The organism is Marinobacterium aestuariivivens (assembly GCF_042661465.1).
GTDB classification, from domain to species: Bacteria; Pseudomonadota; Gammaproteobacteria; order Pseudomonadales; family Balneatricaceae; genus Marinobacterium_A; species Marinobacterium_A aestuariivivens.
Genome location: NZ_JBHSWE010000001.1, coordinates 341,382 through 399,052 on the forward strand (window position 1 = coordinate 341,382; position 57,671 = coordinate 399,052).

A 57,671-nucleotide genomic window follows, 5' to 3' on the forward strand; every position below is an offset into this window, starting at 1 on the left:
GGTATCAACAGCGGTTCGCGGCTGGTTCCGCTGAAATGCGCGATGCCGATGTCCCAGTCACCGATATAATGGGACCAGCGCAGGGCGAAATCGACATGGTGTTCCTCGTCGCCGGACTCGTAAATAGCATCATCGGTATCGACCGGCGGTTCACTGCGCAGACGACCGTCTTTTCCCGGGAAGGTGCGCTCCCTGAAATAGGGCAGCACGTAAGCCTGCCAGGTGCCCCACCCCCAGGTAATCCAGGTTGAGCATGGGTTGCCCGAGCTTGTCCTCCCCATCGATGTTTTCCACCAGATCGGTCTGGTTGATGATATCGACCAGATGTCGCGACTCCGCCACGCCCCAGAAAACGATGTCGACGCCGGCCCTGAAGACGAGCGCTTCCGACTCCATGCGCCAGAACAGTTCGCGCAGATCGGCATGGGTACGTTCGTCGTCGTTGGCGTCAAGACGCCAGTAAGGCGTAAACACGAAGGTCTGCGCCCCGTCATCCCAGTTCCGATAGTATTCGGGCTGGAATGCCGCGGACAGATTCTGGTCATCCTGGCCCGAATGGACGGGGCTGTGAAAGAACAGCCGGGTATCCAGGCTGACATAGCCCGTCCATTCGCTCGAGACGCCATCCGACGTCGGGCTTGAATCCTCCGGCGCTGCGACGACCGCCTGCCCGTATGCGAGAAGAGGAGCCAGAATCAGGGTTGCGAAGTCGATGCGGCGCACGGGATACCTCGAAATGGTTTTCCTGTTATCGAATGCGCGACAGTGCGCTTCGATCGAAATCACTGTCGGTCAGGCCGGTACGGAACCTGTAATCCTCGAATATCAGGGTAGTACTTTTCCCATTCTGGTGGTTGTCCATGATCATTTTTCCCGGGCGCCAGTACTGATCCAGGTACTGGGTGTACCCGCTAAGCGTCATGGTCTTGAGCAGTTCACCCTTGCGATCGTAGTAGTCGACGCGCCGGAGCCGGTATTCGCTCTTGTCCAGCCAGGTGACCTGGCGGGTATAGCCCGACTTCGGGTCGACGGGAACGCGTTCGACCACGAAGCAGGGCTCGCCGTCCAGGGATTCGTCCCGCAGGTAGGTGTAGGTATATTTCTCGACCTCCTGCGAAGAGAGATCCTCGTAGGCGAACTCGCTGCCCATGAAGGGCCCCGACTTGTCGGCGGCGGAGATTCGTTTTACACGCTTGAGCGCCGGCAGATAGAGCCACTGATCATCGCTGCCGGCCTTGTGGGTAAAGGTCAGTATGGCCGTTCCATTGAGATCCCTTGGCCGATCGAACACCATGATGCTCTTGTCACCGTCGCCTTCGACTTCCAGCGTCAACTGACGCATCTCACGGCGCACCTGCTCGTTTCCGGAGAGGTTCAGCAGCATGGCGAGGTCGACCGTCGTGTCCCCGAATCCGCTGTCGCGTCTGTCCGCCTCCCGGGCGATGGCCAATCCCCGCTCTGCCGCCGACGCTGGCGAAGCCGACTCCTGCGAAAGAGCCGGCCCACTGAGAATGGCCATGCCGATCACGGCGAATAACGCTCGGCAAAAGCCGGTACGACTGATCCCTTTTACTTTCATATGCACCTCTAAATCGGACCTATCCAGCAGTGATCGTCGTTCGGGCTGCTTTCGGCAGCAGCCAGCGGTCAGCCTTGATCAATACGGTCGGAAGAAACAACAGATCCAGGACGATGGCCACGGTGATGGTCATGGCCACCAGCAGGCCGGATGTGGAATTCACGGAGAACTCCGATTGTACTAATGCCAGGAAGCCGATGGCCAGGACAATCGAGGTCGAGAGCAGTGCACTGCCCACTGCGGCAAAGGTGTACCTGATCGCCTGCTCGGCATCCAGACTCCGGTCCTGTCTAGCTTCCCGGTACTTCACGAGGAAGTGGGTCGTATCGTCCACGATGATGCCCAGGGTCAGGCTGAATACCACGGAGGCGGCGATGTTCACCTCCGCCACCGCTGCCCCCATATCCCGAGGGTGACGAAGGCGGGAAACAGGTTGGGTACGAAACTGACCAGCCCGAAACGGATCGAACGGAAGGCAATGATCAGGCAGAACGAGACGAGCGCGATCGCTGCCAGGGATCCGAGCAGCATGCTGTCGATGTTGCGCAGACCGACATTGGCGAAACTGATGGATTGACCCGCACCGCGGGCCGAAATTCCCGCCAGATTCTCCTGCATCCATCGCCTGGCGCCTGCCTCGAACGCAATAAGGCCTTGTGATTGCTGGTTTTTCAGCGTTGCGGTCACCTTGAGGGATGCTTTGTCCGCACTCATCTGATGCGTCACATCCCGCCCGTAGGGAACGGATATTTCGTATAGCAGGACGTACTGCGCCGCCAACTCTCGGCTGTCCGGAAGTTTGTGCCACTCTTTTGCATCGCCATGCATCACCTGGTTCAGCCGCTTCAGCGTATCGGTAAAGGATTCCACGTTGACCACTTCGGGTTGCGCCCTGAGCCAGGCGACGAAGGCATCGACTTCGGCCAGGAAGCGGGGATCGACGATCCCCTGATCCTGGCCGCTATCAAAGGAGTAGTGCACGGACTGGGTCCCCGAGAGCTCGCTCTCGACGACGTCGATGGCTTTGGTGAGAGGCACTGAATCGGAAAAATAACCGGCGGGATCATCGTTGAGTTCGATGCGCGGAATAAAGCTCACGGCCAGAGCGATGACGAACAGGGAACTCCAGAAAATGCGATTGTTGTGGCGAATCACCCAGTTGGCGAGCCTACCCAGGGTATTCCGGTTGCGACTCCCCCGACTTTCTGAACGGCAGCATCAGCACCAGCCCGGGAAGAATGGTTGCCGTGACCCACAGCGCGCCCAGGACGCCCACGGCGGCGATGGTGCCCAGCTCGCGAAACGGTGGCGATTCGCTGAAATTCATGCTCAGAAAGCCAAGCGCCGTGGTGATGCTGGTGAGTACGATAGGGTACAGGGTGTCATCCAGTGCCCCTCTTAGCGCATCCGCGCGTTCCTGCCCCTTCCTGAGGCGCGTCAGGAACACGCTCAGCAGGTGAATGCAGTCCGCGACGGCCAGAGTCACGATGATCGTCGGTGCCGAGACGTTGACACTGTTGAGGCTTATACCCGCCCAGCCGGCAAACCCCATGCCGCACAGGATACTCAGGAAAATCGTGATCACCGTGCACAGCGAAGCCGTCACGGACCGCAATATCAGGGCAATCATGACCAGCACCAGGAGCAAAAGCGCCGGTATCAGGGTAACGGCGTCGCGGGCCGTGACTTCAGCGAGGGTCTGCTCGGTCAGGGCCCAGCCGGCCAGGTGAATATCGAGGCCGGGATTTGCGCTTTCGACCTCAGCCGCCAGCGCTCTTGCATAGCTCACGGCCTGGTCAATCGCGGCCGCTAGTTCAGCTTCGGGCAAATTCAGGGTGACATTGACCGCAGCGACCTCCCCGTCATCGGCCAGCAGGCGCCCTGTCAGAGCCTGTTGCGACATTGCGATATCTTTGATGCGCTGGCGGTCTTCGCGGGTCAAGGCGTCTGCATCTTCGACCAGGGTGTCGATCACTATGTCATCGCCGTCCACTTCGGGATAGAGGAAGTTGGTGACGGAGTCGACACGCCTCGAATAGGGCATCTGCCAGGACTTCTCGGTAATCGTCTGAACGGACGCCAGATTGTTGGCTTCGAAAATGTCGCCGCCGCGGGTGTCTATAACGAAGAATACGTTGTCTTCACGGCCGTAAGTTCGCTTTAGCTCGCGGTCTGCGATCAGGTTCGGGTCGTCCTCACTGAAAAAGATATCGATCCCCGACTCGACGGTCAGGCGGCTGCCGCCAACCCCGATGCCCAGGATCAACAGGAGGCTGAACAGCATTATCCGGTAGGGATAGCGGGCGAGCATTGTGACCAAGCGGTTCTTGAGCGCCATGCGAGCTTCTCGAGACAGGTTCGATTGAAGTCAGAGGACTGAGTTCGACCTAAAGCTTATGACAGAGGTTCAAAGATCTCGACCGCCGAGTGGTCGTTGCCGCGACAATGACAAGACCACGCCTTTCGTTTACAGGTACGCAGGCCCGATTGCCCACTGTCGGTCTTAAGCGACGGTCCGGTCTGCAAAATAATCCTAGAAAAGAAGCAAGATTCACCCAAAGCCCTCCCGGATCTGCGCCTATAGTCCACCTCGTGACCCGTCTCGATATACCGCAGGCCGGCAAATCGGTCGGCGAGGGCGCAACCATGAATAACGATGCGGGATGGAGTAACGGCCTTCCTCTGGGGGCGGACGAGTTACAGGCTCCGAGGGTTCACCTCAGACCGGAACCGAAAGCACCCCAACAGAAGTCGCCATAAAGCAACAGCTTAACCAATTGATTTTATTTGGTTTTCTTAATCTCAGAAATAACTGTCACTTATTGATGACACCTGATGATGGTGAATGTATCGACCTCGACGCTCTGAACACTTGATAACCGCTTAACTTATTGATTATTAACATATAAGAAAAATACGGACCGGTTTTTGCCTATTTTTCCGACTCAATCACTCGTTGCTTCCCGGCTTCGGGTGGAGCGTATCAGTGTAGCAAAAGCGGCTAACCAGGGTGATCAGGGAGGAGATTCGATGTCGATACGCTTTGAATTAAGTAAAGAGCCGCATTTGCTTGCCCAATATTATGACATCCGGGAGGCCTGTTTTCGCAAAGAACTGGGACTCGATTCATTTGATGGATCGGAGGATGAAGACGATCGAAAGGGACATGTTCTTATTGCGCGTGACGGGGACTGCTGCATAGGAGGAGCAAGAATATCCGGTTCTACCCCCGGTGATCCAGCTCGGCTGCCGGTGGAAAGCGATGACTTCATTCTCGAAGAACTCTTTCCCGAACTGCAGCGACAGCGCCTGTCCTATTGCCAGTGGACGCGCCTGGCGATATTGCCTCGGTACAGAACAACCGAGGTACTGCGGGCCCAATGCTTGGCATTGATCAAGGGAAGTGCCGAGTTGAATTACGGCTACGCCTTCAATGTGACAGGTACCGTCCGTGCGCGCCTTTACCGACGTCTGCATAAGAATCTTGGTTATGATTATGAGATCTGCGACCATATCCATATTCCTGCCGACGAAGAATTCACCAATCTGGAGCACCTTCTTTCCGTGGCCTTCATTAAACCGGAAGCCATGAATTTAATGTGGACCAACAGATCAGACCTGAGACGACATGCAGCATAAAAACGCAACCATCCGCAATGCAGGTATGAGAAGAATTTTAATAACTCAGGGTTTGGTTTTCTGCCGCTCCAGTTGCATGTTAATTGAGTCGAGCATTTCCCGAATAGGGGGAATCAAATGTGACAGCAGAATTTCCGTGGAGATATAGAAGGGAGCCCTCACGCCATGGTAATCGATCGGCTCCCCCGCCTTCTGAAAACGGATGCCTACCCGGGTCAGCGCCCTTGCAAGCCTGGGTTCCATCATCACCAGCGCAAAATGATAATTCTGTTGCACGAAGAGTGCCGCGGCCCCCAGGTAGAGACCAACGGCGATATAGGGGAAGTTTCGTGCATGATCGGATACGTCCGTCCGCATCCCTTCCAGGACGAAGGGCTTGCCCAATTCACCGGAACGGCGTCGGAAGTGGGAAGAGACCGCCAGACGTGAAACCTCGGCAATGGAACCACGTTGCTGGGCGTTCAGGTCAAATAAACCGGGATCGAAGGCAAAGCCACAATATTTTTCCAATGGTAATATTTGCTTGGGATTCGAAGCCGATGTATGCACGAAACGCACCGTGCCGGCAAATTCCTTGCTGATATTGTGCTCGAGCAGCAGATGATCGGAGAAAACATCGAATTCATCCCGCTCCAAGCCGTCTGGAAATGCCTCCTTATCCTCGAAGCCCAGCTCTTCGCAGTAGACTTCATAGCGAATCCTAAATGCTTCCCGGCGCAGCGCTTCGGTATCCGCCAGCCGGACACTGAAGTACTTTTTGAAAGTACTGACGATTTCGTGCATCAACCCTCCGTCGCCCCGCCCTGTGCAGTAATATCAGCTAAATTCGAATCTGGTCAGCGGCTTTATTCCCGCCAGTCAAGCGAACTGACGAAATAACCACCAGACAGCCCCGAACGCGTTATACAGGCCGATACTCTGACTGTCAGGATGCGCCAGGCGTAATGCTCACAGTGCCATCAACAGATACACAACCATCATTATTGGAAGCAATAATCATGCACTTTCTAACTTCTTCAATTTTTTCAGCAGGTTACAAAGCGACTGAATGGACAGCTGTGGCACTGCTGTAAAGATTCCTGACGGTCTCCGCCCTGCCTTCATCGCGAGTCGACATTGGACGCAGACAGCCAAAGCCCGTTCGGGCGTTCAGTTTCGAAAATGAAAATACGGACTGGGACCAGACCTTGCAGTCGGCGCAGATGCTGAAATCCTTGCCGGCGGATTACGGCAACGATGGCGACATCGTTACCGATGCCCCATTACGATTACCCCGTCTCCAGCCACACCTCACAATCTCAGATCCGAGTCGTCTGCCGGCAAGACGTACTTGATATCGTAGAGCAGGTGTTCGGGTTTTGCCAGTTCGCGAATCCGCGCAGCCCCCATATCGATAAACTGCCGATGGGCCACGGCCAGGATGATACCGTCGTAGACGCCCGTTTCGAGTTCTTGCAGCGGACGGATGCCGTAGATACGTTGCGCCGCCTCGAGATCGACCCAGGGATCGTATACGTCCGCCCTGACACCATAGGTCTCCAGCTCGGCGAGAATATCGATCACCTTGGTATTCCGGACGTCGGGGCAGTTCTCCTTGAAAGTCAGTCCCATCACCAGTACCCGGGCACCGGCCACCTGAATCCCCCGCTTGAGCATCGTCTTGACCAGTTCGCCGGCGACATAGCGACCCATGGAATCGTTGATGCGCCGGCCGGCCAGGATCATCTCCGGATGGTATCCGACCTCCTGTGCCTTGTGGGTCATGTAGTAGGGATCGACCCCGATACAGTGGCCGCCGACCAGGCCGGGCCTGAAAGGCAGGAAATTCCACTTGGTGCCCGCCGCCCGCAGGACCTCTTCGGTGTCGATGCCCAGGCGGTTGAATATCATCGCCAGCTCGTTGACCAGGGCAATATTGATGTCGCGCTGGGTGTTCTCGATTGCCTTGGCGGCCTCGGCGACGCGGATACTGCTGGCCTTGTAGGTTCCCGCGGCAATGACACTGCCATAGAGGGTGTCGATAAAGTCGGCGGCGCTCTCCGTGGAGCCGGATGTTACCTTCAAAATGTCCGAAACCCGGTGATCCTTGTCGCCGGGATTGATGCGCTCGGGACTGTAACCGACGAAAAAATCCTCGTTCAGCCTGAGCCCGGAACCCCGCTCGAGCAGGGGCACACAGACCTCTTCGGTCGCGCCGGGATACACCGTGGACTCATAGACCACCAGATCCCCCGGCTTGATCAATCCGCCCAGCATCACGCTGGCGCGCTCGAGCGGCCCGAGATCGGGCCTTTTATGCCGGTCGATCGGGGTTGGAACCGTGACAATATAGACCTGACAACTCCTGAGGTCGTCGGGATCCGCGCTATAGCTGAGGGCCGGGACGGCACTCAGCTCCTCGACGCTCATCTCCAGGGTGCTGTCGATCTGATCCCTCAAGGCGTTGATACGTTCGGAATCGATATCGAATCCCAACACCTCGAACTTTCTGGCAAAGGCCACCGCCAGGGGCAGGCCCACATAACCGAGGCCTATCACTGCCACTTTCACATCGTCAATCGTCTTCAAGGCCCATCCCTCCCCCGTTGAATTCACCCGATCCCATTGTCAATGGCTGAGTGCTCCGGCGGCATCGATCACCACCTTCTCGTGCAGAATATCACCGGACAACCCGTTGAACTCCTTGTGCGCCACCAGCATCAGAATGATATTGGCACGTTCCAGCGCCTCGTTATGGTGGACTTTCTGAACGCCCCGCCCGCTGAAAGCATCCGGCAGCCGGGCTATATTGGGCTCCACGACCAGGATTTCAGCCACCTCCGAATCGACCAGGGCCTGGGTAATGGAAAGCGCGGGGCTTTCCCGGAGATCATCGATATCGGGCTTGAAGGAAAGCCCGAAACAGGCGATCACCGGCTGCTTGAACTGGTTCGCGGCCCTGAGCACCTTGTTGATCACGTAATTCGGCTTGCCGTCGTTCACTTCTCTGGCCAGGCGGATCAGACGCGCCTCGTCCGGCGCTGCACTGACGATGAACCAGGGATCCACCGCAATACAGTGTCCCCCGACCCCGGGGCCCGGGCTCAGGATATTGACCCTTGGGTGGCGATTCGAGAGCCTGATCAACTCCCAGACATTGATCTTGAGCCGGTCGCAGATTATCGACAGCTCGTTGGCAAAGCCGATATTCACGTCCCGGTAGGCGTTTTCCGTCAGCTTAGCCATCTCGGCGGTACGGGCATCGGTGAGCAGACACTCCCCGCGTACGAAGATCTGGTAGAGCGCCGCCGCCCGTGTCGCGCAGCGCGGGGTCATGCCGCCGATAATGCGATCGTTAGCCACCAGTTCCTGCAGCACATTGCCGGGCAGCACCCGCTCCGGACAGTGTGCAATATTGATGTCGGCTTTTTCCCCCAGCTGCTGGGGGAAGGAGAGGTCTTCGCGGCACTGCGCCAGCCAGTCGGCGAGCTTTTCGGTGGCACCCACCGGCGAGGTCGATTCGAGGATCACCAGATTGCCGGGCTGCAACACCGGCGCGATGGTTTCTGCGGCCGCCTTGATGAAGCTGAGATCCGGTTGATGATCCTCCCCGAATGGGGTCGGCACGGCGATGATAAAGGCATCGGCCGCTTCCGGCACCAGGGTGGCCTTGAGATTGCCGGTCGACACCACGCTTCGCACCACGATATCCAGATCCGGCTCGACGATATGAATCTTGCCGGCGTTGACGGTCTCGACGGCATGCTCCGAAACGTCGATGCCGATCACGCTAAGCCCTCGCGACGCAAGAACGGCCGCCGTCGGCAAGCCAATATAGCCGAGCCCCACCACGGATACGGTGTTGAAGGTTCCACTCGCTGCGTTGCTCATCTCGGTGCCTCTTGATGTTACAGGTGTAGCCGGACGTTTCCTGTTCAGCTGGCCGTCAGGCCTCGATGATAGCCTGGCGGATACGTTCGCTGGCGCTGCCGTCCCCGTAGGGGTTGTGGGCAAAGCTCATCGCCTGGTAGGCGCTCTCGTCATCGAGCAGCTTGCAGGTTTCGGTCATGATCCGGTCGACGTCGGTACCGACCAGTGTGACGGTCCCCGCGCTGACCGCTTCCGGTCTTTCGGTGGTGTCGCGCATCACCAGTACCGGTTTGCCCAGTGACGGCGCTTCTTCCTGGATTCCGCCGGAGTCGGTCAGAATGATATGCGCCTGGCTCATCAGGAAAACAAAGGGCAGATACTCGAGAGGCTCGATCAGGTGGACATTGCTTTTTCCGTTGAGCAGGCGGTGAACCGGTTCTCGAACCCTGGGGTTAAGGTGCACGGGATAGACGATCTCGACATCGTCCCGCCCCGCCAGCTCTCCCAGCGCGTGACAGATTCTCTCGAAACCGCCGCCAAAGCTTTCCCGGCGATGACCGGTCACCAGGATGATTTTTTTACCGGCCGGTCTTCCGTCGCCCGGATTCAGGAACGGGAACTGCCTTCGCAATTGCGCCTGCAGCCGAGAATCCAGCTGGATCTTTTTCAGCACGACCAGCAGCGCATCGATCACCGTATTGCCGGTGACCCTGATCGTCGTTTCGAGCACGCCTTCGCGCAGCAGGTTGGCCCTGGCCTGCTCGGTGGGTGCAAAGTGCAGATCGGCGAGGCCACCAGTCAGCTTGCGATTGGCCTCCTCCGGCCAGGGGAGTAGAGGTTGCCGGTGCGCAGACCCGCCTCGACGTGGCCCACCGGGAGCTGTCGATAATAGGCGGCCAGGGTGGTAGCCAGCGTCGTGGTGGTATCGCCATGCACCAGAACTCTGGCCGGTTGGAAAGCCTCCAGCACCGGGGTCACCCCCTCAGCACGGCGCAGGTCACCTCGGTCAGGCCCTGCCCGGGTTTCATGATATTCAGGTCGTAATCGGGCACGATCTGGAACAGCGACAGCACCTGGTCCAGCATCTCCCGATGCTGGGCGGTCACGCAAACCCGCGCCTCGAAGCGCGAATCCGCTTTCAGCGCCTGCACCACCGGCGCCATCTTGATCGCTTCAGGGCGGGTACCAAACACCAGGAGAATCTTGATCGGCCCCTTCATCACCGCGATTACCTCCCTGTAGAGGTTGTTTGACGATAGTCGTCTTATTTCGGCGGTTCGTCGCTGTCTTGCCGATGATAGGGATCATCGAGGCGCACTATATCGTCCTCGCCCAGGTAAGCCCCCGTCTGGACTTCGATCAGGTGCAACGGAATCCTGCCCGGGTTTTCCAGACGGTGAAGACAGCCGAGAGGAAGGTAAGCCGACTCGTTTTCGGTTAACAACCGGGTTTCGTCATTGCAGATTACCAGGGCCGTTCCCTTGACCACGATCCAGTGTTCGGCGCGATGGAAATGCTTTTGCAACGACAGCGATGCGCCCGGATTCACCACCAGGCGCTTCACCTGATAGCGTTCGCCATTGTCGATCGAATCGAAACAGCCCCAGGGCCGATAAACCTCCCGATGCTGTTCCACCTCGGGGCGATTCTGTTCAACGAGCTGCTGAACGATCCGCTTCACATCCTGTACGCGGGATTTTTCGGCCACCAGGACCGCATCGGCGGTTTCCACCACGACCAGATTGTCCACCCCCAGGGTCGTTACCAGCCGGCTCCCGGCATAGACGTAGCTGTTGCTGGTCGCCTCCAGGATCACATCCCCCTGGACGGCGTTTCCCGCTGCAGATTTCTCACCCACTTCCCACAACGCCGACCAGGCGCCCACATCGCTCCAGGCGGCATCCAGGGGCACCACAACGGCATCGCTGGTCTTCTCCATCACCGCATAATCGACCGAGCGCTCCGGGCAGGCCGTAAACGCTGTCTCGTCCAGACGCACAAAGTCCAGGTCCATCCGACTTTGCGCCAACGCCTGGCGACAGGCGTCCACCATCTCGGGTTCGAACTGAGCCAGCTCCTCCAGATAACGCGAGGCCCGGAAAAGAAACATGCCGCTGTTCCAGTAGTACTCGCCGTTCTCCACATACCCCTCTGCCGTGCTCAGATCCGGCTTTTCGACGAACTCGAACACCTGAAAGGCAGCCCCGTCCGCCGCCGTCGCTGCACCCCGCCGGATATAGCCGTAGCCGGTTTCCGGATGCTGGGGAACGACGCCAAAAGTGACCAGCCTGCCCTGCTCGGCCTGAACACGGGCCTGCTCCAGCGCCCGACGATAAGCGGGCACATCCGGAATCACATGATCGGCCGGCAGCACCAGCAACAACTCGTTCCCTTGCCCCAAAGCCTCCGCGTGCAGCGCCGCCACCGCGATCGCCGGGGCGGTATTGCGACCCACCGGCTCCAGAATAATCCCCTGATGCGCCAGCGATCGCTCACGCAACTGCTCGGCCACCATAAAGCGATGCGCCTGATTGCAGATCAACAATGCCGGGGCGATCCCCTCGACCCCTTCCAGACGCATCAGGGTATCCTGCAGCAAAGTCACCTGATCCTTGACCAGCGGTATCAGCTGCTTGGGGTACTGCTTGCGGGAGAGTGGCCAAAGCCGGGTTCCGGATCCACCGGAAAGGATAACGGGAATCATATGCATGCCTTCGTTGACTGTGGCTTGGTGTCCAAGCCCGAAGAAAAGCATAGCCAACCGTTCAACAGTCAACAAAGAATTTGGCCCTAGTGTACTGTTTCACCCTTAAAGGCACTTATAGCGAGTCGCCAAGGGGCTGGCCGCAAGGCGCATTTTTGAAGGCATAGTGGGTCTATGTCGAGAAAATGCAACACCGCGGACGGCCCCTTGGCGGCTCGCCCGGCGGGAGTCCGCCAATTCGCGCCCCGCGGCGTTGCCGTTCTTGGCAAGAGCACCACTATTCTCGGCGAACGGCGCCTTGCCGGACACGAATTGGCGGGCTCTATAAGTATCTATTAGGGTGAAACAGTACACTAGCCGGCGTCTCGCTATCAACCGGCGGCCCGCCCCGGCTTGACCAGATAACGGTACAGCAATATCCCGGCCAGCGCGCCGAGCAGGTCCAGTCCCCAATCGGCCAGACTGCCATAGCGCCCGGGCACCCCAGCTGGAACCACTCGTCGAACGCCCCGTAACCGACGGTGATCAGCAGCACCGAGATCGCCCCCTTCGTCGCCGGCAGAACATGGCTCCAGAGCATCGCCAATACCGCGAATACCGGGATATGCAACAGGTTCTGAACGGTCGGTGTCAGGGAAAAGTAGACAATATCCACTGCCCCGGGCTGCTCCACCTTGCCTGGAATCGACGATACCCAGTGAATCAGCGCCATACAGGCCAGTGCGGCGGCCAAGGCCCAGATGGAGTGGGGTAACCGGAGAAGCCAGTCTTTTGTCTCTCTATTGAATCTTATATCCACATAAAAACCTCATTTGTCAGCGCTGGCTTTTAAAAACTTTAAGCACGAAGCCATTTCTGGCGGTCTTCGCTTGAGGCGTGCGACTGACATAATAAAGAACATAGCCTTACCCAGATTATTCTAATTCAACATATCATGTTCCATTCTATACAACTCCCACTTACGAGGAATGAATCGCCTTTTTACAAACTCACCAAAACTTTTTATAAATCCACTCTCATTTCTAGATAGAACCTCGGACATCATTTCTATTAAACCCTCCCCAGAAGACGAACTATATTTTCCTACCAGAACAGAAGAGCTTTTCAATTCAATCAAACTAAATTCTTCCGTAGCCCACTCAAAAGACATTGGGTCTATCGCCAGATAAATTGGCTCTCCACCTTTTACAGCGGCTTCGACCGCTTCTCGATCAAGATACTTAACGCTTGATACTGAAGATTTCGGATCGTACTTGGACAAATGGGAAGAAAACCGGTAGGGCAAAGTAGAACTAAATATCGTCATATCAGGATGATCGGATGAGTAATATGCAATGGCACGGGCATTGGCAGTAAAAGAACGAATATTAATCTGCTCCAAATAACTTAACGCCAAAGAGCCTGATATAATAAACACCATTATTGAAAAATAGGCCCGCATATTCAAGATTGATAAAAAATAGCTACAAATCAAAACCATAGGGGCCATAAATATAAGCATATAATTGACCTGCTTGGCAATAAAATCCCCGGAAGGCAAGAGAAAAAAGTCAATATAAAGATCAACGAAAGGCACCAAACAATAGTATAATTGACATTCGAGTCAAAACGCTTACTAAAGCAATATGCCATTAACGATAAAACAAACAAATACCCTACAATCCAAGTATGGTAAATTTTTAAAAAAGATACTCCGCATAATATAATGGATGACTTTCAAATGAAACATGACTATATTTTGAAGTTGCTGCATGTATAGATTTTATTAAATGAAAAGGATCTCCCTTAAAAACCCAGAAGAACAAAAAATTTAATCCGACGACAAGCATAGATCCAACTGCCACAATCCAAACCTTTTTCATCCCTTCTTGCTTGATAAGCATTAAAAGATTTGGAATAAACGCAAGATGCACAAGCACTGCGACTGTTGCTTTAATCCAAAAAACCCATCCCAATACACAGCCAGACAAAAAGTAAAGAATAGACTTCCTCTTTTCTTTAGCAAACCAAAACAAACAAAAACTCAAACTAATAAATAACGCCAAAGGCGCATCAGCCATTATTCGCCCACCATAGTGAACATGAATAGGCATCAACATAAGCAATAGTGCTGCGCTTATCCCGGCTCGTTCTCCCCACCAGCTCCTGGCCATATAATACACAAGAGCCACTTCCAAAGACGATGTAATAAGACTCCAGAGATTACCAATGAATTCAGATGAGCCGAAGATCCCTATAAAAAAGGCCATTGGCAAGTTAACTCCATAACGGATACCGCCAATATAGTTACCCACCTCCATTTTTTTCTCAACAATCCCGTAGGCTGCACTATAGTAAGTAAAATCATCACTACCAAAAAAACCGCTAAAGAAGACTATACGAACAACAGCAGACAGTATAAAAACAATAGAAACTGCAAATAAGGACTGATTGCGAGCCTTTAGATTGCTATATAAATTTGGACCAGGAGCTATTTTCTTATGATCCCCTACCGAATCCATAGTAATTCACCTTCAACGATAACGTGATTTTTAACACGCCTTAATCACCAAAGTATGGCTTCATCAAAGGTAGGCTATAATCAACGCACCTTCCACCACTCTGGATACCTATAAACTCTGGGCGCTATAGCAGCTGCAGCAGGCTGCGCAGGGTAAAACCTGGCTCTGAACAGGGGCTTGAGCACAATACCTTCCTGCCCTCATGAACTCTGCAACCGAATGTGCAGAACAAACCGGCCAAATAGGTCCCAGCACCGGGGGCAAGTACCGTCGGCGTCGTACCAACACCTCGACACTCGGAGCTCTGTCAGTCATTGCGCAGCCCCACGCCCTCCAGTCACCCCAGGGTTTACCCGAGGAGCTGCAAGTCCGAGCAAGTTTCATAGATGCAAGCAAAATCAAGGCGCAGCAAAACAGCGTCTGGAGGGGCTGGGAGTATCGAAAGACGGTAGAGGTATTCTACGTGTTCGACATCGATCAATACAAAATATGCTTCAATAACATGGACATAATCCATGTTATTGTCGAATAGATCTTAATATTCGGGCTCGCTGGCAACTCGTTAAAACTCTTCTAGACTTCCCTTACGGTACTCGCAATGTCACCAGTAACAGAGAAGCGCCGCGGCCGTCGGGGCCACTTCGGCCAGTAAGCTCTTTCAAATACAGGAACTTACGCATGATAGCAGAAGACGTGGTATTGGGTGAAAACGTATCCATACCGCAACCGCAACTTGTCAACTTCTACGGGTGCACCATCGGGGATCACGCCAAGGTCGGTGCCTTTGTCGAACTCCAGAAGGGAGTGACAGTCGGCGCCAACTGCAAGGTTTCCAGCCATTCCTTCCTTTGCGAAGGCGTCACTCTTGAAGAGGGCGTATTCGTCGGCCATGGGGTGATGTTTACCAACGATCTCTACCCTGAGGCTGTAACCCGGGCCGGCAAGCTGCAGACCGAATCCGACTGGCAGGTGGTTCCGACCCTCGTGTGTTCGAGGGCTTCAGTCGGCTCCAACGCGACCATTCTCGCCGGTGTAACCATCGGTCAAGGCGCGCTCGTAGGTGCCGGAGCCGTCGTTACCCGTGACGTACCGGAGTTTACCATCGTGGCCGGTGTGCCGGCACGCATCATCGGAGACACCCGGGAGAGGTTACCGACACAGTCGGCACGCCAAGAGGCTTCGTCATGAATACATCAGGGATGCTGCTGATTGCGCTCAGCGCACTCATGACAGGTGCCGCCAACCTTCTGCTGCGGGCCGGGGTATTGAAGTTCGGCGACTTCAGCCTGGCAACAAACAGAATTGTCGATGGCCTGATCGGCCTCAGCATGCAACCGTTCTTTGTGCTGGGCGTGATCTTTTATGGCCTGGCAGCCATCGTCTGGTTCAGCGCACTTTCAAAAGCGGAACTCAGCACCGGCTATCCCATACTCGTGGGCCTGACTTTCGTGCTCGTGGCTTCCGGCAGCAGCCTGTTTTTCGGTGAAACCCTTTCTGTACAGAAACTTTTTGGAATGGCGATGATTTTAGGCGGTATCGCTGTAATTGCCCACGTCTGAAACAGGGATCGAGAGATGCTCAATATCGGCGTTATCGGCTACGGTTACTGGGGTCCGAACCTCGTACGAAACTTTAGTGAATCGGGTGTGGCCCAGGTGACGGCGGTTAGCGACATGAATCCGGAACGGCTACAACTGGTAAAAAAGCGCTATCCGGCAACTCGCACCACTATCGATCATCGCGACCTCTTGACGTCCAATCATATTCAGGCGGTAGCGATCGCCACTCCGGTCCATACCCACTTCACACTGGCCATGGAGGCGCTCAAGGCCGGAAAGCATGTATTCCTCGAAAAACCCCTGACCGAAACCACCGATCAGGCGCGGCAGCTGATCGACGAGGCAGACAAACGCGGGCTGATCTTGATGGTGGACCATACCTTCATCTTCACCGGTGCCGTACGCAAGATGCGCCAACTGGTGGAGAGCGGCGAGATCGGCGATATCTATTATTACGACTCGGTGCGGGTCAACCTGGGGCTGTTCCAACCCGATATCAATGTGATTTGGGATCTGGCCGTCCACGACCTGGCGATCATGAACTACGTCTTTGATCAAAAACCGGTCGCCGTTTCCGCCACCGGTATGAGCCACGTGCCGGGCAAGCCGGCCGATATCGCCTACCTGTCGCTATTCTTCGAAAACAACATGATGGGCCATGTGCATATCAACTGGCTCTCGCCGGTCAAGCTGCGCCGCTCCATGATCGCCGGTAGCAGAAAAATGGTGGTCTACGACGACCTCGAGCCGAGCGAGAAGATCAAGATCTATGACAAGGGAATAACCATCACCGAGCGTCAGGCGCTCTATGACCACCTGGTCGGCTATCGGGTGGGCGACATGGTTGCACCGCAGCTGGAGAATCACGAAGCGCTGAACCTCGAAGCCAGGTATTTCGCCGACTGTATAGGCAAGGGCGAGCAGCCGGCCAATAACGGGCAAGCGGGTCTGGAGGTGGTGGAGATTCTGGAAGCCGCCACCCGCTCGATGCAGGAGAAGGGCTGCACCATCGAACTCAATGCGGGGAGCTGAAGACATGATCCCGTTTCTCGACCTGAAGGCTCAGTACCGCTCCATCAAGGACGAGATAGATCAGGCAGTGCTCAATACGCTGGCCAGCAGTCAGTATGTGCTGGGCAGCGAGGTATCCACCTTTGAAGAAGAATTTGCCGAATACTGCGGCGCTGCTTACGGCATTGCAGTCAACAGCGGAACAAGCGCCTTACACCTGGCCTTGCTGGCGGCCGAAGTCGGGCCGGGTGACGAAGTCATTACCGTCTCGAATACCTTTGTGGCCACTGTCGCAGCAATTGACTACTGCGGTGCAGCGCCGGTCTTTGTGGACGTGGAACCCGATACGCTGAATATGAACCCGCATCTGGTTGAAGAAGCCATCACCGAGCGTACCAGAGCGATTCTGCCGGTGCATTTACATGGACACCCCGCCGACCTCGACCCGATACTGGAGATCGCCAGACGACACGATCTTCGGGTCATCGAAGATGCCTGCCAGGCCCATGGCGCCGAATATAAAGACAGGCGCGTGGGTGGCATCGGCGATCTCGGCTGTTTCAGCTTCTATCCGGGAAAAAATCTGGGTGCCTGTGGCGAGGGCGGAATGGTGGTCACTCAGAATGAAGACTTTGCCAGAAAGATCCGAATGCTGCGGGACTGGGGCCAAGAGAAGAAGTACCACCATAAACTCAAAGGTTACAATTACCGCATGGACGGCATTCAGGGAGCGATTCTCAGGGTCAAGCTGAGACATCTGGATGGCTGGACAACCGCACGTCGTGAAGTAGCGCGGCGATACAACGAGCAACTGGTGGGTCTGAATCTGACACTTCCAATAGAGAAGCCCTGGGCCAAGGCGGTTTATCACGTCTACGCAGTGCGCATACTGGCACGAGACGCGCTGCATAACTACTTGAATGAACAGGGTGTGCAAACGGGGATCCATTATCCGATTCCAGTGCATCTACAGACGGCGTATGCGAGCCTCGATTTCCCGGAAAACAGTTTTCCAATTAGCGAAAGCTCAAGCAGATATTTGCTTTCTTTGCCACTGTACCCGGAACTAAGCCAATCTAAAGTCTCAGACATCTGCAATTATATCCACAACTTCCATCAGGAAGCGGATGAGGAGTGAGCAAGTCGTGGAAAGCATGGTTAGAGTCGTAAAGGCGGTCCATGGCCTCAATAAGAGTGGGAATGATTTCGAATTTATCAGTGGACTAGTAGAACACTTGAAGTCTCTCTACAATCCAGCCGGACTGGTAGAGCTTTATACTCGTTTCAAAGAAGGTGAAGGAGAATTTGACAAGCTTTTAAGATCGATCTTGTGGCGGTGTTTGGTCAAAGAATGCGGCAGCCAACTCAGCATTGACAGCGGAGCAGCCTTTAAACACCCGGAAACATTCCGTATTGGCGATCATCTTTTTGTGGGACGAAATGCGAATATCCAAGGTCGATTTGACGGTCGTTGTGATATTGGAAATCATGTCTGGATAGGACCCGGTAGTTTTCTGGACGCCAGAGACCTTATTATCGAAGACCATGTCGGCTGGGGTCCTGGTGCGAAAGTGCTTGGCTCATCACACTGTGGAATTCCCATCGACCGCCCCATCATTGAAACGGACCTCGTCATAAAAACAGTCAAGATCTGTGAGTGGGCTGATATTGGAACCGACGCAGTTTTGCTGCCGGGAGTAACAATAGGAAAAGGTGCAATAATAGGTGCTGGCTCAGTTGTTACAGAAGATGTGGCCGCGTTTTCGATTGTCGCTGGCACTCCGGCTCGATTCATCAGATGGCGTGATGGCTACGGGAAAGCTACGGATGGAAGTCTTTGATATGAATAACTCAACCGTAATGGTTACGGGTGGCGCCGGCTTTATCGGTTCCGAGCTGTCTCACCAGCTCTGCCAATGCGCCGAACGTGTTATCATCGTCGACAACCTGGTCAACGGCAAGCGGGAGAACATCCAGCAACTCTTAAACGATCGCGTGACGTTCTACCCGTACGATATTCGTGATCTGGACAAGATGATACCGCTGCTGAACGAAGTGGACGTAGTATTCCATCTCGCCTGCCTGGGCGTGCGCCACTCGATTCACTCACCGTTGGAAAACCACGACGTCAATGCCACTGCCACCTTGAATCTGCTGAAAGCCAGTCGCGAGGCGCGGGTCGGGCGCTTTGTCTACGTCTCGAGCTCGGAAGTGTACGGCACCGCCCAATGGGTGCCAATGACCGAAAACCACCCCACTCTGCCCATGACCGTCTATGGCGGCTCCAAACTGGCCGGCGAAAGCTATACCCGTGCATTCTACCGAACCTATAACTATCCGACGGTAGTCGTTCGCCCCTTCAACAGCTTCGGGCCCCGTTGCCACCACGAAGGTGACAGCGGCGAGGTAATTCCCAAGTTCCTGCTGCGGGCCATGGCCGGTCAGTCGTTGATCATCCACGGTGACGGCTCCCAAACCCGCGACTTCACCTATGTCAGCGACACGGCCCGGGGATTCTCTGCGCCGGATTCTCCGATCTGGCGCCAGGTCAAACCATCAATGTGGGCCAGGGTGAGGAGATCACTATCAACGAACTCGCCGGCCTGGTGGATGAGCTGTTTGAGGACCGCAACCTGGAGGTGATCCATGAGGCTCCCCGTCCCGGCGATGTGTTGCGCCTTTATGCCGACCCCACTCAGGCACGGGGGCTGTTGGATTTTCGACCGCAAGTCACCGTCAGGGAGGGACTGAGCCGCGTCAAAGCCTGGTACGAGTCGCTGGGTCAAAGCCCTACGGCGTTGCTCAAGGATGAAATCATGCAAAACTGGAAAGCCCCAGGCTGAGGTCAACCAAATGACAGGACTTCCCCATCATATTCCCATTGCCATGCCCGTGCTCGGTGCGGAGGAGCAGCAGGCGATTCAGCGCCCCCTTTCCAGCGGTTGGGTGACCCAGGGGCGGGAGGTGGCCGCCTTCGAAGAGGCCTTTGCCAAATACGTCGGCGCCGATCATGCCTGTGCAGTGTCAAGCTGCACCGCGGCACTGCACCTGGCACTGCACGTGCTCGGAGTGGGCCCGGGGGACGAGGTGATCACCGTCAGCCACAGCTTTATCGCGACCGCCAACGCCATCCGCTACTGCGGTGGACGGCCGGTCTTCGTAGATATCGAGCCTCAGACCTTCAATATGGATCCGGGCCTTGTCGAGGCGGCCATCAGCTCCCGGACCAGGGCGATTCTGGTGGTTCATCAGTTGGGCATGCCTGCGGATCTCGCCGCCATACTGAAGATCGCAAAATCCCGTGGCATCCCGGTGGTGGAAGATGCGGCCTGTGCCGTCGGCAGCGAGATTCTGGTGGGTGACCGCTGGCAGCGTATCGGCGTTCCCCTGGGCGAGATCGCCTGCTTCTCTTTCCACCCCCGCAAGGTCATCACCACCGGTGACGGCGGCATGCTGACCACCAATAATGCCGCTCTATACGAACGCCTGGTCAAGCTGCGCCAACACGCCATGGACGTCAACGATCGTACCCGCCATCAGGCCAATACCGTTATTTTTGAGCGCTACCCGGAACTCGGCTTCAATTACCGTATGACAGATATACAGGGGGCGATGGGACTCGAACAGTTGAAGCGCCTGCCCGATATCGTCGCCAGAAGGCGGCAGCTGGCCAGGAACTACAGCAGAGAGCTGGCATCCATTTCCGGCCTGATGGTGCCTCAGGAGCCAACTTGGGCACGCAGCAACTGGCAGAGCTACTGTGTCCGTCTGCCCGCACATGCCAAGCAAAAGACAGTGATGCAGTCGATGCTGGACGAGGGTATCGCCACCCGCCGTGGCGTCATGTGCATCCATCGTGAAGCGAGCTACCCGGCGGAGCTGTGGCGAAGTGTCGAACAGTCGTCAAACCCGGCTGACACGACTGACCAAAACCAGAAGCCACTGGGCGAAAGCGAGGCAGCCCAAGATCACTGTATCTTGCTGCCACTCTATCCTCAACTGACGCTCGAGCAACAGCAGCGTGTCGCACAAGCACTTTACCGAGCAGTCAGCATCAACTGATGAGAACAGGATACAATTTCAACAAGCAGCGAGAGGATCGAGTTGATTATGGATACGACCTCAACCGTTAGAGAAGAGCCAATCGCTGCCGCCAGCAAAGCGCCGATGATCTCCATCGTTACACCTGCCTACAACGAGGCAAAGAACCTGCCGGTGCTGTATCAGCGCCTCTGCCGGGTGCTGAATGACGCCTCCGTCGAATGGGAGTGGGTGGTGGTGGACGACCACTCCCCGGATGACACCTTCAATGTAATCGCAGAAATCGCACAGCGCGATCCTCGCGTCAGGGGCTACCGCCTTACCCGAAATTCAGGGTCGCACGTCGCCCTGACCTGCTGCCTTAATCGAACAAGGGGCGCCTGCACAATCGCCCTGGCTGCCGACCTGCAGGACCCTCCGGAGGTGATACCGGAGCTGTTGGCCCGGTGGCGAGCCGGTTACCAGGTGGTCTGGGCCGCAAGGGCTCGCCGGGAGGGGAAAGCTGGTTTACCCGGAACACCGCGCGCCTGTACTACATGCTCATGCGTAAAGTACTGGGCTTTCGCGATATGCCGGCCAACGGTGCAGACTTCTTCTTGCTCGATCTTCAGGTGGTGAAGGCTCTCAGGAATTTTGGAGAGCAGAACATTTCGCTGCTGGCACTGCTGACCTGGATGGGTTTCCGCCAAACTTCCATTCAGTACGACAAGCAGGCACGCCTGAGCGGACGCTCCGGCTGGACGCTGGGAAGGAAGATAAAGCTGCTGATAGATTCTGTTACTGCCTTCAGTTATTTACCCATCCGCGCCATCTCCTATTTCGGCATCATGGTAGCCTTTATCGGCTTTTGCTATGCCCTCTTCGTGATTTACAACGCCCTCACCGGCACACCGCCCCAGGGCTGGACCACGCTGATAGTGATCGTACTCTTTCTGGGCGGTATCCAGATGCTGATGATGGGCGTACTCGGTGAATATATCTGGAGAGGGCTGGATGAAGCGAGACGGCGACCTCGGTTTCTCATTGAGGAGACAACGCAAGGGCATCAAGGACCTCACCAACCTGGACCGGATGGGCTTGCGAACGAAAAGCAGTGCGATACCGTCATTTAGTGCAATGTGCGCTGTCATCTTCGGTTGGACCAATGGGTACTTGGGCGGAACCAGCCGCGGATAATACCGATACTCGATTCGGACGAAGGAATTCAGGGGAAATGGAGCATATTGTTTTTCTGGTCCACCGCATTCCCTATCCCCCCAACAAGGGCGATAAGATCCGTTCCTATCACCTGCTGCGGGCACTTTCCCAGCAGTACAGGGTGCACCTCGGCTGTTTCGTCGACGACCCTCTGGACTGGGCGTACGCCGATAAACTGTTACCCTTCTGCGAGTCTCTGCACTGCGTGCCGTTAAAGAAGTCTTCACGCTATCTCAAGGGTCTCAAGGCTTTGACCAGCGGCCAGCCGATCACCCTCCCCTACTATCGCTCTTCGCATATGCAGCGCTGGGTCACCGAAACGATCGAGCGGTACGCGATCGAGCGCGCGCTGGTGTTTTCCTCGTCGATGGCACAATACGTCGATGGGAAGCGTTTCTCCCATCTGAAAAGGGTGATCGATTTCGTCGATGTGGATTCCGACAAATGGGCGCAGTACGCGGCCAAAAAGCACGGGCTCGTCCGGTGGGTCTACCAGCGCGAATACCGTACACTGCGCCACTACGAAAACCGGATTGCCAGTATTTTCGACAGCTGCGTCTTCGTCTCCCAGGAGGAGGCGCGCCTGTTCAGCAACCAGTTGCCCGCCGACCTGGCGCCCAAGGTGGCTCACCTGCTCAACGGCGTGGATACCGGCTTCTTCAATCCGTCGGCCGGTTTCGACGGTGCGCAGATCCCGTGTCTCAGCCCCTATCTGGTGTTTACGGGGGCAATGGACTACTGGGCCAATGTCGACGCCATGCAGTGGTTCTGTCAGCAGGTGTGGCCCCGGTTGAAGCAGCGCCACCCCGCGCTGCATTTCTACATCGTCGGCGGCAACCCCACGGCGGAAACCCGGGCGCTCGAACGCCTGCCTGGGGTCCATGTGACCGGCCGCGTCCAGGATGTCCGCCCGTACCTGCATCGGGCCGAGCTGGTGGTCGCCCCGCTGCAAATCGCGCGAGGAATACAGAACAAGGTGCTGGAAGCCATGGCCATGGGCAAGCCGGTCGTGGCCACCTCCATGGCCATGGAAGGTATCCACTACGGCCCCGATCTCTGTCTCGAGATCGCCGATTCGCCCAACGACTTCACGATGGCCTGCAACCGCCTGCTTGCTCGGCAGCAACCGGTGCACGCCAACGCCAACAGAGCCTGGGTGGTCAACCGGTTCGGTTGGGATCAGACACTGGGACGGTTGCCGGCACTCCTGGAAGGAGCGCCACCATGAGCACGGTCGCATCGCCGGTCACCGGAGAGTGGGACGGGCTGACCGGAGTGTCCGGGTAGCAATAGATCGGGCCTTTGCCGGACGTCAGGCCCAACCTCATTTTTGGGAGACCCTTATGTGCGGGATAGCTGGACTGCTCAATCTGGATCGTCAACCGGTGGACGCAGGACTGCTACAACGGATGAATGAGCTCCAGACTCACCGCGGGCCGGACGCGGGCGATACTTACGTTGCCAACCACCTGGGGCTGGCGCACCGGCGCCTGTCGATCATCGATATCGCCAGCGGCCAGCAGCCGCTGGTCAACGCCGACCAAAGCGCGGTCATCGTCTTCAATGGCGAGATCTACAACTTCGCTGCGCTGCGCGATGAACTCGAACGGCTCGGCTTCCGGTTTCGCACCCGCTCCGACACCGAAGTAATCCTGCAGGCCTGGAAGGCCTGGGGCAAGGCCTGCGTCAAGCGACTGCGCGGCATGTTCGCTTTCGCCATCTGGGACTTCGGCAGCGAGCAGCTTTTCCTGGCCCGTGATCGCCTCGGTATCAAACCGCTCTTTTACAGCCTGATCAACGGCCGCCAACTGGCCTTCGCCTCCGAGCTCAAGGGGCTGCAGTGTCTTCCCCGGTTCGATCGTCAGCTGGACGACCGCGCCATCGCCGACTATTTCACCTTTGGATACATCCCCGACCCCAAGTCGATCTATGCCGGCACCCACAAGCTGCCACCGGGCCATACCCTGCTGCTGGAGCGGGGACAAACTCAACCAGCCATCGAGCAGTACTGGGATGCCAGCTTCGCCGACCCCGTTCCGGTTCGCGATCAGCGGCAACTCCAGGACGAACTGATCGAGCGGCTGCGGGAGGCAGTGCAAATCCGCCTGGTCTCCGAGGTGCCGATCGGCGCCTTCCTGTCCGGCGGGGTCGATTCCAGCGCCGTGGTCGCGCTGATGGCCGGGCTGATGGAGCGGCCGGTCAACACCTGCTCCATCGGCTTCGACGTGCCCAGCTTCAACGAAACCGAATTCGCCGAGATGGTCGCCAGGCGATACTGCACCAACCACCGGGAGCAGACCGTCGCAGTCGACGATTTCGGCCTGCTGGATACCCTTGCCAGCCTCTACGACGAACCCTATGCCGACAGCTCGGCGATCCCCACCTACAGGGTCTGCGAGCAGGCCCGGAAACAGGTCACCGTCTGCCTGTCCGGTGATGGCGGCGACGAACTGTTCGCCGGCTACCGCCGCTACCGCTGGCATATGCTCGAAGAGCGGATCCGCGGACTGGTCCCGGCGGCCATCCGCAAGCCGGTTTTCGACCTGCTCGGCAACTACTATCCCAAGCTGGACTGGGCGCCCAGGTATCTGCGCGCCAAGTCGACCTTCCAGGCGTTGCAACGCGAAGCGCTGGCCGCCTATCTGCACACCGTGTCCTTTACACCGGAGCAGGTTCTCAGGCAGTTGTTCACGCCCGAATTCAACCGGCGCCTGAACGGCTACCGCCCGCTTGCGGTGTTCGAAAGCCATCAGCAGCAGTTCGATGGTGACGACCCGCTGTCGCTGATCCAGTACCTGGACATGAAAACCTATCTGCCCGGCGACATCCTGACCAAGGTCGACCGCGCCAGCATGGCCCATGGTCTGGAGGTTCGGGTACCGATTCTCGACCACGAATTCCTCGGCTGGGCCAACAGGATCCCGTCCCACCTCAAGCTCTGCGGACGCGAGGGCAAGTACCTCTTCAAGAAATCGCTCGAACCGCACCTGCCCGACGCCGTGCTCTACCGGCCCAAGAAGGGATTTGGCGTGCCCATCGCCCGCTGGATGCGCGGCCCTCTGGCCGACACCCTGCGCCAACGCCTGCTGCGCGGGCACCTGCAGTCACTGGGGATCTTCAACCACCGGACACTGGAGCGTCTCGCCGACGACCATATCCGGGGAACAAGCGACCACAGCGTAACCCTCTGGGCGCTGCTGATGTTCGAGTCCAGTATCCGGCGCTCGCTGTCCGGCGATCAGGAAGCCGCAGCATGAAGATACTGCATGTGTTTGATCATTCCGTTCCCCTGCACAGCGGCTACACCTTTCGCAGTCGTGCAATACTGGAGAACCAGCGGGCTCTGGGACTGCAAACCTGTCACCTTACCAGCCCGAAACACGGGCCCGTTGCCGCCGCCAAAGAGCAGGTGGACGGCCTGGAGTTCTATCGCTGTGGCGAGGTGCCCGGCTGGATAAGAACAGTTCCCTTCGCCAATCAGTTGGCCATTATCCCGATATTGAGCCGGAAGATCGCGGAGGTTATCGATTGCGAACGGCCGGATATCATCCACGCCCACTCGCCGGCGCTCAATGGCATTGCCGCCCTGCGTGCGGCTCGCAAGGCTCGCCTGCCGCTGGTCTACGAGGTGCGGGCATTCTGGGAGGACGCCGCCGTCAACCTCGGCACCAGCACCGAAGGCGGAATGCGCTACCGGCTGACCCGGGCGCTGGAAACCCATGTGCTGAAACAGGCCGATGCCGTGACCTGCATCTGCCAGGGGCTGCGGGACGACATCATCGCCAGAGGCGTATCGGCGCGACGCATCACGACCATTCCCAACGCGGTCGACCTGGAGCAGTTCCCGCTGCTGACCCGGAAATCTCAGGACATTCTTCAACTGTACGGTCTGAGCGACGAGCCTCTGCTAGGCTTTATCGGTTCGTTCTACGAATACGAAGGTCTGGATATTCTGATTCATGCCGTTAACTTGCTGCGTACCCGACTGCCAGCGCTGCGGGTACTGCTAGTGGGGGCGGCCCCAGGAAGACTTTCTCAGACAGCAGGCCCGCGAACTGGACGTCAGCGACCGGATCATCTTCACCGGCCGGGTACCCCACCAGCGGGTGACCGACTATTACAGCGTACTCGACGCCCTGGTCTATCCGCGCAAGTCCATGCGTCTGACCGAACTGGTGACGCCACTGAAGCCGATGGAGGCGATGGCGCAGGGCAAGCCGGTACTGGCCTCCGACGTCGGGGGGCACCGGGAACTTATTCGCCACGCCGAAAATGGCTATCTGTTCGCCGCCGACGATCCTGCGGCCCTGGCAAGCGCTATCGAGGTGATGTTTCAGAACAGGGTCTCACACGAAAAACTGGTGGCCCGAGGGCGGGCCTTTGTCGAAATCGAGCGAAACTGGATCAACAGCGTCGGTCGATACGAACCCATTTACGCGACGCTCGCACGGGCTTGCGATAATGCCGGATTTTGATTCCCTCCGGATCTGCGTGATTGGCCCGGTCCCGCCACCCGCCGGCGGCATGGCCAATCAGACTGCGGAACTCTGTCGCCTGCTGGAGCAGGAAGGAGCCCGCGTCACCCTGATCGCCGTCAATCCACCGTACCGCCCGGCATGGATCGGCCGGTGGCGGGGGCTGCGGGCACTGTTTCGCCTGCTGCCCTACCTTCGCACCCTTTGGCGCAGGCTCGGGTCTGCCGATGTGGTCCACCTGATGGCCAACTCGGGATGGTCCTGGTATCTGTTCGCAACCCCGGCGATCTGGATCGCCTGCCTGAGAGGGACACCCGTCGTCGTCAACTACCGGGGGGCAACGCTGAAGCTTTCTTCGGCCGCGCCTGGCGCTGGATCCGGCCGACCTTCCGACAGGCCAGCGCCTGCGTCGTCCCCTCGGGGTTTCTGGCCGAGGTGTTTGCCAAACGCCAGCTATCCACACGCATCATTCCCAACACTCTGGACCCGTCCCGTTTTTCCCCCCGGACGGGAACGGGAAGTCGGTCAACGCCGAAGGGCCCATCCTGGTGGTTACCCGTAATCTGGAGCCCATCTATGGTATCGATCTGGCACTGCGGGCGCTGCCCGCCGTGCAAGGCCGGTTTCCCGGCGCTCGGCTGGTGATTGCCGGGTCCGGTCCGGAGCGGACCGCACTCGAACGCCTGGCCGCGGACTTGGGGGTGGCAAACCGCGTCGAGTTCCGCGGCCGCCTGACGAGTTGGCAGGTGGCAGAGCTGTACCGGCAGGCCGATCTGCTGCTCAACCCCAGCCGGGTCGACAACTCGCCCAATTCCATCATCGAAGCCCTTGGCTGCGCCCTCCCCGTGGTTTCCACCCGCGCCGGCGGCATCCCCAAGCTGGTTGAAGACGGGGAAACGGCGTTGCTGGTGGACCTGGAGGACCCCGATGCACTGGCATCAGGCGTGCTGCGCGTACTCGAGGATGATGCCCTGCGACAGCGGTTGAAGACCGCCGGGCTGAATTTCAGTCGGCGGTTTCATTGGCAGGCGGTAAAAAAGGAGCTGTTGAACACCTACCTCGAGGTCATAGAGTCGAAAAAGATAGATTCGTCGCGAACACGGACTAATCTCTAACACGAGCACGCTATCTTATTGGGTTGACAGAGCGGACCGCGTCGATGCACATCTGCCATATCGTATTCCGGTTTGACATCGGTGGCCTGGAAAACGGCATCGTCAATATTCTCAACCACCTCCCCGAGGTCGGCTACCGGCACTCCATCCTCTGCCTGTCGGGCTACAATCCCGAGTTTTTTGCCAGGATTCGGGCCGGTGGAGTCGCCATTCACACGCTGAACAAAAGGCCTGGCAAGGATATCGGCTACCTGAAGCGGCTGTATGGCCTGCTTCGGGCGCTTCGCCCGGACATTGTCCATACCCGCAACCTGAATACCCTCGAGTGCCAGGCGGTCGCCTGGCTGGCCGGCGTGCCGGTCCGGATACACGGTGAACACGGCTGGGACTCCGGGGACGCAAGGACCCGCCGCAAGCCAGCCCTCATCCGCAAAGTGTTCAGCCCGCTCATCAGCCGCTACGTCGCCCTTTCCGCTGAAACCGAAGGGTATCTCAGCACACGGGTGGGCATCTCACCGCGGCGAATCGAACGCATTTGCAATGGTGTCGATATCGACCGCTTCCGACCCGGGCGCCCACTCGCAGCAGCTTCGCCGACCGAAGCTACACTGGTCATCGGCTCGATCGGACGCCTGGCCGAGGTCAAGAATCACCAGTTGCTGATTCGGGCTTTTGCCCGGCTGCTGGAAAGAGCCGGCAGTCGCAGCGAGCGGTTGCACCTCGTCATCGTCGGCGATGGCCCTTGCCGCGAGCGACTGGTTACCCTGGTCAGGTCTCTCGATATCGAAGACCGGGTATCGCTGCCGGGCGCAAGCGACAATGTCCCCGAGGCGATGTCCGGCCTGTCACTGTACGTACAGCCGTCCTGTGCCGAAGGGATATCCAATACCATCCTCGAGGCCATGGCCTCGGGGCTGGCGGTCATCAGCACCGATGTTGGCGGCGCGAGGGAACTGGTCCGGCCCGGATTCAATGGCGAGATCACCGGGAACGGCAACGTCGAAGCGCTTGTCGAGGCGCTTTGGCGGTATGTCGAGAATCCGGAGTTGCTGCGCTTGCACGGTTGCAACAGCCGGTTGCGGGCGGAACAGGATTTCAGCCTTGCAACGATGGCCGAACGCTATCACCGTCTGTACCAGGGACGCTCGCATGCGAGCGGAAGTGAAAGCCATCCTCCGGTAGCCGAAAGATGACGCTGGCGTTATACAGGCGGCTGGTCGCCGATTGCCTGTTCCCCCTGCACGAAAGACTGAAGGGCCACGACAGTCTGCGGCTGCGAAATTCGCTGGAAAAAAGCCAGTGGTTCAGCCGGGAGATGCTGGAAGCCCGTCGCCTGGCACGACTGCGGCAGTTCCTGACCGACGTGAACGCCATCAACCCCTATTACGCCGACCTTTTCAAAACGTCAGGACTCGCGCCTGCCGGCTTCGACGACCCCCGGATCCTGCTGTGCATTCCCTGCCTGACCAAGGAGCTGATCCGCGCGCATCGGGACCGTCTGCTCTCCCGAACCGACCGGCCACCCAGGTTCATGAGAACCTCCGGGTCCAGCGGCCAGCCGCTTGAGTTTGCCGTCGGCAAGGAGCGGATCAGCCACGATATCGCCGCAAAATGGCGCGCGACCCGCTGGTGGGGCGTCGATATCGGAGAACCCGAAGCCGTTGTCTGGGGCTCCGACATCGAACTCAGCGCCCAGGGCCTGGCCCGGCAAATCCGTGACCGGCTGATGCGAACGCGTCTCTTCCCCGCCAGGCATCTCAGGGGCGATGCCCTGTTGGCCCTGTTCGATCGCCTCCAGGCATACCGCCCCGCCATGATCTATGGCTACCCGTCGATCCTGTCGCTGCTCGCCGAGGCGGCGCTGCAACAGGAGCGTCGCTTTGGCGATGGCTCTCTCAAAGTCGTCTTCTGCACGGCGGAAAAGCTCTACGAGCATCAGCGGCAGTTGATCGAGCAAGTCTTCCAGGCACCGGTGGCGAATGGCTACGGCAGTCGCGATGCGGGATTCATCGCGCACGAATGTCCGGCAGGATCCCTGCATCTCAGTGCCGAGGACATCATCGTCGAGATTCTCGACGATCGGCAGCAACCCGTTCCAGCCGGCACGCCCGGCGAGATCGTCGTCACCCACATGGCGACCCGGGCATTTCCGATGATCCGGTACCGTACCGGCGATATCGGGTGTCTCGCCACCGAACCCTGCGCCTGTGGCCGTCATCTGCCCGTCCTGGCGGATGTAATCGGTCGCGCCAATGACCTGCTTCGCGCCACCGACGGCTCGCCGGTTCACGGCGCCTACATCGGCAACATAGTCCGGGACGACGCCGCAATCGCGCAGTTCCAATTCACCCAACACGGACCCCGAGGGTTCGAGCTCAAGCTGGTTTGCCGCGACGGCACGGAGCCTGATTCGTCCGGCCTCAGGACAAGACTGCTTGAGTTACTGGGTGCCGATGCCGAGATCGCCATTCAACGCACTGCCGCAATCGAGGTGGAAGCCAACGGCAAGTACAAGTACATTGTGAATCGGTGCCGCGAAAACCGACCCCGTGGCGCAACCAGGCAGAGTCCCTGACCATGCAGAAACGGACACAGATCTGTATCACGGTTGATACCGAATTCAGCATTGCCGGCCACTTTCTGGATCCGGAGCGCTATGCGCCTTTGGCTGAGCCGGTCATCTACGGTCGTCGCGGCAGCAAACGGCAAGGGCTGGAATTCCTGCTCGATACCCTGGCCCGGTATGAGATGACGGCATCCTTTTTCATCGAGTGCGCCAACTATTTCTACTTCGGTGACGAGCCGATGCGCAGCGTCGTGAGACGCTTGCAGGCAGCCGGCCAGGACGTTCAGCTGCATATCCATCCTGTCTGGTTGAGCTTCGCCCGGGGGCAGGCGCCCTTTCCCCGCCAGGATAACTGCGACGGACGGGGCTACGAGGAGATCCATCGCGTCATCGCCGTCTGCGCCGATATCTTCGAGCGCTGGGCCGGACACCGGCCGCTCGCGCTGCGTACGGGCAGCCTGCGTGCCGACAGCGATGTTTATCGCGCCATGGCCAACCTCGGTATCCCCATGGCATCCAATATAGCCCTGGGCATTTACCGGCCCGCCGAACCGGCGCTGCAACTCGACTCCGGTCGCCGCCGAATAGAGGGCGTGATGGAACTGCCTGTCTTTACTTATCGGGACAGCAATCTCTTCGGCACCCACAGGAAATCACTGCAGATAACCAGTTGCTCCTGGCCGGAAATGCGGCACCTGCTCTGGACCTCGCGCAGGGCCGGCGTCGAACAGATCCTGCTATTGACCCATCCTTTCGAGTTCATCAAGAAATCGGACTTCCGATACACCCGGGTGACGCGCAACCGTGTCAACCAGAGTCGTCTGGAAAAGTTGTGTCGCTTCATCAAGCGGTACCCGGATGACTTTGTCGCTGTCACCTTCACCGGCCAGAAGACAGCCTGGCTCGGCTCGGAACTGGAGCAGCCATTCGTGCAGATTCCCTCGGTGTTCAGTATCGGCCGCAAACTCCATAACCGGATCAACGACTGGGTATGGGCCTACTGACCCGCCCGCGAGGCGCCCCTCCCCGCTATGAAAACTGCACAGGACAAAGTCATCATTCTCGGCACCGACAGCCAGATCGGACTGTCCCTGATTCGCGAACTGGGACGGCGCAACTGTCACGTTGTCGCCATCGGCCGCTCCAGGGACTCGATAGGGCTGCGATCACGCTATGCGCGGGAGCGTTTCGTCTGGCCCGCGGGCGATGAAAAACGACAGATCGAGTTTCTCAATCAGGTCGCCGGAAGCACCGGCGCACGTTACCTCCTCTGCGTGTCCGAGACCGATATTCTGTTCCTCAACCGCTGTCGCGACCTCCTGGAGCTGACTCCGCTGATTCCCGGCCAGGCGGCCATCGAACGGGTGCTGGACAAACAGCGCACAGCCGGCGCAGCAGCCGAGGTGGGCATCCTTTCGCCCGCAAGCCACTGCATCGACGACCTCGGGGAACTGGACGCCCTTGCCCCTTCACTGCGCTACCCGGTGATCCTGAAGTGGCGAAACCCCCATGAAGTGATGCACGATGCCCGCCGGCAGGGTGTTCCGATCGAGAAGGTGATCTACTGCCACAGCGCCGAACAGCTGGCCGACCGACTCGGTCGTTACGCGCCACTGGGCCAATTCCCGATGATTCAGGCGTACTGCCCGGGTTACGGCCTGGGCCAGTTCTTCTTCATGTACCGCGGCAAGGCCCTGTTGCGTTTCCAGCACCGGCGCATACACGAATGGCCACCCGAAGGCGGCTTCTCGTCACTCTGTGCGGGCGTCCCGCTGGACCGGCACCGCGCCCTGCAGGAGCGATCGATCGCCCTGTTGCGAAAGCTCGACTGGGAAGGCCCCGCGATGGTCGAGTACCGCTACGACGAGCACAGCGATCGCGCGGTGCTGATGGAGGTCAATGGCCGGTTTTGGGGAAGTCTGCCCCTGGCCTATTATTCCAATGCCCCCTTCGGCTGGTACACCTACCAGGTGCTGGGACTGGGACAGGTGCCCGCGGTACCTGAACCGATACGGGATGACATCCAGTGCCGTAATACCCTGATCGAGCTCAAGCGCTTGATTCGCATTCTTTTTCAACGGCAGAAGATCAGGGACAAAAGCCTGAGGTTCAGCCCGTTAAAGGAGGTGACGGGCTTCATTGGCGGGTATTTCAATCCCAGGATGCGCTACTACGTCTTCAGCCTGTCAGACCCCATGCCCCTGTTCGCCGATTGGGCCGCCATGGCGAGGAAAATGATGCGGCGCTAAGGAACCTAACGTCACTCCAATTCCCAAGGCTTGAACGTCCGCTGCGCCAGGTACTGTTTGATCAGGTTTTCGGTGGCATTTTCGATAATGGCGTAGCAGTTATTGAAATACGCCTTGCCATGTATGTGCGGGTCATGAATATGCAACCGCCTGGGCCGGGCCCAGTATCCGAGCAGCGCGATCTGAGCACGGCTTTCGCCCAGCATCGCTTTCAGCCGGTGGGCATGGCGCAACTCCATCACCAGCAACAGGTCCGTGTCGAGCACCTCGAAATCGCTGAAATTCGTGGTCAGATGTGACCGCATGTCCACCCCGCGCTCGAGGGCCGTTTCCACTCCGAGCTCGAATGCCGGCACGCCGGTCGTGGTCGCCAGACCGAAACCTGCACTGGGGATACCGTGATGACGGGCAACACCTTCACCGAAGGGACTGCGACAGATGTTGCCGAGGCAGACGAATACCAGGCGCTCGACTCTGGCGAAATCCACCTGGCGGAATTCGTCATCCAAGCCGGCCCGGGCGCCCATCTCTGTCAGCAGCAGTCGTACCAGGCCCTTGAAGCTGGCAAAGTTGTCGTGGATGTAGGACATCTTGCATCCGGCTTCCATTCATGATCAGGCACTGGATATTTATCCAGAATTCGGATTATAGAACGGCCAGGCGATCTGCGCGAATCACCCCGACCAGAAAAAGTTTCATCGCTGTCAGGGATACAGCCGCCCTGGGTCAGCGTGCCCCTGCCCCACAACAACCTTCTGATTTTTTTGGAAGATCTAATCTTGTCCAAGTGCTTTCATCATCTCCCCGGGACCCAGAGGGATTCGATGGGTCAAGGTGGCCACGCCGATTAGCGTCTAGACTCTGTCATGACCTTGGCAGATGAAAACGTCTGGAGCCCGGATAGCATGAACAAGACGTTACTCGGCGGCGGTGTGATCATCTGTGCGTTACTCGCCGTGAAATTGATCGGCAGCGATCAATTGCCCGACGACGGCGTACAGTCTGATCAGCCCCGTGTCGCCCAGACCGGCCGAAACCTGTCCGACTGCATGGCTGTCTTGAAGGGTCTCGACGGCGGTTGGTGTGAACTCAAGGTAAGCCAGGACAAACCCGGTATCGCCAATGTCTGGCCCGCCAAGCAACGTCGCGTTCAGCACAGCATGGGGCCGAAGGCCGTGCTCATCGCCTGGAGCAGCGCCGCCTGGGACAGAGATAATCAGGCGTTCTATTTCATGGGCGGTGGCGGCCGTGACTATGGTGGCAACGAAGTCTATCGCTTCACGCTAAAGGACGGGACCTGGAAAAGACTCACCAATCCAAGCCCGCTGGATCATTGGACCGGTTCCAGTCGTTCCTTCTGGATCCCTGATATTCGCTCTGTTCCGCCAGCGTCTTACATTAACGACGGGCTTTTGTTCAATCATACGACCGACACCATAATATTGTTGGCCAGCCAACCGGCGAACGGCGCCAGAGTCAGGGAAGAGGACGATGCCGCCCAGGACAGCTTTCTGGAAGACGGGAACGAGCCCCACCAATATGAATTCAATCCCTCGGAATCCGAAAGCCGCAATGGCCTGGCTCCCTTGAGCTGGCGGCGTATTGGAAGCTATCGCTGGTCCAAGCCAAGGAGCGTTCAACTACCCGACGGTACACTGGTGCTCGGCAACAATGAACAGTTGTTCCAGGTCATCCAGGGCAATAATGGCCAACTGCAAGAGCCACGGCTGTTTCACGATGACCATAAGAGTCGCGGAGGCAACGCCGTCTATGATCCACATCGAAAATGGATATGGAGCGTCTACCTTCGGAGCCTGGTTGCTATTGACTCCTCCGGCAGATTGATGCTGGACATAAATCTGCCAATGCACGCCGGCAGGTCCATTGCATTCGATCGGAATCGTAATATTGTCATGTGGGATGGCAACACCCGCATTTTCACGCTCGATCCTGATGATTCATCCCCCGTATGGCGTACCATTAACTGGCCTGAAAATGGGCCGTACGAAGGCGTAAAAGGAGGAGTATTTGGGAAATGGGTTCATCTAGGCAACAACTATTTTGCCGGAATCTCAAATTACAGACACGGAATCTGGATATACAAGCACCCTGAAGATCCGAAATTCGGTCGTCAGTTGTCGGATACCAATATTCAGAAGATAGTCGACCGGGCATTGGAAAACTCGACGGTAAAACTGCCGGCGGGTCTGTACCCTTATGGTTTACGTATCGACAAGCCAATGACACTGGATCTTGAGGGTGTTGAGCTCATGGAAGTCTCTGGCAGCAAGGGAATGCTGAATATTGTCAATAACGGCGGACTGCTAACGATACGGAATTTTGAAGCCAATGCCGATATCGGTACGGCGCAGACGGGCAACTTTGCGGGTATCCGAATAACCGGTGCCAATTTCAATGTCAACCTGGAAAACGTTACGATTCGAAAAACCGCCATCGGTGTCATGACCGACAACCGCGGCGGCAACCTCTCGATCAAGGACAGTATTTTTGAAGATATAGGCTTTTATAAACGAAAAGGTTTAAGCCATATCATTTATGCGGGGGCCATAGACTCTCTGACTGTCGTCAACTCCCGACTGCAAAGAGCCTTGCACCTGGGGCATCTTCTCAAGTCCAGGGCAAAATCCACGACGGTCACAGACAGCCTGTTGCTGGGCTTGCAGAGTCGCCACAGCCGTGTGATCGACCTGTCCTGCGGAGGACGCCTCGAAGTGAAGAACTCTGTTCTGCAAAGTAGTTCACTCACCGACAACCAGGACCTGATTTCCGTCGGTGTCGAAACACCCCAGAATTGCCGTCACGGTTTGCTCGACGGGGATATCGACATACGGGACAGTGTGATTGTTTTCGATCGAGACATGCCCGACGCCAACAATAACCGCCTGTTCACCTGGCGCTCCGGCGTCAAGCACCTTTCCCTGAGCAACAATACCATTATCAACCGAGGCAACAACAATCTTTTGCAACAGGAGGTTGGCGATACCGCCATTGAGGTACAGTCCCAGCACAATGCCATGTTCGAAAACCGAGAGGCGGCTGGACTGAATCCGATACCGGATACGCCGCCAAGATGACGACATGCCAAAGAGCATACCTGAAAGCCCTATTATGAAACTACGCAAATTGTTCAATCTATCTATCAGCAGCTTTTTTATTGCAGGCTTATTCCTCGAGAGTAGCCTGACTTGCGCTGAGCCTCTTACGTCGACAGCATCCACCGAGAAATCTGCATTGTCCAAACTCGCAAATGAAATGAAGCCGGGCGAGTGGGCTGAACTCAAGACTAAACGCCCCGACAAGCTTATGCATGTCTTTGTCGGTTACCGGCCTTCGGGCAAAGCAGCCTGGTATCACATTGCAGGCTGGACGGACGACGGGAAATGGGATCCTAAATCCCGTCAATTCCTGTTTATGGGATTTCGCAAGCAGTACAAGTTTATTGCCTACGCAGAGGACAGCAATGCATGGCGTATCCTTCCCGGTCCCTTTGGCTGGAATACGCCCGACTCTGGAACCTTTAAGGACACCCGCAAGACCAAGTTTGGACACGTATATGGACGCAATGCACTTGATTCAGAGCATGGTATCTTCTATGTAGCCATAAGTGGCTATACGTATGCCTATAATCTGAAAAGCAGCACTTGGACCCGTACCTCAGGCGGAAGCGGCATGAGCATCGAGTATTTCCCCGGGCTGGGTTTGTTGTCACATGATACCGATCCTCAAAGAGGTAAAACAGAATTCCCGCTCGAATTGTTACGTCCTAATAAGAATAATTGGGAGTCATTTACGACCTTGCCATTTTCCGGCTATCACTCGATTTCACATTACAATCCGATACTGGATGAAATGCTCTTTATTGCCGGTAACGATAACCGAAGCGTGGTCACGCTTAAACGCAATGGTCAGCTTTCGAGGAAGAAAGATTTACCATTCGATATGACTATCAGGTATGGCCAAGTGGTAGTAGATCCCAACACCGGACGCTATCTTATTTTCAACCTGGGGTTACTGCATGAATTCAACAGTCAAACCAACGAATACCAACCCGTGAACGACTATCGCCCCCTTGGGGTAAATATGAGATGCCGGTACCTGCAGCAATACCCGAGTTGGGTGTGATTCTGTTTGTAGATAATAGAACCCTGCTATATAAACATAATCCAACAGATGATCAATGACTATTCCATACTATACATCTTCAACATCTCATGCAATTAAATCTTGATACCGTTAAAAAGAACCACCTGCTTTTTAAATTTTGAACTAATAATACGCGCCAGGCTTTTCATATAATTTATCGGGAGATATCTTTTTCTTTTCGATGGAACTGGAAGCAATACTACTTTCGCGAGATGTTCTTCCCCTTTTATTGCCGGTATTAACTTTACTTTTCTATTCGCCAGTCTTACTACTGCCTTATAGTTGATAGCTATTCCTTGCAGTGAAAAGTTAGAAATCGACCAAGTCTCAATTGGGAATAAGGGGGCATCATATTTGAAATACTTGATGCCATCTGAACATATCAAGCTTATAGCATCGGCCAAGTCTTTATTCATTTCTCTTTTCCAGTAATACAATCGACTCCTATCAATACCCCCAACAACCTGTTTTTTCCAAGTCTCCTTTTCAGACCCTACATCTTTTCCTCCACTTGTCGGACTTAACATATTTTTTTCAAAAGTTATTCCTATGAAGTCACATATTCTTCGTAAGTGCTTTTCAGAATCACCAATAAAATCTTCATACCTAATCGAAATAGAATTATGATCGTTTTCAAAAAAACCCGGCTCTTTTCAAACCATTCATTCCAGATATATGCATTACTGACAGGATGATAAGTCCAATTGAGCTTGGACATGGAATTACAGGAATCTCGAGGATCACGTACAATTCTTATAATTTTAGCTTTGGGGAACTCCTTCCTTATTAGGTCTAGAAAAAGAAGATGATTAGGTGTTTTTTCTACCCAAATCGATTTACCCTTTTTATTCAAGTAAATAGAAAAAAAACCATTTAAAACAGCATTAATTGATCTTTCACAGTTTGTCAGAGTATCATACAAATCTTCTGATGATATTTCGAACAATCCAATAACGTTCTGTCCGACCAACTTCACAGATGATATTTTATCCACGGCCTTTTTTGGCCAGTCAGGATCAGCCAGCATCTCTCGCCATTCATCTTCTTTAATTTTTGAAAAAAAATGAGTTTCCGGCCCAGCCCCAACCAACGAATGGGTATTGAGCATCGCAGTAAGCAAAGTAGTACCCGATCTTGGCGGGCCAACCAAAAAACATGGACCAATATCAGATATTTCATTCATTATTAAATCGACCATTTTAAGTAATTTTCATAACCCCTCAAACTTGTCTAAAGACTATATTGTAGCCAAATTCAATTAAACTCTCCCACAACAACCCCCCATAAAATTAATCTTGCATATAGCTCATTCAAAACTCACGCTTATGTCGACGTATCCGTGTAATACTGATCAGGGCTGTGACGGACTTAAAGCAACCGCAGCAGCTAAGTTCCAGGTTCAGCTGCAGTTAACAAGCCGATGGCAGCGATCAGAAATTTAAAATCATTCTGTTCTATTAGAAGCCTCCGCTTATGATAATTATAGTTCATTAAAGCATAGACCATGTTCAACACTAAAGTTGAACATAGCTGGCAAGTACAAGGAGCATATGAGACCTTTTTATACGTTAGCCGTTACGGGCCTAGCCCATGAATTGCGCCTTGGCAATGGCGGCAATCCCTTGGATTTGGACTCCCCTGCTGGCGGCTGTAGAACGTTCTTCAGTTGGTCGCCTGCAAAGAGTCGTAGCGGGACGATAGCGCCTTAGCCCGATCGGTCAGGGTGACACTGTGTAGGGTGACGCCACTGTCGGACGCACTCGATCTGCTGGCAGAAACGCAGATGGTACTGGAACACCAGCAGACGAGCCAGAAAACTCACATCAATCCGACTTTTTCCAGCACATTGTAAGCTGACTACGAAATAGGCACACCAAGTTAATAATATGCCTGATGGTCATCGATATATGGGAACGAAGACAAGATTACTAGCCAATCGATTTCAAACTGAATATAACTTTTCCGAAAACAGGCGGTAAACGTTGCCCGGCACTGACGGACAACTTTGCCGCATTTTACAGGTGTTGAAGCTTGCGCAGACCCTAGACGTCGTCTATTATTTTCTATCAGATAAATTATATACTATGGATATAGTTCTGTTCCTAATATCTAATTCTCAGGTAATTTAAATTTTTGACGATTACAGTCCCAACGTAGAGCAAGTGAATCGGCAAGGAAATACATGCAAACGGATATCCAATTCAAGCAACCAAATGAGCAGGCCTACCTTCACCTGCGAAGAAAAGGCATTGAAATAGATGTCGAAGGCCAGCGACAACGCACAGTTGGTTTTCCCATAGAATCCAGCACGGCTCGCAACAATCCCTACGAGGGTATATATGCTAAATGGGAATGGGACGGCGAGAAACTTAAGGCCAGCAACGATCGTTATGGAATCAAGCCACTGTTCTATTTACTTCATGATAATGGGATTATGATCTCATCATCGATGGTGCCAATACTTGAATCAGGGGTACATCTTATACCCGATTACGCAGGGCTTTCGGTCTTCTTGCGCCTGGGATATTTTGTCGGCAATGATACCCCTTTCCGGGGCGTCAAATTACTTCCCCCAAATTCAACGCTGCATTGGACAAATGGAAAGCTGAACATTGAATCAGGTAATATTGACGGCTGCTTCCAGAATCAAACTGTCAAAAGTTACGAAGATGCGCTGGATGGCTACAGGTACTATTTCTCCGCCGCAATTCGTAAGCGTTCTCCAGAAAACGAAAAATTTATACTACCTTTAAGCGGTGGACGAGACTCTCGCCATATCTTGTTCGAACTTTACCAGCAGGGGTTTCGACCGGAGCGCTGTGTCACACTGCAGTACAGACCACCGGCAACCAACGAAGACGAGCGAATCGCTCGATTGATTTGCGACCGACTTCAACTCGATCATGATATCGTTGAATATCCCAAATCATGGTTCGATGTGGTGTTTTCTGAGTTATCGAAAACGAACTATTGCGGTGGCGGTCACTCCTGGATACTGCCGCTACTCGAATACTATAAAAATAGAGGCCAGAATACGCTTTATGACGGGCTTGCGGGCGATGTGCTTTCCACAGGCCATACCCTTAACAGTAGAAAATTGAAGCTTTTTCTTAACGGTGATTACGACGACCTTGCTGTTGAACTTCTGAATGAAGCTGCGTATGAAGAGTTCAACCGGTCCGCACTGAAGCCGAGCTTTTACCGAGACGTATCATTCGATGCTGCAGTGGAGCATTTAAAGACTGAATTCATAAAACATGAGAATTGCAATAACCCTGCCCTTTCTTATACATTCTGGAACCGCACCAGGAGAGCTGTCGCCAGCATTCCCTATTCGATCTTCTCGCCTATGCAAAAGGTTCATTGCCCTTTTATTGACCATGAATTTTTTGATTTCTGCACCGGCATTCCAGATCATATCACCATGGGTACAGACTTTCATGACGACGTTATCAGAACCTCCTACCCTCGCCTAGCGGATATTCCCTACGAGAACAAGTCGAAAAAAGCCATATACGACAGGGATGCTCGCAGGTACTACCGCCGATCCGTTATAGCCTTTTCAAACTACATTTTCCAGCGCGGTTTTTGCAAATCAGCCTTTCTAAAGGAAACTTTCCTGACACGCCATATTATCAAGGATCTGCTTACCCATAGCCGTGAACAACCCTGGTATCTTCGACGGGCATTATACTTATATGAACTGGAAAAATATCTAAAGCCTGCCTAATCAATGTAAACGGCCTGTTAATCCCCCAGCCTCATCGGCGCGACGGCTCGACAGCCGATCCGGCTCGTAAATTGCGGCTGAACGGCTTTCCGGCCGCACGCCCAACGCTCCACCGGCGCACTTTCGCCGTACCACCGGCTACCAGGCCTGCTGACACCCTTGTTACACCGCTGGCGCTTAGTAGCACCTCAAGGCGGATACCATTAGCTTGATCTTGATACAAAAGTCGACTGTACTACCCTAAGTCAATGGAAATGACCCCTACTTACCCCTCGAATCGTTACGTATGCTTCAGGATGGGATGGCAAGATGCAGGACAACTTCCCCTTGGTATCGATTATCATCCCCCTGTACAACGGTGAGAAGTACATCGGCGAGTGCATTCAGAGCGTCGTCAACCAATGTTACCCCAACAAGGAGATTATCGTTGTCGATGATGGAAGCACCGACGCTTCCCGGCAGATAGTGGAAAGCTTCGGCGACCAGGTCCGCTATCACTACCAACGAAATGCCGGCTCGGCAGTGGCCCGCAATACCGGTATTGAAAATGCCAAGGGGCGCTACGTGGCGTTCAATGACGGAGATGATCTGTGGGCGCCTGACCGCCTGCATCAGCAGGTCCGTTTTCTGGAGGAGCATCCCGAGTACGGGGTCGCTACCGGCCGCTTCCAGCACGTCGACCAGCACTTCAAGCTGGACTCAGCCGTTCCCGTAGACGACAGCTCTCCCCCTGTGATCAACGAGGCGATGTCAGGGTGGGTTTACCATACACTGTTCGAGTGCTCCTGGTACCACATTATCGCCGCTCTCGTTCGTGTAGAGGTGCTCGAACAGGTCCGCTTCAATCCCGACTTTCGGCGTGGCCAGGATTATGACTTCTGGCTGCAACTGGCGCACTATACCCGTATCGCCCAGCTGGAGAGCAACTACGCCTACTACCGCAAGAACGAGAACAGCATCTCTCACAGACCCCACCTGCGCAATTACCGCGCCGAAATCATGGAACACAACCTGCGTACACACGGGGCGAGCAGTCGTGACGGCCGCACCGTCAGCCAGAGCAGGCTCAACCGGCTTTTTTACAACGTCTGGTTCGAGTACGGCTATGAGCTGTTCCTCGCCGGCTGGTATCGCAGGTCTCTGAAAGCCTTCAACACCGCCCGAAGGAGGTCGCCCTTGAGTTTCAGCAGCTACAAGTTCATTGCCCGCTGCCTTCTGAAACTACACAAGGATCGATCACCGGCATGATCCACAGGCGCGACCTGGCGATGATCGCCCGCATGCACAAGCAACTCTGGCACCGAAAGCTGTACGGCAAGGCCCCCTATCGTAGTCGGGATGACCTGCTTAAAAGCCGCTTCGCCGGTCCGGCCGACCATCCCTGCCAGCGGTTCGCAGTCTTGATGCATTATTTCTGGGACGCCCACCGCCACTACCTGCACAGCACCGGTACTCTGGCTTACTACCCGGGCGCAGGCAGTATCTACGGAGCCCGCAACGACGGTATCGAAGGAGTGACACGTTTGCTGCCTCTATGGGCCGCCTGCCGTAACGCCCCCTGTTCCATGCCCTCCCTTCGTGAAGCGATGGACGCGCATATTCGACGAGCACTGGTTAACGGCACCGACCCCGAACATCCAGGCTATTGGGGAGATATTGGCCATCGTTCCACACTGATCTGCGAGGCCGCCGATATCGCTTTGACTGTCTGGCTGATCCGGGACAGCCTGTGGCACCAGTTTGGCGACTCAGAGCGGCAACGGATCTTGAATTGGCTGCAACAGGTAATCGACAAGCAGACCGCAGACAATAACTGGCATCTGTTCGTGATCCTCGTGGACAAGGTCATCGAAGCACTGGTGCCCAGCCACCGGTTCGCCAGCGCCAGCCGCTACCAGCGGGTCAGATCCTTCTACCGGGGCAACGGCTGCTTCGTCGATGGCGAGGACGGTGCGGTCGATCTCTACAATGCATGGGCATTCCACTACGCCCTCTACTGGCTGGACAAGATCGACCGCCAATTCGATCCGCGCTTCATCCATGACGCGATCCAGCAGTTCAGTGCCTGGTACCAATACCTCTTTACCGACAGCGGCGTCGTCCTGTTCGGCCGCAGCCTCTGTTACCGAATGGCCACTCCGGTTCCTCTGCTGATAGCCGCCGAGCTCAACCCTCGTGAGTTCTCCGCCGGCATGGCGCTGGCGGCACTGGACAATTGCTGGCGCTACTTCATCCTGCAGGGCGGAGTGTGCCTGGGACGGCCGACGCAGGGAGTATTCGGCGATGATCAGACCTGGCTGGATCCCTACAGCGGCCCTGCCAGCTCTTTCTGGTCCACTCGCTCCCTGGTGGTTTTCTATCACCAGTCACTATCGACCGATTGGTCACGGATCCACCCTATTCCGCTACCCGCCCAAGAACGCCAGGTAGAGATCCAGGTCAGTGAAGCCGGATTGCGACTGGCCACCTTCCCCGACAAAGGATTCAGTCAGGTTATATTCTATGATCACCTCTACGCGCGCGAAGACATAGCCCTAAAACACCAGACTCTTCGGGACAAGGTCAGGCAGTGGGCCTACGGGGTAGCCTACCGACCGTCCAACAACCTGCTCAAGCAGGGTTTGCGAGAATTCGACTCCCGGCTCGATGCCTACCGCCGCGACAGGCCTTGAAAGTCCCGAAGCGCCGGGACCTGGCCTAATTCCCTCGGGTACAGTCCCGCCCAGTGCTGGATGACCTATAATTTATGCGCCCTAATCAACAACATGTCTCTGAATCCAGGCGGTTTCACCGTCGGCACAGTTTTCGGTCGAGACTACAAACGCCTGCAGACGGGTTCGTTTCAAGTCGGTGGGCAAACAAAACCAGGGATCAGATGATGTTCCATCAACTTCTGACGCTGCTTTCGCTTCCCATCAGCCGGAACAAGCTCAGTATCCTGAACTACCACCAGGTCCTCACCACACCCGACCCGCTACGGCCCTGGGAACCGGACTGCGTCAAATTCGACTGGCAGATGAAGTTGCTCAGTCGACACTTCCGGCCACTGGCCCTTCTCGATGCCCTGGATCGACTCGACAGCGATACGCTGCCGTCGCGGGCCGTCTGCGTGACGCTGGATGATGGTTACCGGAGCAACCTTGAAGTGGCTCTTCCAATCCTGGATCGCTACCAGGTCCCGGCGACGGTGTTCGTGGCCACGGCATTCAGTGATGGTGAAAACATGTGGAACGACCGGATAATCGATCTGCTCGCCGGCCTAAGAAGCGACACCATCGACCTGGAGCCGGTGGAACTGGGGCGCTGTACCCTCGACGGTATCGCGACACGACGCCATCTGGCGAACCGGATCATCGACCAGTTGAAGTATCTTGCCGTTGAAGACAGGCTGACCAAGGTGGATGAACTAATTGAAGTCAACGGCAGCATCCACGAAACGCGCAAGATGATGTGCGCCGAAGAGGTGGCCAGGCTTTCACGGAGCGGGATCGAAATCGGCGGCCATACCCATAATCATCCGATCCTCAAGGGAATGAGGCCGGAACAGCAACGCGAAGAGGTCGCTCGCAACAAAGCTCTGCTGGAGGAATGGACGGGCAAGCCGGTGCTGGGATTTGCGTACCCCAATGGACGCTTCGGCAAGGATATGGACGAGGAAAGCCTCGCTATTATCAGAGAACTGGGATTTCGATATGCGGTCTCCACAGATGCAGGTTTTACCGCCCGGAACACCAACCGTTTCGCCCTCAGGCGTTTCACACCCTGGGACGCCAATCCGGTGAAATTTCACGCCCGAATGATTCTGAATCTTCGCAACGTCCCCTAGTTTTATTCATTGGACACCTTCTGATCCAATAGTAAATTTTTCAGTCCAGAGAGTGGATATCCTTTTTTATAAGCCTGAGCTGCATGAAATTCAGCACTCTTTATGTCACCTACCTTTAGATAAGCCAACCCAATATTATAATGCACCTCAGCAGAATCCTCAATATCAAGCGCTTTCCTGTAGTTTTCTATTGACGCCTTGTAATCTTCCTTCCCGAATAGATAAATTCCGTAGATATGATAAACCCTGTGATCTGAAGGTTTAAATTCTATTGCCCTGACAAAAAAACAGTCTATTTTTTCCTGAACGAATGGATCATATTTGACAGTTTCGTAATCACTATATTTTACAAGAGTCATCAAAGCAGGATAGTGATTAGGAAATTTTCTCAAGGTATAGCCAATATCTCCCATTATTGAACCAGTTTCCCCTCCCTTATTCAAAGACCTTACCTTCTCTGTAAAGTGTCGTCTTTCGACCGTCCCAAGCATTCTAGCTCGCTGTCTTTCATCAGTGTAGTCGTAAGGACCATACTTTTCGTCATAAACACTTCCACAATCCCCAAGTGAATATGAAGAAAATGCCAAAACTCCACCTAAAAAAGCAACCTTAGTGGCAGTTTTCAAACCTGTAAGGAGCTTCAATCTACTTATCAACATAACTCACCCTCTTTAATAAGGACATCTGTTTTAATGGGAAATTTTATTTTTATCATAAATAGCCTCCTAAGACATTTCTTTCTTCAAAATCTCTATTGACTCCAGTATTTGATCAACTCGTTTCGACAGCAGCTCTTCATTACTGAGGCACCACTCTTCCCTGTTAGTTTTGAGCTTGACGCCTCCTATTATAGATTCAAGCCTCTTTTTTAGGCTTCCCCGCCATGAAGTGTCATCATAAAAGTTCGGTAAAGTTATAAAATCGGAGTGCATATCCAAAGATCCCAACCAATCGTTCCACTTAAAATCATGGGTATCTTTCTCGTGTTCTTTATTGCTAATCCGTATTGGCTTCCATGGAATGCGGAAGGCATCGGCGAGTATTGCACCATGCATAGCTTCTGCATAAACATAATCACAACCAAGTAGTTTTTGTATAAAAATCTCAGGAGGCTGCTTTACTGATATAACGTCAAGCTCAGCCACCCCACCTAATAATCGAGCATACTCAAAATTCGTATGAAGGTAAGGAACGAGACCAACTCTTCCACTTTTACGTCTAGACTTTTTAAGAGTCGAATATACCAAAGGTGTCAAGATTGCCGGATCAGATATATATTTAATCTCAGGAATACCCAACGCTTTAACTGTATTAGGCCCTCTTACAAACCTTATATCCCATGAACCATCCGACATGTCAGGAACAGTATCACTGGACCTCGCCCCTGCGCCAAAAACTATTTTTGAGCGAATAGCATCAAATCTATTATCAAGCACTGAGCCTATACCAATCAAAGCAGTTTCCGAATCGCCCCGTATATAACCATTAAAGAAATACCCCCAAACAATCAAATTTAAATCATCACCAACGTTGCCGCCACTGGCCTCATAATAAGCAATCCTGAATCCACCGCCATTATTTTTAAACATAAACCCAACCATTTCAAGAATTCAAGAAGGCATCAGACATCTTTCCCACAATGGCATTCAACGTATATTCACGCTTGATTACGTCACGCGCTTTAACCCCAATATTGTTTCTCCTGCCAGCATCATTCATCAAGTCTAAACACGCAGCTGCAAACTGTTCTTCATCATCAGCCAAAATGATTTCATGATCATTAACGACTGCTATACCCTCAACTCCAACAGTCGTCGACACTACGGCTTTTCCATAACTCATTGCTTCTAGAATCTTGATCCGCGTTCCACCGCCAAACCGAATCGGTGAAATGAAGAAGTGGCACTTCCCGAAGTAAGGTTCGACCGAGTCGACGCCTCCCGTAACGGTCACTCCCGGGGTGTTGCCGAGATCCCTGACCTGCTGGTCCGGGTCGAAGCCCACCAAAGTAACCGACAACGGCCTGAGACTCTTTTCTTTGATTTTCGGCAGAATATTTTCGACAAACCAGATGACCGCATCCTTGTTGGGCAGGTACCTCATCGCCCCCACAAACAGGATATTGATTTCATCCTGATCGTCGCTAACATGAGTAGCTTTTTCCGGCAAAGGGACACAGTTTGGAATTACTACGATCTTGGCTCGATGTTGTTGCCGATCAAGACGCTGCTTGTCTTCTTCGGAACAGCTCAACACGACATCGAACGAATTTAGAAACTGTGTTTCCAGCCAGAGCAACTGCCTTATCCTGAGTTTCTGGATCACCCGATACTCGAAGCCCACTTCATCGGCCTTTTTTCGAGTTCACGTCGCAAGGCGATTGACTCGATGTCGTCATAGTCTACAACTTTATGCCAGCCCTTCTTTACGCTTCCTTCTCTTTCAAGAGCGTCAAATAAAACAGCCATCCGGATTCGAAAGCAAAACACATTATTAGCTCCGGAGTCATTGATAAAATCAGCAATCAACTTCATCGCCGATGGCACGGGAATATTGCGCCGAAAACTGGGCTGAATCAACTCGTTTAGACAGGCAGCCATTGGCATACCCAGCCCCAAGAGGGGGCGCCTGACCTCGGGCCCAATAAAAATCACGTCACGACATAACTCGGTCAAATGAGCGGGCATGTGTTTAATCCGCTCATGCGGTTTGATCACAACGAGGTAGACATCAAACTCCTGCCTGAGCGCCTTCAGGTGGTTCGCCGCCCGTCGCTGCACCCCCAGCCGTTTTCATCGGGAACCGTCGGTGAAAGCATGACCACTTTTTTCATAAGGCTCCTCGAAAGTTAAAATCACCTACCGGTAAGCTATAAGTAAAAATCCAAGTTCATATCATTTAGCGTTCTGACGAAAGCGCGAAAAACAGATACGATTGAGAGTACCGATCAAAGTGAGCACCTCCATCTTCATCGGGTGCCGCAGAACAAAAACCCCGGTAAGCCAACCGACACCGGCAAGCAGACCGCTTACCGCCAGAATGGGAAAATGGTAACCTGATAAACCATTGCTCATAGCATAGAAAACCGCCAGAGCCGGCCCCAAACAAGAGCAGGGAACCAGCATCAGAGAAGGAAAGACTGTCCTCATGTGGTCTACAAAGCGTAGCCCGAAAGTACGATACAGGGCTCGCTGCACACAGAGGATCTGGGCCATCGTCACCAGTCCGAACAATCTCACAACATCCTCGAGACTCAGCCAGATGGAACTGAGCAGAACCAGAACCTGGACAGCCTGAATCACTGATTCGACCGCCAGATTGCGTTTCACTTCGCCAGCGGCGATCAACGACAAACTATAGAAAGTATAGGGCGTCAACACCATCGCATAGACACAAATCAGCGACGCCAGGGGCGCCGAACGTTCCCACTGACTGCCGAACAGAAACAGGATGAGGGGCTCGGCCAAAACCGCCATAACAGCCAGAATCGGAGCCATGATAGCGACCAGGTAGCACATCGACCGGCTAAACAGCTCAGCGCCATTCACCCCACTCCTGAGTTCACTGGCGAAGGTCGGGAAATAGACCGAACGGACCAGGGCGATAACCCGGGCGATCAGCATCTTTTTCAGGCCGTTGGCCCGGCTCAAGAATGCCACTTCGACGAAACCGAGGGTACGCCCCAGTATCAGGTCGGGCGCCCCGCTGCCCAGCTCCCGGATGATCGAGGCCAGGCTCGCCAGAGACCCGAATCTGAACGCCTCGCCGATACCCCGGACGGTCGGCCACATAATGATCTCCCCGGGCCTGACACAATTCAGCCACACAACCTTGACGACGTGCGCCACCAGGGCTCCCCAGGCCATGCTCAGGTAACTTTGCCCGGCAAAGGCGCATCCGATAGTCACGACGGTCTGCACCAGGTTGGTGAGCCAGAGGTTGGTCGCCAGGTAGTGAAACTGAAGCTCCCGCTGCATAAGCGCCAGCAGTGGCGTGCCGAATGGGAGGATAAGAAAATTGATGCAGAGAATGCTCAAAACCTCGGCAACCCCGGGATGGTCATAAAGGCGTGCAAGCGGTTCGCGGGCCATGAACAAGACAAAGGCCAGAAGCCAGGAGGAATAGAGGGTGACCGAAAAAGCCGCCCTGAACTCTTTTCGCCCCACCTCCCTGGCTTGTACAAGGTACTGGCCGACGCCGAAGTCCCGAAATATATGCGCCATTCCCAGTACGGCCACGGATACCGAGTAGACGCCAATTTCCAATGGGGTCAGCAGTCGCGATACCACGACTACACTGCCAAAGCTGAGCAGAAAGGAAATGAGGTGGGCAATCCCCATCTGGCTGAGATTTTTTCTGACAGCCATAGCTGCTACACCTCCCTCAACTTCTGCCGCCCCGGCCAGGATCCCCTACACACTTGATTTCACCTTGCTCCACACTAGCTGTAATAGATTTGGGACGAACATCAGGATGAAGGCCGGATCGGTCCTGGACGCTCGCAGCACCAGGCTCCAGTCGAGTTTCTGTCCCGTCTTCAACAGGTGGACAATGCTGGCAACCAGCGAGTAGCGGGTATCCGCCAGTTGTTTGGCGACAAAGGCGCGGTGGCTGTCCTCCAGACTCAACTCTGCCAGTATACATTTGGAAAGATTCAGGTAGTTGGTCAGCAACACCAACGATTTTGGAGTTCCCCAGGCGGCACTATCAAAGATATTGATGCCGAGTCCCTCATCGACCAGTATATGGGAACTAAAGGCCACCTTATTCGTCATTTGACTCAGCGCAAGCTTAAACAACCGGTCCTGACCATTGAATAACCGTGTACTGAACCTCAGATTCGGAGCGACATCAAGTCGGTAAACCAGCGCTGATGTACTGATAATGTTGCTCCGTTTGATAGCATAGCTAAGAAAGTCGCCAGAGAAGGCGTACAGCGACCGCTCACCGTCCAGCATTTGATGATCGGAAGCAACCAGGTCGAGCCCGTCTTCGGACTTCCATTCAAATCGCGTATACTCGAAGCCAACTCGACGACTGTTGGCAAAAAAGATGTCATACCCTCGCTCCATGGCGCCCATGGCGTGAAGCAGGAAATCTTCCCGCCAACAATCGTCGGAATCAACGAAAGCCACATAGCGAGTACCCATGGGCATATGATTCAAACCATTATTCCTTGCAGCTCCTGGTCCCGCATTTTCCTGATTCAAGACGATAATCTCTTGACCTTCCCGAAATAAACCAACCAACTCCTCGCGCGCAGGAACAGGAGAAGAATCGTCGACGACTATTACCTGAATACAGAAGCCGCCCCGTTGGGAGAATATCGATTCAACACACTTTTTCAAAAGCCCCCTATTTGATTGATAGTAGGGTATAACAACACTGACTAACTGAGAACAATTCGAATCACCCATACATTTCACCAGCTATTTAAACCGTATGCTCTACTAGCCTGTTTCGTTCATAGGACCACTTCTTGTTTTTATTTTCGGCATGCAACTTGCTAACTTCCTTCTTAACAATGACATAAACTGCGGTGATCGTGATTACAAAATGATAGGGCAAGTCGAAATATGCCAATGACAAAAAAGCCCCACCGACAAAATAGGCAACCAAAGAAACCTGAAGATAACGACACAATAAACCTGCCCAATGAAGGGACTCTATATTTTTCGTCATTCTTGTTATCTTGCTAGCCATAATCCATGTAAAAAGAAAAACCATTAAATAACTAATGAATGCCAACCAACCATGCTTACCCAAAACCTGTATATAGTTACTGTGAAATGCAACAAAATCGTTTGGGTTAGGCGCATAAATCAGAAAGTTACTTGGGGTTTCAGCATTAAAGCCTTGTGAGAAAGGGTGTGAAAAAGACATATTTATGCCCGCTCTCCATGCATTCAACCTGCTGGCAGAGGAACCGTCTCTTACTTCTCCGACCTCTTCGTCCACAAAAATCGTACTCATTCGCTGGTGCCAATGGTCTGGCATAAACGCATAAACAGTCGGCAGCAGAGTGAGAATAACTACAAAGGAAACAAGCTTTTTATTGGACTTTGCCAACAAAAACAGAGCACATGCAATGATTGTCAAGAAAGCGCCTCTCGACTGAGAACCAAAAGCGGCTATTACCATCAGTGAAGCACACAACAGGAATAAATATTTTATACGTTTATCCGTCTGAATAGCACTAAAATAAACGAAAATAGGGGCCACCATTAAATTGGTAACCGCCATCGCATTATTCTCTTCAAAGAAGCTTTCACTGGGCCCATAAACGCGAAACTCTCCTCCGGTAAGAATTGTAAAAACACCACCCTTTATGCCATAAAAACCGATACTTAAGGCCACGACAAGCAATGCCAGTTCAATTCTTTTTCTGGAGGTCAACATGGCAAGTATAACTAGCGTCATGAGCTGAATCTTGAAAACTTTCATCGCCAACATATTCACAAAGGGCGTTTTATCGTGAAGCACCCAAGACAAAAACATCATCAAGTAGAATACGAACAACCAGACAATCGGCTTTTCAAACGGAATTACTTTCGGCTCTCTACTCATTAAAAACGCAACGATGGTCGCAATACCTATCACCATCGCCACTGGAAAACTCTGCATAAACCCCCAGGTGTGAGTTTGTGGCAACATGTAACTCACCCAGCACCACATGAGCACACCGAAAAATGGCCGCCTGAATATCAGGGGAATAGAGCCAGTGATTATTATAAGAAGAAGAATATCACGCACGAATAGCTCTCCATTTTAACTGACTTTAACTAATTCCAGCGCCATTAATTCCGAAAAAATACTTTTTTAATTTGGATAGCTCGTTAATTAGTAAAACAACTAAACCCGAAGGGCGGCGATAGTTGACAATCTGAACGCCATACAGACACCTACTCCGCTCCATCCACTCCATTTTAAAAGCATCCAAACCGGTTAAGAAATCTATTTTCTTGACGTTATCTATTTCTATTACTCGCTCGATCATTTTCGTAGTAAGTAGCGTACCAGGTGACAGGCTTTTAAAAGCCCTGTCATAAGCAAGTTTATAAATATAAGCCGTACGATTAGCCACCACCCATAACTGTACGGCAATAGCCTTACCCTCCAACTCAAGAACACCCAGCCTAAGACTATCTTTTTTAGCGCACATACGCGCAAAGCCATTGATAAATTCAGGGTATGGTTCCTGGGCTTTCCAGCTACTGGCATATACACGATGATAGTCTTTCAGTTTTGACTCAATCGTCTCTAGTTCTGTATAGATGGATAGCTCCCAGTTCCCGACTGCGTCCAGTTTTTTGAACTTCCGCTTAATCGTATTAACCACACGTGACGGCCGCTGAGAAAGATAACTTTCATAACCCCCACATGGTTCATGATAGAAATTCTTGGTCATAAAATAATCGAACCTGGAGCTTTTCACTCCATTTATCTTCAGCAAGTCGTCCCTGGCCTCGCCACTGACAGGAAAAATATCAATCAGATCCCATCCCCGAATCTCTTTCCAGAGATATCTCAGGAAATAGCCGTAAGCAGCCTCCTGGTCGTAAGATCTGGATCAATAATGATGTCAAATATCGGAGTGTAGTAGTTCGATAACCCGGTGAGTTTTCGTACCTTGACGCCATGAAAATGTGACTCGCTCCGCCACATGGGTAAAACGGCCACTGCTCGGCCACACGAGTCGATAAGGCACAGGAACAGTACGTCTTCCACACCGGTCGCAACCGTTGCACTGAAATTTTCAAACCAGTCGCGCCCCAAAAATATCGAGTCCCGCTCCTTGTCCTCAAGCAGCTTCAGAAAGATCTTGGGCAGGGCATCGATGCTCGGATAACTGGCTACCCGCAAATCAGCTTGAATTTCGTTCTGCTGTCCTGTAAGACGCCTGGCCCCGGAGCGCGACATCCGGTATAAGGCCTTGCGCGAACACCGAAGGAAGGGCCTGATATCGCACCGGCTGTAATAGCTGAATACAGGACGTCTTGCATCGCTGCGGCCCGGCAAGAAGAGCGGAAGATGCTTGATCGGACCAAATGCATCCCGTTCGCTGTCAAACCAGATGGTCGGCGTATAATCCCTTCCGTTGTCCGGCGCGCCTTGTCCTGTCGAAACAAGGTACTCGATCGCTGGCAGATCACAGCCCGCCCGGATGCAAAGCCCTAGCCAGAAATCGGTGCGCCCCACCGTCGGCTCTATAACCCAGTAGCGTCCATTATCGTCCCGCTTGAACTCCAGCGACACCGGCCCGCACATGTTCAATCCCTCGAAGAAGGACTTCGTCATTTGACATAGTTCAGGCATGTCGACAGACACCGCAACCGTGGTCTGTCCCAACGCCGGCGGGTAGGACGCCAGCTTGTTACCCTCAAAGCTTGCAAAAGGTCCCCCTTGTCCAGGTAGAGCGCGCAGAAGTAAAGATCCTTGTCTGTGCCGCCGACCCACTCCTGAACGAGAAAAGGATAGTCCCCGGGATAGCTGGCGACCACGGCCTCCAGTTCCGAGACCGACATGCATTTGATCGCCTTGAAGCCGGACTGGGGGTTGGCAGGCTTGATGATGAAAGGCGGCCTCAACGAGCCCACTCGAATTCTCGGATCATCCGACTCTTCCAGCACCACAGATGCCGGATAGTTGAGGCCTACTTCTTTGCACCGACCTTCGATGTTGCTCTTGAGCAGAAGTTTCTGGACCTGATCGACGCAGCCTTCCCAACTGAGGATAAATGCCCCCTGAGCCGGCCAATGTGCCTGGCGATTACGCGCACATTGTTATCATTGGAGGGAAACAGCACGATATCGCGCGATGAGGGTATCCGTTCTCGAAAAGCCAGCAGGTTATCGACCAGGGAGTCGTCCTTGATGCTCTCCACATAGTGGATAACGGCAGAATTGGTCAGCGCACCCGGTATCGCCGAATTGGCTTCAAAGGCGTGTACCTCGACTCCCAGGCGTTGCAGTGACCGTGCGATAGCCAGTCCGTGACTGCAAAGGCCTACCACCAGGGCACAAGGTGCGTTCTGAGGAAGTGTCATCCCGATTCCTGCCTTGCACTTTTGTTGCTCAATCATGCCAACCGCCGGCGGCGGCGTTTCCCAATGGCCGGCATCAACGCATTCATGGCCTACTCCCTGAAACTGAAAACAAAGGTCCGGGTCTGCCGCGCCACCCACTCCTTCGCCTGCCGGCTCGAACATGTATGATCCGCTTCATCCAGGCAAACCCGGGAAACCGGTCGTTCCTCGAGTAGCTGTGCCCAGGCAGGGTCCCGGGCGAGCTGCAGGGAAAACTCTTGAGCCGTCAGATCGTTGCCGCTCAACAGTAGCAGCACCTTGCCCCGGTAGTGCCTCAAGCCATCCAACATGCGCTGCTGATAACAGCGGTCAGAGGCGGCTCTGGTGTCGGCCGCGCCTTTATCACCGACCAGCGCCTGCCAAACCGTGCCAGCGAAGCCTCTTGCGCCGCCGAGAAGGTTTCCTTTACCCTGGAGCGCCTTGCGCCAAAAACCCGGATCCAGAAGCCGACGCCTGTAATAATGGGAGACCCGGGCCTTGGCCTTCGCTTGACGATTCTCAAGCCAGGGATTCAGTAGTACGAGGCCTGCCAGGCGCGGATCCCGGTGAGCGTATATCAGCGCCGCGGAAGCACCGTCGCACAATCCCCAGAGAACGATTTTCTCGAGCTCCGGACACTGTTGCTGGAAACAGTCGACGGCAGCGGCTATGTCGGCATCCAGTTCATCGAATGCCTTCTTCTCCCCGCTGCTGTCGCCCATGCCGGTGACATCGAAGCGCAGCACGGGAATCCCCTGACCTGCCAGCGCCCTCGCCAAATGAACGAATTGACGGTGGCTCCCGACCCGATATTGGGGACCGCCCACCACCACAATCACCCCGATACTTGCTCGGTCAACCGCATGCAGGATAGCCGAGAGCTGCTGCCCCTGGCTCGTGAAACAGAGGGCGTGTTCAGGCATGGCACACCCCGTCGGCCTGCTTCAGACATTTCACCGTCAGGGTACTCAGACACTCTGCATCGTACGTATCCGGTACTTGCCAGAACGGAACGCCGGAGCACAGCTCTACGGTCAGCCTGTCAGCGGGCCATTGCTCGTGGAGCTTGGCGACAACCTGTGGCAGCTTCTCCCTCGCGGCTTCGATCCAGATAACACCGACCCCATCCATCCAGGCCGAGGGCTGCAATGAAAGAGCACTGATCTGCGAGACCAATGCCGGCGTCATCGAATAGCCGGCCACTTCCACGACCTCCCCTTCCAGACAACGCCGGTGCCAGTTGATCCTGTCGCCCCCGCGCCCCAGCATCATCTCGTTCATCTGCTTGAGACGAAAAAACTGACTCATCGACTGGTGACCATCGATGACCGGCTTCCAGAGCAGAAGTCGGTTCACCGTCTCGGGGCCACGATCGTCGAGGTAGTGCGTCGCCAACAAGGCACCCAGGCGCAACCCCCAAAGTGTCACCGAGAATCGTCGCTTTTGCCCGATCCATGCCAGAGCTGCGTCGATGTCGTCGAGCCAGCCGGATACAGTGGCTGCATCGATTTCCCCTCGCTGTCTCCGGTACCGAAGTAATCCAGCAGTACGACAAAATAGCCGCACTCGGCCAGCATCCGGGCTTGTCTGGCCACCACCGCACGGGAAAGATTCATCTCTTCCGCAAACGCCGGCAGGAACAGCACCGCCTGGGCAGCGGCACTGTTACCGAAGGTGGCCAGGTACAGGCGCCCCTGCCTCCCGGCGATGAAGCATCCCCGGCAATTCACCTCTCCACCTGCTCCGTTACCAGGTTCACCAGGCTCCCCAGGGTTTCAAAACGCTCGGCGCTGACGTCATCATCATCGATCAGGATGCCGAACTCTTCCTCCAGGGTGGTAAGAAAGGTCAGGATGGCCATCGAGTCCAGCTCGGCAACGTGTCCGATCAGAGGCGAATCGCGATCCATCGAAGCGATATCCCCCGGGCCGTGGCGGCCACCAGTAGATTCTTGACAGTTGTTTCGTAATCCATATTCCGGTTTCCCTGCGTCAATGATGGCGATCGAGCCACAACGCCAGCACCATCAACACCCACACCAGCTCGCCATAATAGCTGGCATGCTCGCTGCGATGGCGATGGATCGCCTCGTCGATAAACCCCTTCTGGAACAGATCGAAGCGCTCGAGGGAATCGATTGCCTCGTAAGCCAGCTCTTGCAGCGGCGGATGCTCCCTGATCCAGAGTCCGAACGGCAGTCCAAATCCGTGCTTGGTCTTGTGAATGATCTTGTCCGGCAGAAATCCGTCCATGGCCCGCTTGTACAGACGGCGCAGATTGCCGCGGCTCAACTTGATGCCCGCCGGGACCCGCAGCGAAAAATCCACCAGGCGGTCGTCCAGCATCGGATAGACCACCTCGATCCCGGCCAGCCGGCACATGCTGTTGACCTTGACCAGGTCGTTGTCCGCCAGGGTATGTTTCCAGTCGAGATACAGCAGACGATCCAGCGGGCTGGCCTCGGCCAGCCCATCATAGAGCTGCTGACACTGGCGATCCGGCTCGAACAGGTCGGCAACCTCGACGACACTGGCTGAAAATGCCGCTTCCCGATCGAGCCTGTTCAAGAAATTGAAGTACTGAAGATTCTCCGGAACCGTCATCTTCAACTGCCGGGTAAAGCTCTTGGCTTTGCCCAGCAACGCCGGCGAATCCGGCAGCGGGGAACGCAACAGCGCGAGATCGAGCAGACCGATCAGCGGCCCGAGCCACTGCCGCCAGCACTCCATTTGCAGTTGCGTGGCATAGCGTTTATTGCCGGCGAAGAGTTCGTCGCCGCCGTCACCGGCGATCATCCGTTCGATCCCCCGGGACCTGGCCAGTTGCGCGCAGAAAAAGGTTGGAATCACCGAGCTGTTGCCGAAGGGTTGATCCAGACTGGCGACCACCTTCGGCAGTGACGCTACGACGTCATCGGGTGTCAAGTAATATTCATGACCGCGGAGGCCGAAATGCGCCACTGCCGTGCGGGCATAATCGATTTCATTGTATTGCTCTATCGGAAAACCGATGGAGAATACATCGGGGTTCGGGATCGATCGGGACACCAGCCCGGCCAGACTGGAGCTGTCCAGGCCGCCGCTGAGAAAGCAGCCGGTCTTGTCCCGGGTGCAGTAATCGGGCACGACTTCCTGCATCAGACCAAACAGCTCGTCGGCCATCTCCTGTTCGCTCCGCGGCGCCTGCTGACCGAACACCGGCTGCCACCAGGTCTCGGTCGACAGCACGCCCTGCTGCCAGAGAACCCGCTCGGCGGGCCCGAGACAATAGAGGTCCTCATAGAGGGTCCCCGGGCTCGGGATCATGTGGTGGTACAGATAATTGACCACCGCCTGGCGGGAGAGCGTCAGAGGTTCGGTACCCGCGTCGCGGAAGCTTTGCAGGCTGTCCGCCACGATCAGGCCCGAGGAATCTGATCGATAGTAGAGTCGATGCGTGGCAAAACGGTCGGCGAAAAGCTGGCAGGTGCCGGCTTCCCGGTCATCGATAATCACTGCGTAGTGGCCGCTCAACCGCTGAATAAACCGGCTGCCGTGATTGCGATAGAGTTGCCCGATCCATTCGGGCGCAGCCGGGCATCTGCCGTCTCTCTGCAGCGGCTGGCCGTAACAGAAGACCTCGCAGCCATAGGCGGTCGCTCGCTGCCACCGGCTGCTGGCGTCGCGACCATTCGAATCACGGGTGAGAACCCGAACCGCGGTATCTGCGGATTCCCTTGTCAATTCTGCGCTGTCCGGCATCGTCGGTGCTCTTGCCCATTGGGCTTCGCCTTCAACCTTTACGCAGTGTAGTACGCATCTTTGCGACAGGTCGGTGCCAAGGGCCGGAGTGTGCAAAAATTCGCCAACACCTCATCGCTGCACTATCTTTTTCCCGTCGACCCAGGCTGTGTCTCTAAGACCTCCAAGGTTCGCGAAAGGGAGTTGAAAATGGTTGTGATCAAGACATTGGGCGTACAGGAGCAGGAGCGCTGGGACCGGTTCGTCGAGACATGCGACGAGGCCACCTTTTTCCACCGCGCTGGCTGGAAAACCGTGATCGAAACGTCCACCGGCCACACCCCGTACTACCTCTATGCGGAGCAGGACGGCCATATCTGCGGTGTATTGCCACTCGTCGAGGTCAAGAGCCGGTTGTTTGGCCATGCACTGGTCTCCACCCCCTTTTGCGTCTACGGTGGTGTGGCCTCAACCTGCGAGGCGGCGACCTCCGGGCTGCTCGATCACGCCCAGTCGCTGGCCGAGAAGCTGCGGGTCGATTATCTGGAACTCAGGCACCGCCAGGTCAAAACCCGAGGCTGGCCCGTCAGGAGCACCCATGCGACCTTTCGCCGCCCGCTCGGCGACGATGACAGCAACCTGAAGGCGATGAAACGCAAACAGCGTGCGGTAATCCGTCAGGC

The 57,671-nt window shown here is 55.0% G+C and carries 58 protein-coding genes and 3 pseudogenes (2 of these 61 cut by a window edge); 28 read left to right on the forward strand and 33 right to left on the reverse strand.

Annotated features, from left to right (window positions below; all coding sequences use genetic code 11):
• The 6 genes in view from ACFQDL_RS01765 to ACFQDL_RS01790 are tightly spaced (at most 25 nt apart) and all read right to left on the reverse strand, a layout consistent with a single transcriptional unit that may run on beyond the window.
• A protein-coding gene (locus tag ACFQDL_RS01765) for a hypothetical protein (RefSeq protein ID WP_379907523.1) crosses the window boundary here: on the reverse strand, positions 1-209 show its 5' portion. 508 nt of this gene lie to the left of the window's left edge; only the first 209 of its 717 coding nucleotides appear in the window; the start codon lies at positions 207-209; its stop codon lies beyond the left edge, outside the window.
• On the reverse strand, positions 151-723 hold the full coding sequence (locus tag ACFQDL_RS01770; protein ID WP_379907524.1) for a hypothetical protein: 573 nt from the start codon (positions 721-723) through the stop codon (positions 151-153). The genes ACFQDL_RS01765 and ACFQDL_RS01770 overlap by 59 nt, the downstream gene beginning before the upstream one ends.
• Before the next feature lie 25 nt (positions 724-748).
• Positions 749-1,579 (reverse strand): outer membrane lipoprotein-sorting protein, encoded by an 831-nt coding sequence (locus ACFQDL_RS01775; RefSeq protein WP_379907525.1) that lies wholly within the window; start codon positions 1,577-1,579, stop codon positions 749-751.
• 19 nt (positions 1,580-1,598) lie between these two features.
• Entirely contained in the window at positions 1,599-1,961 is a 363-nt protein-coding gene (locus ACFQDL_RS01780) for an MMPL family transporter (protein WP_379907526.1), read from the reverse strand.
• Positions 1,958-2,734 (reverse strand): RND transporter family protein, encoded by a 777-nt coding sequence (locus ACFQDL_RS01785; RefSeq protein ID WP_379907527.1) that lies wholly within the window; start codon positions 2,732-2,734, stop codon positions 1,958-1,960. Before ACFQDL_RS01785 ends, ACFQDL_RS01780 begins: the two co-directional genes overlap by 4 nt.
• Positions 2,735-2,747: 13 nt before the next feature.
• Complete coding sequence (locus ACFQDL_RS01790; RefSeq protein WP_379907528.1) at positions 2,748-3,917, reverse strand: efflux RND transporter permease subunit; 1,170 nt, start codon at positions 3,915-3,917, stop codon at positions 2,748-2,750.
• Positions 3,918-4,609: 692 nt separating this feature from the next.
• Here ACFQDL_RS01790 and ACFQDL_RS01795 point away from each other — a divergent pair.
• A complete protein-coding gene (locus ACFQDL_RS01795) occupies positions 4,610-5,218 on the forward strand; it encodes a hypothetical protein (RefSeq protein ID WP_379907529.1) in 609 nt (202 codons plus the stop codon).
• A 45-nt stretch (positions 5,219-5,263) separates the two neighbouring features.
• Here ACFQDL_RS01795 and ACFQDL_RS01800 read toward each other — a convergent pair whose 3' ends face one another.
• From ACFQDL_RS01800 to ACFQDL_RS01835, 8 genes and pseudogenes are all read right to left on the reverse strand, one after another.
• Positions 5,264-6,001, reverse strand: a complete 738-nt coding sequence (locus tag ACFQDL_RS01800; RefSeq protein ID WP_379907530.1) for a PEP-CTERM/exosortase system-associated acyltransferase — start codon at positions 5,999-6,001, stop codon at positions 5,264-5,266.
• Between the two features lie 507 nt (positions 6,002-6,508).
• A complete protein-coding gene (tviB, locus tag ACFQDL_RS01805) occupies positions 6,509-7,786 on the reverse strand; it encodes a Vi polysaccharide biosynthesis UDP-N-acetylglucosamine C-6 dehydrogenase TviB (RefSeq protein WP_379907531.1) in 1,278 nt (425 codons plus the stop codon).
• 39 nt (positions 7,787-7,825) lie between these two features.
• Positions 7,826-9,088, reverse strand: coding sequence for a UDP-N-acetyl-D-mannosamine dehydrogenase (gene wecC, locus ACFQDL_RS01810; protein WP_379907532.1), 1,263 nt, complete (start codon positions 9,086-9,088; stop codon positions 7,826-7,828).
• Positions 9,089-9,143: 55 nt separating this feature from the next.
• Positions 9,144-10,287: pseudogene (gene wecB / locus ACFQDL_RS01815) on the reverse strand (non-hydrolyzing UDP-N-acetylglucosamine 2-epimerase).
• A gap of 44 nt (positions 10,288-10,331) precedes the next feature.
• Positions 10,332-11,771 (reverse strand): mannose-1-phosphate guanylyltransferase/mannose-6-phosphate isomerase, encoded by a 1,440-nt coding sequence (locus tag ACFQDL_RS01820; RefSeq protein ID WP_379907533.1) that lies wholly within the window; start codon positions 11,769-11,771, stop codon positions 10,332-10,334.
• Between the two features lie 322 nt (positions 11,772-12,093).
• A complete protein-coding gene (locus ACFQDL_RS01825) occupies positions 12,094-12,483 on the reverse strand; it encodes a VanZ family protein (RefSeq protein WP_379907534.1) in 390 nt (129 codons plus the stop codon).
• Positions 12,484-12,690: 207 nt separating this feature from the next.
• Positions 12,691-13,347, reverse strand: a complete 657-nt coding sequence (locus ACFQDL_RS01830; RefSeq protein WP_379907535.1) for a hypothetical protein — start codon at positions 13,345-13,347, stop codon at positions 12,691-12,693.
• A gap of 103 nt (positions 13,348-13,450) precedes the next feature.
• Entirely contained in the window at positions 13,451-14,272 is an 822-nt protein-coding gene (locus ACFQDL_RS01835; protein WP_379907536.1) for an ArnT family glycosyltransferase, read from the reverse strand.
• A gap of 678 nt (positions 14,273-14,950) precedes the next feature.
• Between ACFQDL_RS01835 and ACFQDL_RS01840 the strand changes: the two genes are divergently transcribed.
• The 20 genes and pseudogenes from ACFQDL_RS01840 (at position 14,951) to ACFQDL_RS01935 (ending at position 32,485) form a co-directional block, all read left to right on the forward strand.
• A complete protein-coding gene (locus ACFQDL_RS01840; protein WP_379907537.1) occupies positions 14,951-15,460 on the forward strand; it encodes an acyltransferase in 510 nt (169 codons plus the stop codon).
• Positions 15,457-15,831, forward strand: a complete 375-nt coding sequence (locus ACFQDL_RS01845; protein ID WP_379907538.1) for a DMT family transporter — start codon at positions 15,457-15,459, stop codon at positions 15,829-15,831. Before ACFQDL_RS01840 ends, ACFQDL_RS01845 begins: the two co-directional genes overlap by 4 nt.
• Before the next feature lie 15 nt (positions 15,832-15,846).
• The gene (locus ACFQDL_RS01850) at positions 15,847-16,863 is read left to right on the forward strand and encodes a Gfo/Idh/MocA family protein (protein WP_379907539.1); all 1,017 of its coding nucleotides are present in this window, start codon (positions 15,847-15,849) and stop codon (positions 16,861-16,863) included.
• A gap of 4 nt (positions 16,864-16,867) precedes the next feature.
• A complete protein-coding gene (locus ACFQDL_RS01855) occupies positions 16,868-17,980 on the forward strand; it encodes a DegT/DnrJ/EryC1/StrS family aminotransferase (protein WP_379907540.1) in 1,113 nt (370 codons plus the stop codon).
• A gap of 16 nt (positions 17,981-17,996) precedes the next feature.
• Positions 17,997-18,683: an acyltransferase gene (locus tag ACFQDL_RS01860; RefSeq protein WP_379912813.1), complete on the forward strand. Its 687-nt coding sequence runs from the start codon at positions 17,997-17,999 to the stop codon at positions 18,681-18,683.
• Complete coding sequence (locus tag ACFQDL_RS01865) at positions 18,670-19,485, forward strand: SDR family NAD(P)-dependent oxidoreductase (protein ID WP_379907541.1); 816 nt, start codon at positions 18,670-18,672, stop codon at positions 19,483-19,485. Before ACFQDL_RS01860 ends, ACFQDL_RS01865 begins: the two co-directional genes overlap by 14 nt.
• Positions 19,449-19,685, forward strand: coding sequence for a hypothetical protein (locus ACFQDL_RS01870; protein ID WP_379907542.1), 237 nt, complete (start codon positions 19,449-19,451; stop codon positions 19,683-19,685). The genes ACFQDL_RS01865 and ACFQDL_RS01870 overlap by 37 nt, the downstream gene beginning before the upstream one ends.
• Before the next feature lie 10 nt (positions 19,686-19,695).
• Complete coding sequence (locus tag ACFQDL_RS01875) at positions 19,696-20,904, forward strand: DegT/DnrJ/EryC1/StrS family aminotransferase (RefSeq protein WP_379907543.1); 1,209 nt, start codon at positions 19,696-19,698, stop codon at positions 20,902-20,904.
• A 105-nt stretch (positions 20,905-21,009) separates the two neighbouring features.
• Positions 21,010-21,330 (forward strand): annotated as a pseudogene (locus ACFQDL_RS01880) (glycosyltransferase); the annotation flags it as partial.
• On the forward strand, positions 21,330-21,995 hold the full coding sequence (locus ACFQDL_RS01885) for a hypothetical protein (RefSeq protein ID WP_379913470.1): 666 nt from the start codon (positions 21,330-21,332) through the stop codon (positions 21,993-21,995). The pseudogene ACFQDL_RS01880 and the gene ACFQDL_RS01885, both read left to right, overlap by 1 nt.
• Before the next feature lie 101 nt (positions 21,996-22,096).
• On the forward strand, positions 22,097-23,308 hold the full coding sequence (locus ACFQDL_RS01890) for a TIGR03087 family PEP-CTERM/XrtA system glycosyltransferase (protein ID WP_379907544.1): 1,212 nt from the start codon (positions 22,097-22,099) through the stop codon (positions 23,306-23,308).
• A gap of 115 nt (positions 23,309-23,423) precedes the next feature.
• The gene (locus ACFQDL_RS01895) at positions 23,424-25,337 is read left to right on the forward strand and encodes an XrtA/PEP-CTERM system amidotransferase (protein WP_379907545.1); all 1,914 of its coding nucleotides are present in this window, start codon (positions 23,424-23,426) and stop codon (positions 25,335-25,337) included.
• Positions 25,334-25,861: pseudogene (locus ACFQDL_RS01900) on the forward strand (glycosyltransferase); the annotation flags it as partial. The gene ACFQDL_RS01895 and the pseudogene ACFQDL_RS01900, both read left to right, overlap by 4 nt.
• Before the next feature lie 295 nt (positions 25,862-26,156).
• The gene (locus ACFQDL_RS01905) at positions 26,157-26,555 is read left to right on the forward strand and encodes a glycosyltransferase (RefSeq protein WP_379912815.1); all 399 of its coding nucleotides are present in this window, start codon (positions 26,157-26,159) and stop codon (positions 26,553-26,555) included.
• 49 nt (positions 26,556-26,604) lie between these two features.
• A complete protein-coding gene (locus tag ACFQDL_RS01910; RefSeq protein WP_379912817.1) occupies positions 26,605-27,117 on the forward strand; it encodes a glycosyltransferase in 513 nt (170 codons plus the stop codon).
• Entirely contained in the window at positions 27,104-27,670 is a 567-nt protein-coding gene (locus ACFQDL_RS01915; RefSeq protein ID WP_379907546.1) for a glycosyltransferase family 4 protein, read from the forward strand. The genes ACFQDL_RS01910 and ACFQDL_RS01915 overlap by 14 nt, the downstream gene beginning before the upstream one ends.
• Before the next feature lie 44 nt (positions 27,671-27,714).
• Positions 27,715-28,863, forward strand: a complete 1,149-nt coding sequence (locus ACFQDL_RS01920) for a TIGR03088 family PEP-CTERM/XrtA system glycosyltransferase (protein ID WP_379907547.1) — start codon at positions 27,715-27,717, stop codon at positions 28,861-28,863.
• The gene (locus ACFQDL_RS01925; protein WP_379907548.1) at positions 28,860-30,245 is read left to right on the forward strand and encodes a phenylacetate--CoA ligase family protein; all 1,386 of its coding nucleotides are present in this window, start codon (positions 28,860-28,862) and stop codon (positions 30,243-30,245) included. The genes ACFQDL_RS01920 and ACFQDL_RS01925 overlap by 4 nt, the downstream gene beginning before the upstream one ends.
• 2 nt (positions 30,246-30,247) lie before the next feature.
• Positions 30,248-31,240: a polysaccharide deacetylase family protein gene (locus ACFQDL_RS01930; RefSeq protein ID WP_379907549.1), complete on the forward strand. Its 993-nt coding sequence runs from the start codon at positions 30,248-30,250 to the stop codon at positions 31,238-31,240.
• A 27-nt stretch (positions 31,241-31,267) separates the two neighbouring features.
• A complete protein-coding gene (locus ACFQDL_RS01935) occupies positions 31,268-32,485 on the forward strand; it encodes a carboxylate--amine ligase (RefSeq protein ID WP_379907550.1) in 1,218 nt (405 codons plus the stop codon).
• Between the two features lie 11 nt (positions 32,486-32,496).
• On the opposite strand, the gene ACFQDL_RS01940 is transcribed toward ACFQDL_RS01935, so the two are convergent.
• Positions 32,497-33,075, reverse strand: a complete 579-nt coding sequence (locus ACFQDL_RS01940; protein ID WP_379907551.1) for an arsenate reductase/protein-tyrosine-phosphatase family protein — start codon at positions 33,073-33,075, stop codon at positions 32,497-32,499.
• Between the two features lie 315 nt (positions 33,076-33,390).
• Between ACFQDL_RS01940 and ACFQDL_RS01945 the strand changes: the two genes are divergently transcribed.
• Both ACFQDL_RS01945 and ACFQDL_RS01950 read left to right on the forward strand, forming a co-directional pair.
• Positions 33,391-35,580, forward strand: coding sequence for a right-handed parallel beta-helix repeat-containing protein (locus ACFQDL_RS01945; RefSeq protein WP_379907552.1), 2,190 nt, complete (start codon positions 33,391-33,393; stop codon positions 35,578-35,580).
• 4 nt (positions 35,581-35,584) lie between these two features.
• Entirely contained in the window at positions 35,585-36,628 is a 1,044-nt protein-coding gene (locus ACFQDL_RS01950; protein WP_379907553.1) for a hypothetical protein, read from the forward strand.
• 95 nt (positions 36,629-36,723) lie between these two features.
• On the opposite strand, the gene ACFQDL_RS01955 is transcribed toward ACFQDL_RS01950, so the two are convergent.
• Positions 36,724-37,065, reverse strand: coding sequence for a hypothetical protein (locus tag ACFQDL_RS01955; protein ID WP_379907554.1), 342 nt, complete (start codon positions 37,063-37,065; stop codon positions 36,724-36,726).
• 131 nt (positions 37,066-37,196) lie between these two features.
• Positions 37,197-37,832 (reverse strand): sulfotransferase family protein, encoded by a 636-nt coding sequence (locus ACFQDL_RS01960; RefSeq protein ID WP_379907555.1) that lies wholly within the window; start codon positions 37,830-37,832, stop codon positions 37,197-37,199.
• Between the two features lie 999 nt (positions 37,833-38,831).
• On the opposite strand from ACFQDL_RS01960, the gene ACFQDL_RS01965 reads away from it, so the two are divergent.
• The 4 genes from ACFQDL_RS01965 to ACFQDL_RS01980 all read left to right on the forward strand — a co-directional run bounded on the left by ACFQDL_RS01965 (position 38,832) and on the right by ACFQDL_RS01980 (position 44,205).
• A complete protein-coding gene (locus ACFQDL_RS01965) occupies positions 38,832-40,379 on the forward strand; it encodes an asparagine synthetase B family protein (RefSeq protein WP_379907556.1) in 1,548 nt (515 codons plus the stop codon).
• A 309-nt stretch (positions 40,380-40,688) separates the two neighbouring features.
• The gene (locus ACFQDL_RS01970; RefSeq protein WP_379907557.1) at positions 40,689-41,627 is read left to right on the forward strand and encodes a glycosyltransferase family 2 protein; all 939 of its coding nucleotides are present in this window, start codon (positions 40,689-40,691) and stop codon (positions 41,625-41,627) included.
• The gene (locus tag ACFQDL_RS01975) at positions 41,624-43,051 is read left to right on the forward strand and encodes a DUF2264 domain-containing protein (RefSeq protein ID WP_379907558.1); all 1,428 of its coding nucleotides are present in this window, start codon (positions 41,624-41,626) and stop codon (positions 43,049-43,051) included. Before ACFQDL_RS01970 ends, ACFQDL_RS01975 begins: the two co-directional genes overlap by 4 nt.
• Positions 43,052-43,254: 203 nt before the next feature.
• Positions 43,255-44,205 (forward strand): polysaccharide deacetylase family protein, encoded by a 951-nt coding sequence (locus ACFQDL_RS01980; protein ID WP_379907559.1) that lies wholly within the window; start codon positions 43,255-43,257, stop codon positions 44,203-44,205.
• Positions 44,206-44,207: 2 nt separating this feature from the next.
• Here ACFQDL_RS01980 and ACFQDL_RS01985 read toward each other — a convergent pair whose 3' ends face one another.
• The 16 genes from ACFQDL_RS01985 to ACFQDL_RS02060 all read right to left on the reverse strand — a co-directional run bounded on the left by ACFQDL_RS01985 (position 44,208) and on the right by ACFQDL_RS02060 (position 57,009).
• Positions 44,208-44,864, reverse strand: coding sequence for a tetratricopeptide repeat protein (locus ACFQDL_RS01985; RefSeq protein ID WP_379907560.1), 657 nt, complete (start codon positions 44,862-44,864; stop codon positions 44,208-44,210).
• 66 nt (positions 44,865-44,930) lie between these two features.
• On the reverse strand, positions 44,931-45,794 hold the full coding sequence (locus ACFQDL_RS01990) for a polysaccharide pyruvyl transferase family protein (protein WP_379907561.1): 864 nt from the start codon (positions 45,792-45,794) through the stop codon (positions 44,931-44,933).
• A gap of 13 nt (positions 45,795-45,807) precedes the next feature.
• Positions 45,808-46,503, reverse strand: coding sequence for a glycosyltransferase (locus ACFQDL_RS01995; protein ID WP_379907562.1), 696 nt, complete (start codon positions 46,501-46,503; stop codon positions 45,808-45,810).
• A 23-nt stretch (positions 46,504-46,526) separates the two neighbouring features.
• On the reverse strand, positions 46,527-46,985 hold the full coding sequence (locus ACFQDL_RS02000; RefSeq protein ID WP_379907563.1) for a hypothetical protein: 459 nt from the start codon (positions 46,983-46,985) through the stop codon (positions 46,527-46,529).
• 114 nt (positions 46,986-47,099) lie between these two features.
• Positions 47,100-48,572, reverse strand: coding sequence for an oligosaccharide flippase family protein (locus ACFQDL_RS02005; RefSeq protein ID WP_379907564.1), 1,473 nt, complete (start codon positions 48,570-48,572; stop codon positions 47,100-47,102).
• 45 nt (positions 48,573-48,617) lie between these two features.
• Entirely contained in the window at positions 48,618-49,622 is a 1,005-nt protein-coding gene (locus tag ACFQDL_RS02010) for a glycosyltransferase family 2 protein (RefSeq protein ID WP_379907565.1), read from the reverse strand.
• A 16-nt stretch (positions 49,623-49,638) separates the two neighbouring features.
• Positions 49,639-50,958 (reverse strand): putative O-glycosylation ligase, exosortase A system-associated, encoded by a 1,320-nt coding sequence (locus ACFQDL_RS02015; RefSeq protein ID WP_379907566.1) that lies wholly within the window; start codon positions 50,956-50,958, stop codon positions 49,639-49,641.
• Positions 50,959-50,983: 25 nt separating this feature from the next.
• Complete coding sequence (locus tag ACFQDL_RS02020; RefSeq protein ID WP_379907567.1) at positions 50,984-51,613, reverse strand: GNAT family N-acetyltransferase; 630 nt, start codon at positions 51,611-51,613, stop codon at positions 50,984-50,986.
• A 119-nt stretch (positions 51,614-51,732) separates the two neighbouring features.
• Entirely contained in the window at positions 51,733-52,503 is a 771-nt protein-coding gene (locus ACFQDL_RS02025; RefSeq protein WP_379907568.1) for a hypothetical protein, read from the reverse strand.
• Positions 52,500-52,835, reverse strand: a complete 336-nt coding sequence (locus ACFQDL_RS02030; protein WP_379907569.1) for a hypothetical protein — start codon at positions 52,833-52,835, stop codon at positions 52,500-52,502. Before ACFQDL_RS02030 ends, ACFQDL_RS02025 begins: the two co-directional genes overlap by 4 nt.
• A gap of 23 nt (positions 52,836-52,858) precedes the next feature.
• Positions 52,859-53,287: a hypothetical protein gene (locus ACFQDL_RS02035; RefSeq protein WP_379907570.1), complete on the reverse strand. Its 429-nt coding sequence runs from the start codon at positions 53,285-53,287 to the stop codon at positions 52,859-52,861.
• Positions 53,288-53,340: 53 nt separating this feature from the next.
• A complete protein-coding gene (locus ACFQDL_RS02040) occupies positions 53,341-54,192 on the reverse strand; it encodes a hydrolase 1, exosortase A system-associated (RefSeq protein WP_379907571.1) in 852 nt (283 codons plus the stop codon).
• Positions 54,185-54,664: an alpha/beta hydrolase family protein gene (locus ACFQDL_RS02045; RefSeq protein WP_379907572.1), complete on the reverse strand. Its 480-nt coding sequence runs from the start codon at positions 54,662-54,664 to the stop codon at positions 54,185-54,187. Before ACFQDL_RS02045 ends, ACFQDL_RS02040 begins: the two co-directional genes overlap by 8 nt.
• A gap of 29 nt (positions 54,665-54,693) precedes the next feature.
• Entirely contained in the window at positions 54,694-54,999 is a 306-nt protein-coding gene (locus ACFQDL_RS02050) for a hypothetical protein (protein ID WP_379907573.1), read from the reverse strand.
• Entirely contained in the window at positions 54,996-55,178 is a 183-nt protein-coding gene (locus ACFQDL_RS02055) for a phosphopantetheine-binding protein (protein WP_379907574.1), read from the reverse strand. The genes ACFQDL_RS02050 and ACFQDL_RS02055 overlap by 4 nt, the downstream gene beginning before the upstream one ends.
• An 82-nt stretch (positions 55,179-55,260) precedes the next feature.
• Positions 55,261-57,009, reverse strand: a complete 1,749-nt coding sequence (locus ACFQDL_RS02060) for an asparagine synthetase B family protein (RefSeq protein ID WP_379907575.1) — start codon at positions 57,007-57,009, stop codon at positions 55,261-55,263.
• Positions 57,010-57,198: 189 nt separating this feature from the next.
• On the opposite strand from ACFQDL_RS02060, the gene ACFQDL_RS02065 reads away from it, so the two are divergent.
• A protein-coding gene (locus ACFQDL_RS02065) for a FemAB family XrtA/PEP-CTERM system-associated protein (RefSeq protein ID WP_379907577.1) crosses the window boundary here: on the forward strand, positions 57,199-57,671 show its beginning. Its footprint extends 550 nt past the window's final position; only the first 473 of its 1,023 coding nucleotides appear in the window; its start codon is at positions 57,199-57,201; its stop codon lies off the right edge, out of view.

What these genes read in the sequence shown, in the direction of transcription:
- ACFQDL_RS01775 (WP_379907525.1), bottom strand. Translation starts at nt 1,579, where the DNA reads ATGAAAGTAAAAGGGATCAGTCGTACCGGCTTTTGCCGAGCGTTATTC.
- ACFQDL_RS01790 (WP_379907528.1), bottom strand. Translation starts at nt 3,917, where the DNA reads ATGGCGCTCAAGAACCGCTTGGTCACAATGCTCGCCCGCTATCCCTAC.
- ACFQDL_RS01795 (WP_379907529.1), top strand. Translation starts at nt 4,610, where the DNA reads ATGTCGATACGCTTTGAATTAAGTAAAGAGCCGCATTTGCTTGCCCAA.
- ACFQDL_RS01800 (WP_379907530.1), bottom strand. Translation starts at nt 6,001, where the DNA reads ATGCACGAAATCGTCAGTACTTTCAAAAAGTACTTCAGTGTCCGGCTG.
- wecC (WP_379907532.1), bottom strand. Translation starts at nt 9,088, where the DNA reads ATGAGCAACGCAGCGAGTGGAACCTTCAACACCGTATCCGTGGTGGGG.
- ACFQDL_RS01820 (WP_379907533.1), bottom strand. Translation starts at nt 11,771, where the DNA reads ATGATTCCCGTTATCCTTTCCGGTGGATCCGGAACCCGGCTTTGGCCA.
- ACFQDL_RS01825 (WP_379907534.1), bottom strand. Translation starts at nt 12,483, where the DNA reads ATGGCGCTGATTCACTGGGTATCGTCGATTCCAGGCAAGGTGGAGCAG.
- ACFQDL_RS01835 (WP_379907536.1), bottom strand. Translation starts at nt 14,272, where the DNA reads ATGGATTCGGTAGGGGATCATAAGAAAATAGCTCCTGGTCCAAATTTA.
- ACFQDL_RS01840 (WP_379907537.1), top strand. Translation starts at nt 14,951, where the DNA reads ATGATAGCAGAAGACGTGGTATTGGGTGAAAACGTATCCATACCGCAA.
- ACFQDL_RS01845 (WP_379907538.1), top strand. Translation starts at nt 15,457, where the DNA reads ATGAATACATCAGGGATGCTGCTGATTGCGCTCAGCGCACTCATGACA.
- ACFQDL_RS01850 (WP_379907539.1), top strand. Translation starts at nt 15,847, where the DNA reads ATGCTCAATATCGGCGTTATCGGCTACGGTTACTGGGGTCCGAACCTC.
- ACFQDL_RS01855 (WP_379907540.1), top strand. Translation starts at nt 16,868, where the DNA reads ATGATCCCGTTTCTCGACCTGAAGGCTCAGTACCGCTCCATCAAGGAC.
- ACFQDL_RS01860 (WP_379912813.1), top strand. Translation starts at nt 17,997, where the DNA reads ATGGTTAGAGTCGTAAAGGCGGTCCATGGCCTCAATAAGAGTGGGAAT.
- ACFQDL_RS01865 (WP_379907541.1), top strand. Translation starts at nt 18,670, where the DNA reads ATGGAAGTCTTTGATATGAATAACTCAACCGTAATGGTTACGGGTGGC.
- ACFQDL_RS01875 (WP_379907543.1), top strand. Translation starts at nt 19,696, where the DNA reads ATGACAGGACTTCCCCATCATATTCCCATTGCCATGCCCGTGCTCGGT.
- ACFQDL_RS01890 (WP_379907544.1), top strand. Translation starts at nt 22,097, where the DNA reads ATGGAGCATATTGTTTTTCTGGTCCACCGCATTCCCTATCCCCCCAAC.
- ACFQDL_RS01895 (WP_379907545.1), top strand. Translation starts at nt 23,424, where the DNA reads ATGTGCGGGATAGCTGGACTGCTCAATCTGGATCGTCAACCGGTGGAC.
- ACFQDL_RS01910 (WP_379912817.1), top strand. Translation starts at nt 26,605, where the DNA reads ATGGCCAATCAGACTGCGGAACTCTGTCGCCTGCTGGAGCAGGAAGGA.
- ACFQDL_RS01920 (WP_379907547.1), top strand. Translation starts at nt 27,715, where the DNA reads ATGCACATCTGCCATATCGTATTCCGGTTTGACATCGGTGGCCTGGAA.
- ACFQDL_RS01925 (WP_379907548.1), top strand. Translation starts at nt 28,860, where the DNA reads ATGACGCTGGCGTTATACAGGCGGCTGGTCGCCGATTGCCTGTTCCCC.
- ACFQDL_RS01930 (WP_379907549.1), top strand. Translation starts at nt 30,248, where the DNA reads ATGCAGAAACGGACACAGATCTGTATCACGGTTGATACCGAATTCAGC.
- ACFQDL_RS01935 (WP_379907550.1), top strand. Translation starts at nt 31,268, where the DNA reads ATGAAAACTGCACAGGACAAAGTCATCATTCTCGGCACCGACAGCCAG.
- ACFQDL_RS01940 (WP_379907551.1), bottom strand. Translation starts at nt 33,075, where the DNA reads ATGTCCTACATCCACGACAACTTTGCCAGCTTCAAGGGCCTGGTACGA.
- ACFQDL_RS01945 (WP_379907552.1), top strand. Translation starts at nt 33,391, where the DNA reads ATGAACAAGACGTTACTCGGCGGCGGTGTGATCATCTGTGCGTTACTC.
- ACFQDL_RS01950 (WP_379907553.1), top strand. Translation starts at nt 35,585, where the DNA reads ATGCCAAAGAGCATACCTGAAAGCCCTATTATGAAACTACGCAAATTG.
- ACFQDL_RS01955 (WP_379907554.1), bottom strand. Translation starts at nt 37,065, where the DNA reads ATGAATAAAGACTTGGCCGATGCTATAAGCTTGATATGTTCAGATGGC.
- ACFQDL_RS01960 (WP_379907555.1), bottom strand. Translation starts at nt 37,832, where the DNA reads ATGAATGAAATATCTGATATTGGTCCATGTTTTTTGGTTGGCCCGCCA.
- ACFQDL_RS01965 (WP_379907556.1), top strand. Translation starts at nt 38,832, where the DNA reads ATGCAAACGGATATCCAATTCAAGCAACCAAATGAGCAGGCCTACCTT.
- ACFQDL_RS01970 (WP_379907557.1), top strand. Translation starts at nt 40,689, where the DNA reads ATGCAGGACAACTTCCCCTTGGTATCGATTATCATCCCCCTGTACAAC.
- ACFQDL_RS01975 (WP_379907558.1), top strand. Translation starts at nt 41,624, where the DNA reads ATGATCCACAGGCGCGACCTGGCGATGATCGCCCGCATGCACAAGCAA.
- ACFQDL_RS01980 (WP_379907559.1), top strand. Translation starts at nt 43,255, where the DNA reads ATGATGTTCCATCAACTTCTGACGCTGCTTTCGCTTCCCATCAGCCGG.
- ACFQDL_RS01985 (WP_379907560.1), bottom strand. Translation starts at nt 44,864, where the DNA reads ATGTTGATAAGTAGATTGAAGCTCCTTACAGGTTTGAAAACTGCCACT.
- ACFQDL_RS01990 (WP_379907561.1), bottom strand. Translation starts at nt 45,794, where the DNA reads ATGTTTAAAAATAATGGCGGTGGATTCAGGATTGCTTATTATGAGGCC.
- ACFQDL_RS02005 (WP_379907564.1), bottom strand. Translation starts at nt 48,572, where the DNA reads ATGGCTGTCAGAAAAAATCTCAGCCAGATGGGGATTGCCCACCTCATT.
- ACFQDL_RS02010 (WP_379907565.1), bottom strand. Translation starts at nt 49,622, where the DNA reads ATGGGTGATTCGAATTGTTCTCAGTTAGTCAGTGTTGTTATACCCTAC.
- ACFQDL_RS02020 (WP_379907567.1), bottom strand. Translation starts at nt 51,613, where the DNA reads ATGACCAAGAATTTCTATCATGAACCATGTGGGGGTTATGAAAGTTAT.
- ACFQDL_RS02025 (WP_379907568.1), bottom strand. Translation starts at nt 52,503, where the DNA reads ATGACGAAGTCCTTCTTCGAGGGATTGAACATGTGCGGGCCGGTGTCG.
- ACFQDL_RS02035 (WP_379907570.1), bottom strand. Translation starts at nt 53,287, where the DNA reads ATGATTGAGCAACAAAAGTGCAAGGCAGGAATCGGGATGACACTTCCT.
- ACFQDL_RS02040 (WP_379907571.1), bottom strand. Translation starts at nt 54,192, where the DNA reads ATGCCTGAACACGCCCTCTGTTTCACGAGCCAGGGGCAGCAGCTCTCG.
- ACFQDL_RS02055 (WP_379907574.1), bottom strand. Translation starts at nt 55,178, where the DNA reads ATGGATCGCGATTCGCCTCTGATCGGACACGTTGCCGAGCTGGACTCG.
- ACFQDL_RS02060 (WP_379907575.1), bottom strand. Translation starts at nt 57,009, where the DNA reads ATGCCGGACAGCGCAGAATTGACAAGGGAATCCGCAGATACCGCGGTT.